Below are 55,142 nucleotides of genomic sequence, written 5' to 3'. Positions count from 1 at the left end.
AGTCGAGCACCCGTTCCGGGTGATCAAGCGCCAATTCGGCTACGTGAAGACACGCTTCCGTGGCCTGGCGAAGAACACCGCGCAGTTGGTGACACTGTTCGCGCTGTCGAACCTGTGGATGGCGCGCCGACATTTGCTGACGAATGCAGGAGAGGTGCGTCTGTAATGCGGGAAATGGCCGGCGCGAGGTGCTCGCGCCGGCTATAAATCCGGAAAGAGGGGATGATTTGATCGTTTTTTAGCCGAATCACCGTTTTGAAATCGGCAAGGGCTGGAGTCAGCCAGAAATACCTGACTACTTCAGACCATCCCTAGCTGGTCGAAACCTGCAGCAAGCCTGGAATGTATATCCCGAGAATTACTGTGTAGCTGGGTAAACTAGCGCGAGCAAGCTTAACCCAGCTATTTCCGTTTTTCTCCCCCCTCGTTCGATGCTTTTTTCTTCAAAGCAATAACCGTGCACAGAACGAAAAAGACGGTTTTTAATGCAGTCTCAACCTGCTTTCAGGAATGAAGGGCTCTAAAAGGGGGCTGGTTCGGAGTGTGCGAGCGCTGATTCGGTGCGTTCTGGGCTGCTGCTGTGCCGGCGCGTTGGAGTATCCTCATGCGGGACGACCAGGCGCGGTTTTGTGCTGCGCTGATCATTCGGAATATGAGGAGCACGGCTATGTTCGTTCTTGATTCGCGTCTGGAGCACGACACGTTGAGTCTGGGTGATTTCTCGCTGTGTCGGTTGCTGCTGATGAACGATGCCAACTATCCCTGGTTCATCCTTGTGCCTCGTCGCGAAGAGATCAGTGAGTTGTTTCAGCTGGACCCTGCGGATCAGCAAGCGCTATGGCGGGAGGCAACGGCACTGGCTGAGACGCTCAAAGACACCTTTGGCGCAGACAAGATGAACGTGGCGACTCTGGGAAATGTGGTGAGTCAGTTGCACATGCATGTAATCGCCCGACGCCGGGACGATGCAGCCTGGCCAGCGCCGGTATGGGGGCATCAGCCGGCTAGCCGCTATAGTGAAGCGCAGGTTCAGGCGATCAAGCAGAAGCTGAAGCTGGTGCTCACTGATAATTTTCATTTTGCGGAGTGACGTAATGGAATTGGAACAGCGCATCATCGATCTGGAGGCACGCCTGGCTTTTCAGGACGATACGATTCAGACGTTGAATGATGTACTGGTTGCACAGCAGCGTACGGTCGAGCGGTTGCAGGCGCAGCTGGGATTGCTCGCCCGACGGCAGGAAGACATCCAGAGCAGGATGGGTGGAGAGGAAGACGAAGCGCCTCCGCCGCACTATTAACTGGCTGCGGCGCAAGCAAGAGCGCCAGTGCCGGCTTGGCTCTGGCGCTTGACGTTAACGATGCTTATTGGGTTGCAACTACGTCTTCGGCCTGAAGACCTTTGTCGCGCATCATGATGGTGAAGTCGACGCGTTGACCTTCTACCAGCACCCGGTGGCCTTCGCCGCGAATCGCCCGAAAGTGGACGAAGACATCATCGCCACTGTCGCGGGAAATAAAGCCGAAACCTTTCGAGGTGTTGAACCATTTGACCGTGCCCGTCTCGCGTCCGGCTGCTGGTGCTGTAGCGCGTTTAGGCTGGCTTTTACGGGCGTTCGAAAGCTGGTTGCGATCGGTTGTGCGTACTTCTTTGGGTTGGGTCGTGGCCAGCTGCAGTAATACGGAGATAAAAACGAGTACAAGGCTGGCAAGAGTGGCTGGTTGATTTGCAATGGCAGCGATCGGCGTCAGCAATACAGCGGCCTGGATCACGACCGCCATAATCAACAGTGCGGATGCGCCCAGCAGAATTGGCCGGTTATGGCCGCTCGCTGCAAGGTTCACAGATGAGGCAAATTGTACGTTCAGCAGGCCGAGAAGGAGCAGGCATAGCGCCTCGGGCTGTGCCAGAAGCGGCATTGCGCCGGTGAGGCTGGGTACGAATGACAATACCAAGGCAGCTACGCCCGTTAATACATGGATAATCTTAAGCATTCATATGACTCGCAGTTAATAGCACGATAGAAAGCGGCAGGCGTTGGGCAGAATTGGAAACTGAGCGTGGGTGGAGCGATCGCTCGTATTTGATGGTGCCAGCCTGCGGCGCGCGCGTATTTAACAGTAAAGGAAGGCGCTGCTCAAATGGCACGCCATGAGCGGGTGAGGGATGAGGTGGGGCGCAAGCCTATTTAGGCTGCTGACTTTAGGTTGGTTGGCAGCTGAGATGTGTTTGGTTCATGGTCCCAAGGACGAGACAGTCGCGTGGGCGGCTGTCTCGTTGTGGGTCGATGCGACGGCTCGTATCAGGCGGCAAGCAAGCTGCGCAGCATCCATGCGGTTTTTTCATGGATCTGCATACGCTGGGTCAGAAGGTCAGCGGTTGGCTCGTCACTGACTTTCTCCAGCAGCGGGAAGATACCGCGCGCGGTGCGGACAACCGCTTCCTGGCCTTCAACCAGTAGCTTGATCATCTCATCGGCGGAAGGAATGCCTTCCTGCTCCTTGATCGACGACAGCTTCGCATAGGCGGCGTAAGTGCCTGGAGCGGGGAAGCCCAACGCACGGATACGCTCGGCAATATCGTCCACGGCCACGGCAAGTTCCGTGTATTGAGTTTCGAACATGGTATGCAGGGTGTTGAACATCGGCCCGGTCACATTCCAGTGGAAGTTGTGGGTCTTCAAGTAAAGCGTGTAAGTGTCGGCCAACAGGCGGGATAAACCGTCCGCAATAGCGGCGCGATCCTGCTCGGCAATGCCAATATTGATTTCCATGGTTGTCTCCGTTTTGATGAATTCACTGACAGTTATGCCAGAAGTGGATGCATTTGGTGAGTGGGCGCGATGTCACTCGTAACAGTCATCGGTTTGAAGCTTCAGAACGCTCTTCGGTTCAACCGGGTTGTCTATCAGCCCGATCGTATCAAGGCTATCGGTGCCGGCTGCGTTGAAGTCATTATGCAGATATAATCCCGCGCTTGTGTCGGGCGGCTCGTTTGCCGTACGGGTAGCGCCGCGCTTTGATGCCGAGCGCCTCCTTCAGTGCCGACAGGTGATATCTCAGGCGGGGCGCCGCGAAGCAGTCGCCTGTTCAGTCGCGGGTCGAGCGACCCCAACGAATTTCCAAGATACGAGAAGCGAACTCCACCATGATGCGCAGCCACTATTGCGGCCAGTTGAACGAAAGCCTGGACGGCCAGGAAATCACTCTTTGCGGTTGGGTCCATCGCCGCCGTGACCACGGCGGGGTCATCTTCCTCGACGTGCGTGACCGCGAAGGCATGGCCCAAGTGGTGTTCGATCCCGACCGCGCCGAGACGTTTTCAGCCGCCGACCGGGTGCGCAGCGAGTACGTCGTGAAGATCACCGGCAAGGTCCGCCTGCGCCCTGAAGGCGCACGCAACCCGAACATGGCTTCTGGTGCCATCGAAGTGCTGGGTTATGAACTGGAGGTGCTGAACGAGGCAGAAACCCCGCCGTTCCCGCTCAACGAATACAGCGATGTAGGTGAAGAAACCCGCCTGCGCTATCGCTTCATCGACCTGCGCCGCCCTGAGATGGCCGAGAAGCTCAAGCTGCGCTCGAGCATCACCACCAGCATCCGTCGTTACCTCGACGAGAACGGCTTCCTCGATGTGGAAACGCCGATCCTGACCCGTGCCACGCCGGAAGGCGCCCGTGACTACCTGGTGCCCAGCCGCACCCATCCCGGCAGTTTCTTCGCGCTGCCGCAGTCGCCTCAGCTGTTCAAGCAACTGCTGATGGTGGCCGGATTCGATCGCTACTACCAGATTGCCAAGTGCTTCCGCGACGAAGACCTGCGGGCCGACCGTCAGCCGGAATTCACCCAGATCGATATCGAGACCAGCTTCCTCGACGAATCCGACATCATCGGTATCACCGAAGGCATGGTGCGCAAGTTGTTCAAGGAAGTGCTGGGCGTCGAGTTCGGCGAGTTCCCGCACATGCCGTTCGAAGAAGCCATGCGCCGCTATGGTTCGGACAAGCCGGACCTGCGTATTCCCCTGGAGCTGGTCGACGTCGCGGATCAGCTGCAGCAGGTCGAGTTCAAGGTCTTCAGTGGTCCGGCAAACGACCCCAAGTGCCGAGTCGCTGCGCTACGTGTGCCGGGCGGTGCCAGCATGCCGCGCAAGCAGATCGACGACTACACCAAGTTCGTGGGCATCTACGGTGCGAAGGGGCTGGCCTATATCAAGGTCAACGAGCGCGCCAAGGGCGTTGAAGGTCTGCAGTCGCCGATCGTCAAGAACATCCCGGAAGACAAGCTCAACGTCATCCTCGACCGCGTCGGTGCGGTTGACGGCGACATCGTCTTCTTTGGTGCCGACAAGGCCAAGATCGTTTCCGAGGCCCTGGGTGCGCTGCGTATCAAGCTCGGTCACGACCTGAACCTGCTCACCTGCGAGTGGGCGCCAATGTGGGTCGTCGATTTCCCGATGTTCGAGGAAAATGACGATGGTTCGCTCTCCGCGCTGCACCATCCGTTTACCGCGCCCAAGTGCAGCCCTGAAGAGCTGGAAGCCAATCCAGGCGCTGCGCTCTCGCGTGCCTACGACATGGTGCTCAACGGCACCGAGCTGGGCGGCGGCTCGATTCGTATCCATCGCAAGGAAATGCAGCAAACCGTGTTCCGCATCCTTGGTATCGATGAGGCGGAGCAAAACGAGAAGTTCGGGTTCCTGCTCGATGCGCTCAAATACGGTGCGCCGCCGCACGGCGGTCTGGCGTTTGGTCTCGATCGTCTGGTCATGCTGATGACCGGTGCGCAATCGATTCGTGAGGTGATCGCCTTCCCGAAAACCCAAAGCGCGGCGGACGTCATGACCCAGGCGCCGGGTGCGGTAGATGCCAAGGCTTTGCGAGAGTTGCACATTCGCCTGCGTGAGCAGCCGAAAGCCGAGTGACGGCGATGCAAGAGCCCAGGGAAACCTGGGCTCTTGGTTTAGACAGATGAAAAGTTGATCAGAAAGGGAGGCAGTTATGGCTGGTCATTCCAAATGGGCCAACATCAAGCATCGCAAGGGGCGTCAGGACGCCAAGCGCGGCAAGATCTTCACCAAGATCATTCGAGAGCTGACTGTTGCCGCGAAGAGCGGGCCGGTTCCTGCCGACAATCCTCGGCTACGCCTGGCAGTGGACAAGGCGCTGGTCGCCAACATGTCGCGTGATGTGATCGATCGCGCCATTGCCCGCGGCGCCGGCAACAATGACGCAGACAACGTCGTCGAGCTGAGTTACGAAGGTTATGCGCCCAGTGGTGTGGCCATCATCGTCGAGGCCATGACCGACAACCGCAACCGCACCGCTGCGGAAGTGCGTCATGCGTTCAGCAAGCACGGCGGCAACTTGGGGACCGATGGCTCGGTCGCCTACATGTTCGATCGCAAGGGCCAGATCAGCTTCGCCGTCGGCGTGGATGAGGATGCGCTGATGGAAGCAGCGCTGGAAGCCGGTGCCGATGATGTGGAAATGGGTGAGGATGGCTCGGCTTTGGTATCGACCAGCTTTGCCGATTTTCATGCCGTGAACGAGGCGCTGAGCGCTGCCGGGTTCAAAGGCGAGGAGGCGGATATAGCCATGATCCCGTCCATTGCTGCACCGCTCGCCGATCTGGAAACCGCCCAGAAAGTGCTGCGTCTGATCGATGCGCTGGAAGACCTGGACGACGTGCAGAACGTCTATCACAACGCTGAAATTTCAGATGAGATCATGGAGCAGCTGGACTAATCCGTTGCGCAACATCACAGCCGGAAGCGACCCTAGGTGCTTCCGGCTTTTTGTTGGTCTTCTTTGCCGGCTTGGTCATGGCGTCTCGTTATGTCGCTGGTCGCCGCGCAGGTAGCTCCTTATACTGCCGGCTGGATAAATAGACAGTATGGCGATGGCATGACGCTTATTCTGGGGATCGACCCCGGCTCACGAATTACCGGCTACGGCGTAATCCGTGATACTGGCCGCAACTGCGAGTATGTCGCGTCCGGCTGCATTCGCACCGGCAGCGGTGAGCTCTCCGCGCGCCTGCAGGCGGTGTTCACCGGCGTTAGCGAAGTGATTCGCCTGCATGGTCCGGTAACCATGGGCATCGAACAGGTCTTCATGGCGCGCAACGCGGATTCCGCGCTCAAGCTCGGGCAGGCCCGCGGAGCTGCCATTGTGGCTGCCGCGGAGCAGGGGTTGGAAATCGCCGAGTACACCGCCACCCAGGTCAAGCAGGCCATCGCCGGAACTGGTGGAGCTGACAAGCAGCAGGTACAGATGATGGTGATGCATCTGCTGAAGCTGGTGCAGAAGCCGCAGATCGACGCGTCCGACGCTCTGGCGATCGCCTTGTGTCACGCCCATCATCGGCAAAGCCTGATTCCGCACGGGCTGGCCGGTGCCAAGCGGCGGGGTGGGCGTTTGCGCCTGTAAGGTTGCTAGTTCGGCCGAAACGTTGGTCCGAGTTATGACGCTGATTGAGTATTTCGGCTGCGGCACGGCATGGCGGCCAAAGGAGGATAAGTTGTGATTGGACGTTTGCGCGGCACCCTGGCTGAAAAGCAACCGCCGCATCTGATACTGGATGTGAACGGCATCGGTTACGAGGTCGAGGTGCCGATGACGACGCTGTACCGCCTGCCTGCGGTAGGCGAGCCGGTGACGCTGCATACCCATCTGGTGGTGCGCGAGGACGCGCATCTGCTGTATGGCTTCTCCGAAAAGCGTGATCGCGAGCTGTTTCGCGAGCTGATCCGCCTCAACGGCGTCGGCCCCAAGCTTGCGCTGGCATTGATGTCGGGGCTTGAAGTGGACGAGCTGGTGCGCTGTGTCCAGGCCCAGGATACCTCTGTGCTGGTGAAGATTCCGGGGGTGGGCAAGAAGACCGCCGAGCGTCTGCTGGTGGAGCTCAAGGATCGCTTCAAGGCTTGGGAAACCATGCCGTCAATCGCAACTCTGGTAGTGGAACCCCGCGGAGCTGTGGCAGTCTCAAGCGCCGAGAACGATGCTGTCAGTGCGTTGATCTCGCTGGGCTTCAAACCACAAGAAGCCAGCCGTGCCGTATCCGCCGTACAGGAAGACGATTTGAGCAGTGAAGACCTGATCCGCCGTGCACTCAAGGGAATGGTCTAGTGATCGAAGCTGATCGTCTGATTACCGCCACCGGTCGAGACCGCGAGGAGCAGTTCGACCGTGCCATCCGCCCACTCAGCCTGGCCGATTACATCGGGCAACCTGTCGTGCGCGAGCAGATGGATCTGTTCATTCGTGCCGCACGGGCGCGCAAGGAATCGCTCGATCACACGCTCATTTTTGGTCCTCCGGGTCTCGGCAAGACCACGTTGGCCAATATCATCGCTCAGGAAATGGGCGTATCGATAAAAAGCACGTCTGGGCCGGTGCTTGAGCGGCCGGGAGACCTCGCTGCGTTGCTGACCAACCTGGAGGAGGGTGATGTCCTCTTCGTCGACGAAATCCATCGCCTGTCGCCCATTGTCGAAGAGGTGCTGTATCCGGCGATGGAAGACTTCCAGCTGGACATCATGATCGGCGAGGGGCCAGCCGCGCGTTCGATCAAGCTCGACTTGCCGCCGTTCACGCTGGTGGGGGCTACCACGCGGGCCGGTATGCTGACCAACCCGCTGCGGGACCGCTTCGGTATCGTGCAGCGCCTCGAGTTCTACTCCACCGCCGACCTGGCAACGATCGTGACGCGGTCTGCCGGTATTCTCGGTTTGCCCATTGAGCCCGAGGGCGCATTGGAAATCGCCCGCCGCGCTCGCGGTACGCCCCGTATTGGAAACCGGCTGCTAAGACGCGTCCGGGATTTTGCCGAAGTTCGTGGCAACGGCGAAATCTCTCGAGTGACCGCAGATCTTGCCTTGAATATGCTCGACGTCGACGAGCGTGGCCTGGATCACCAGGATCGCCGGCTTCTGCTGACCCTGATCGAGAAGTTCGATGGTGGCCCTGTGGGTATCGACAGCCTTGCTGCCGCCATCAGCGAAGAGCGTCACACCATCGAGGATGTTCTCGAGCCGTACCTGATTCAGCAGGGCTACATCATGCGTACGCCGAGAGGGCGGGTGGTGACCCGTCACGCCTATCTGCATTTTGGTCTGAACCTGCCGAAGCGCATGGGCGATTCGCCAGTAGGCGACCTATTCGACGGTGACACGGCGTGACAAAAATATTGTTCTCCCACCCGATTGGCATTTGCAGGGCCTAGCACTAGTATGCGCGCGGAATCACATGCTCAACCGTTCTCTCTTCGGTGTCGTGTCTATTACGAAGACACCGATGCGGGCGGCATCGTTTATTACGTCAATTACCTCAAATTCATGGAACGGGCCCGTACCGAGCGGTTGCGCAGCCTGGGTTTCGCCCAGTCGCAACTGGTAGGCCAAGACCTACTATTTGTCGTGCATTCCAGCGAAGCGCGTTATCACTCGCCGGCGAGGCTGGATGACGAGCTGCTGGTCTCGGCCGAGGTGGTGGAAATCAAGCGTGCAAGCCTGCGTTTCAAGCAGCAGGTGCGACGTGCGAAAGATGATTTGCTGCTCTGCGAAGGGCAGTTCCTGGTGGCGTGTGTGCGCACCGAGAGTTTGAAACCCCGCCCCATTCCCGAAGCGCTGCGTGTCGCTTTCGCCGGGTCGGGTCTATCCCCAGTAGGAGAGTAAGCGTGGAAGCCAACGTCGATCATATGTCCATGTGGAGCCTGATCAGCAACGCCAGCTTTGTGGTTCAGCTGGTCATGTTGATCCTGGTAGCCGCCTCGGTGACCTCCTGGATCATCATATTCCAGCGCGGCAATATGCTGCGGGCGGCGAAGCGTTCGCTGGACAGCTTCGAGGAGCGCTTCTGGTCGGGCATCGACCTTTCCAAGCTGTATCGCCAGGCCGGCAGCAACCCGGACCCTGACTCTGGCGTCGAGCAGATCTTTCGTGCCGGCTTCAAGGAATTCTCACGCCTCCGCCAGCAGCTAGGCGTGGATCCGGACGCCGTGATGGATGGTGTCAACCGTGCCATGCGCGTTGCGATCTCCCGCGAGGAAGAGAAGCTCGATCAGAGCTTGCCGTTCCTCGCTACGGTTGGTTCGACCAGCCCATATATCGGCCTGTTCGGGACCGTATGGGGCATCATGAATTCCTTCCGTGGCCTGGCCCAGGTACAGCAAGCGACCCTGGCGACCGTGGCGCCGGGTATCGCCGAGGCCTTGATCGCCACCGCCATCGGCTTGTTCGCGGCGATCCCGGCAGTCATTGCCTATAACCGGTTCTCGGCGCGTGGCGAGATGCTCATCGGCCGCTACTACACCTTTGCTGACGAGTTCCAGGCGATCCTCCATCGCAAAGTTCACACCACAGAAGATTGAGGCCCGCAGGCCATGGCAAGAATTCGCAACAGACGCAAACCTGTCGCCGAAATGAACGTGGTGCCTTACATCGACGTGATGCTGGTGCTGCTAGTAATTTTTATGGTGACCGCGCCGATGCTCAACCAAGGCGTGAAGGTCGATCTGCCCAAGGTCAGCAGCGAAGTCCTGCCTCAGGATAACGATGCGCGTGTGCTGACCATCTCGATCAAGGCGGACAAGACCTATTTCTGGAACATCGGCAGTGAAGTCGATACCGAGACCGTGCAGGATCAGGCGCTGACGCTGGAGGAGATGACCAAGGCGGTCACCGCAATCATGAATCAGAACCGCAGTCAGGGTAAGCAGGTCCAGGTGTTCGTGCGCGGCGACAAGGCGGTGGACTACGGTTCGGTGATGTCCGCAATGGGTGGGCTGCAGGAAGCGGGCGTGGGTAATGTCGGCCTGATTACTGAGGCGCCTTGATGCAGCAGCCGGAACGTTCGCGCTCGGAGAGTTACTACTGGCCCACCATATTGGCGGTGGGGCTGCACGTCGTCATCTTCGGCATGCTCTTTGTCAGCTTCGCCATGACGCCGGAGCTGCCGCCGTCCAAGCCAATCGTTCAGGCGACTCTTTATCAGCTTAAATCGCAGAGTCAGGCGAAGACCCAGACCAATCAAAAGATTGCTGGCGAGGCGCAGAAAACGGCCGCCAAACAGTACGAAGCCGAACAGATGGAGCAGCGCAAGGTCGAGCAACAAAAGCAGGCCGCTGCCAAAGCTGCGGAACAAAAAAAGGCTGAGGAAGCTCGAAAGGCCGAGGTAGCGAAGGCCGATGCTGCCCAAAAGGCAGCCGAAGCCAAGAAAGCCGAAGAGGCGAAAAAAGCCGAGCAAAAGAAATTGGCCGATATCGCCAAGAAGAAGGCGGCAGACGAGGCCGCAAAGAAGAAGGCTGCCGAAGAATCGAAGAAGAAGACTGCAGCTGAGGCGGCGAAAAAGAAAGCCGCCGAAGACGCGAAGAAAAAGGCAGCAGCCGAGGCCGCAAAGAAGAAGGCTGCGGAAGATGCGAAGAAAAAGGCCGCCGAAGCTGCTCGCAAAGCTGCTGAGGACAAAAAGGCTCAAGCGCTTGCTGAGTTGTTGGCGGAGGACACGGAACGTCAGCAAGCCATGGCCGATACTCTAGGCGATCAGGTCTCCGGCAACTTCGATGATCTGATCCGGATGCGCGCAGCAGAGGGTTGGACCCGGCCGCCATCGGCGCGGAATAACATGTCGGTATCGCTGCGGGTCAACATGCTGCCGGATGGCACCATCACCGCTGTGACGGTTTCGCGCTCCAGCGGTGATGCGCCGTTCGATAATTCCGCAGTTGCAGCGGTTAAGAATATTGGTCGGCTGACCGAGATGCAGGGGCTCTCTGCTCAGGATTTTCAGCCGTATCGCTCGTTCACGATGACATTTACGCCTGAGGATTTAGCGTTGTGATCAATTACCTTCGAGGTTTCATCGTCCTTCTCCTATTCGTGCTGGGCAATGCCGTGGCGCAAGAGAAGAACATCGTCGTTACGAGTGGTGCCGATCGTGCGATTCCGATCGCTGTGGTTCCGTTCGGTTGGCAGGGGGGTACCGTGCTGCCGGAAGACATGGCCGAGATCATCGGTAACGACATGCGCAATACGGGTATCTTCGAGCCTATCCCGAAGCAGAACATGATCAGCCTGCCGACTCGCGGTAGTGAAATCATCTTTCGTGACTGGAAGGCGCTGGGCGCCCAGTACGTCATGGTTGGCAATATCGCGCCCTCCGCCGGGAAGCTGCAGATCCGCTATGAGGTGTTCAACGTCACCACGGAACAGCAGGTCATGACGGGCACAGTGGGTGGCGGCCAGGATCAACTGCGCGACATGGCGCACTACGCAGCCGACCAGGCCTTCGAGAAACTCACGGGTATCAAGGGCGCCTTCTCTACGCGCCTGCTCTACGTCACCGTCGAACGGCTCGGCGGGGCAAATACACGATATACCTTGCAGCGTTCCGACTACGATGGTGCGCGTGCCGTAACGTTGCTGCAGTCACGCGAGCCGATTCTGTCGCCACGCTATTCACCGGACGGACGTCGTATCGCCTACGTATCCTTCGAGCAGAAACGCCCCCGCATTTTCATGCAGCATATCGATACCGGTCGCCGCGAGCAGATCACCAATTTCGAAGGGCTCAACGGGGCGCCGGCATTTTCACCGGACGGCAATCGCCTGGCGTTCGTACTGTCGAAGGATGGCAACCCGGAGATCTACGTCATGGATCTCGGGTCTCGCCAATTGCAGCGGCTCACCAACCATTATGCGATCGACACGGAGCCTTTCTGGGGTTCCGATGGTCAGACCATATACTTCACGTCGGATCGCGCCGGCAAGCCGCAGATCTACAAGCAGCGTCTCGGTGTCAACAACGCCGAACGGGTGACCTTCGTTGGTAACTACAATGCCAACCCGAAGCTTTCTGCCGACGAGAAGACGCTGGTGATGATTCATCGTCAGGAGGGCTATACCAATTTCAAGGTGGCGGCACAGGACCTGCAGCGCGGCAATTTACGGATACTTTCCGAGACGAGTTTAGATGAGTCGCCCACTGTTGCGCCTAATGGCACCATGCTAATCTACGCGACCCGCCAGCAGGGCCGGGGAGTCTTGATGCTCGTATCAATCAATGGTCGAGTTAGGCTCCCGCTTCCTACTGCTCAAGGCGAAGTCCGTGAGCCATCGTGGTCCCCTTACCTGAACTGATGCGGTATCAACGCTTTACCTAACCAAAAACACAACTGGGGTTGTTACACATGGAAATGCTGAAATTCGGTAAGTTCGCTGCGCTGGCTCTGGCTATGGCTGTAGCTGTTGGTTGTTCCTCCAAGGGCGGCGACGACTCTGGCGAAGGTTCCACCGCCGTTGATCCTAACGCTGGCTATGGCGCTGACAGCGGTGCTGTCGACGGCAGCATGAGCGGCGAAGAAGCTGCCCTGCGGGCCATCACCACTTTCTACTTCGAATACGACAGCTCGGATCTGAAGCCAGAAGCCATGCGCGCTCTGGATGTTCACGCCAAGGACCTGCAGTCCGCTGGCAACCGTGTCGTGCTGGAAGGCCACACTGACGAGCGTGGTACTCGCGAGTACAACATGGCTCTGGGTGAGCGTCGTTCCAAGGCGGTCCAGCGCTACCTGGTTCTGCAGGGCGTGTCTCCTGCTCAGCTGGAACTGGTCTCCTATGGCGAAGAGCGTCCGGTTGCCATGGGTAACGACGAGCAGTCCTGGGCTCAGAACCGTCGCGTTGAGCTGCGTAAGTAATAAGCCATGCTCAAGCACCGTTACGCTCTGACGCTTATTGCGCTTGGTTTACCGTTTTTCGCGGTGGCCCAGGTCCCGGTGGTGGAATACGACTCGCAAACCCAAGGTGGTGCGCCTGAGTCGGGTTACTCCTCTGGGGCGGATACGGGCGGTGCCTATGTCGGAGGCGGAGCGTCAGCTCCGTCTTCGGCGCAGGGCATGCTCTTCGTTCAACTGCAGCAGATGCAGGAAGAGATCGCGCAACTGCGCGGAATGCTGGAAGTGCAACAGAACGAAATTCAGCGCCTGAAGCAGGAAGGGCTGGAGCGTTATCAGGATTTGGATCGTCGCTTGTCGGGCGCCTCATCAGGCGGATCGGCTAGTCAGAATTCTTCAACCGCTGGCACGGACGGTGCCGGCGGTTCTATACAGGCGCGTGAAGGCGCTTCAGATCAAGGAGTGGCGAGTGGTCAGTCAGCCGACCCTGAAAAGGAAAAGTTGTATTACGACGCCGCGTTTGATCTGATCAAGGCAAAAGATTTCGAAAAGGCCAGTCAGGCCTTCTCCGCTTTCTTGCGTAAGTATCCCAACAGCCCGTACGCAGGCAACGCACAGTATTGGTTGGGCGAAGTGAACCTCGCAAAAGGGGATCTGCAAGGCGCAGGCCAGGCATTCGCCAAGGTCAGCCAGGCGTATCCGCAGCACAACAAAGTCCCGGATTCGCTGTACAAACTGGCTGACGTCGAGGTGCGCCTGGGTAACCGTGACAAGGCCAACGGAATTCTCCGCCAGGTCATTGCCGATTACCCGAACAGCTCTGCAGCGCAATTGGCTCAGCGTCAACTGAATCGATAGCCGCTGTCGCTCGGTTAGCTAAACAAAACCCGCCTTCTCGGCGGGTTTTTCGTTAGAATCCCCGTCCCTTTCCCGCAACGGAGGCGGATGGCCTGTTTAGCCGTCACGCCCGTGGCTGATATGCAAGATACCCTGCGAATTACAGAGATTTTTTTCTCGTTGCAGGGGGAGACGCGTACCAGTGGTTTGCCCACTGTGTTCGTTCGCCTGACCGGCTGTCCCCTGCGCTGTCAATATTGCGATACTGCCTACGCGTTCAGCGGCGGCGAGCTCATGCCGCTAGATGCGATTCTCGAACAGGTCGCCTCCTATAATCCTCGCTACGTTTGCGTTACAGGCGGTGAGCCACTGGCTCAACCGAATTGCCTGTCCTTGTTGCGCCGTCTTTGTGATGCGGGGTACGAAGTGTCTCTGGAAACCAGCGGTGCGCTGGATATCTCCGATACAGACAAGCGAGTGAGTCGGATCGTCGACTTGAAGACGCCGGGCTCGGCCGAGATAGGTCGTAATCGGTACGAGAATATCGGCGAGCTTACAGCCAATGACCAGGTAAAGTTCGTGATTTGCTCACGGGAGGATTACGACTGGGCCGTATCCAAGCTCATCGAGTACCGGCTGGATGCGCGTGCCGGCGAGGTGCTGTTTTCGCCCAGTCATGGGCAGGTCAGCGCCCGAGAGCTGGCCGACTGGATAGTCAGCGATAATCTCCCGGTGCGATTGCAGCTTCAGTTGCACAAGATCCTCTGGAACGACGCACCCGGCCACTGATACTCCCGGAGCATCCTTCGCGTCTTAGAACTCCGTGCTTGCAGCAGGTAACCGCAATGATTGATAAAAAAGCTGTGATTCTTCTCTCTGGCGGACTCGATTCTGCAACTGTGGTCGCGATGGCCGGGGCGCAAGGGTATGCCTGTTACACCATGAGCTTCGACTATGGTCAGCGCCATCGTGCGGAGCTGCAGGCGGCAGAGCGGGTCGCTCAGCAGTTGAGCGTGGTCGAGCATAAGGTTATCGGTATGAATCTGAATTGTATCGGGGGCTCGGCGCTGACCGATAGCAGCATTCCGGTGCCTGAAGTGTTGGACGAAGGAATACCGGTGACCTACGTGCCCGCGCGCAACACGCTGTTTCTTTCTCTGGCACTGGGATGGGCGGAAGTGCTTGGGGCGCGAGACATTTTCATTGGCGTGAACGCGATCGACTACTCCGGTTACCCTGATTGCCGACCGGAGTTCGTGGAGGCGTTTGAGCGCATGGCGAATCTTGCGACCAAAGCTGGTGTCGAGGGGCGAGGCTTTGCTATTCGGGCACCTTTGCAGGATCTGAGCAAGGCGGAGATCATCCAGGCGGGCATTCGACTGGGAGTGGATTACGCCATGACAGTGTCCTGTTATCAGGCTGATGACGATGGGCGTGCCTGTGGCAAGTGCGATAGCTGCCGCCTGCGCGCAGCGGGCTTCGAAGAGGCCGGTGTCTCGGATCCGACTCGCTATCGCTGAAGATTTTTTCTTGAAAAGCGTTGATTTACTCAATCAAATCAGTATCATGCGCCCCGCATTGGGTCGTTAGCTCAGTTGGTAGAGCAGTTGGCTTTTAACCAATTGGTCGTAGGTTCGAATCCTACACGACCCACCATGTTCTCCCTTGGGAGCAGAAAAGCCGGAGGCCAATAGGCCATCCGGCTTTTTTTATGTTCATAGTCTGCAAAAAAAGCGAAATGGCTAGTTCGCTTGGTTATAACCGCCGTTTTTCACTACGACCTTGGTCTGTGACCGGGGCGAGATTAAACGTAATAGACTGCGACCTCCCGATTGTCCGTTGGTTTGAGGCTCAAATGTATTCTGATCGCATCCGCTTGTCCTCCCTGCAGAGCAAGGTCATGAGCGCCCAAGAGGCCGCTACTCTTATTAACGACGGTATGACCGTCGGCATGAGCGGCTTTACCCGCGCGGGTGAGGCGAAAGCAGTGCCGCTGGCGCTGATCGATCGTGCGAAGGACGAGAAGCTGAAGATCAGCCTTATTACCGGTGCCAGCTTGGGCAATGACCTGGACGGAAAGATGGCCGCAGCTGGCCTGCTGGCTCGTCGTGGTCCGTTCCAGGCGGATGCCACCCTGCGCAAGGCAATCAACCAGGGTGAGGTCATGTTCATCGATCAGCATCTCTCGCACACCGTCGAGCAGATGCGCAACAATCAGATCAAGCGTCCGGACGTAACCATTGTCGAGGCCGTGAGCATCACTGAGCAAGGCCACATCGTCCCGACCACTTCCGTAGGCAACTCCGCCAACCTGGCCGTGTTTGCCGACAAGATCATCGTCGAGCTGAATCTGGCTCACAGCCTGAATCTGGAAGGTCTGCACGACATTTACTTCCCGGGCGAGCGTCCGAATCGTGGTCCGATTCCGCTGACCAAGGTGGATGACCGTCTCGGCACCACAGCCATTCCAGTTGACCCGGCAAAGATCGCCGCGATTGTCATCACCGAGCAGCCGGACTCTTATTCCACCGTTACGCCGCCGGATGAAGATACCCAGTCGATCGCTAACCACCTGGTCGAGTTCTTCAAGAAGGAAGTGGCGGCTGGCCGTCTACCAAAGAACCTCGGTCCGATGCAGGTCGGCATCGGAAATATTGCCAACGCCGTAGTGTGCGGTCTGATCGACTCGCCGTTCGAAGATCTGGTGATGTACTCCGAAGTATTGCAGGACTGCACCTTCGAGCTGATCGACGCCGGCAAGATGAAGTTTGCCTCCGGCTGCTCCATCACGTTGTCCGAGCGTTGCAATGATCGGGTCTTCGGCAATCTGGAGAAGTACAAGGACAAGCTGGTGCTGCGTCCTCAGGAGATCTCCAATCATCCGGAACTGGTGCGTCGTCTCGGTATCGTCGGTATCAACACCGCGCTGGAGTTCGACATCTATGGCAACGTCAACTCGACGCATGTCGGCGGCACCAAGATGATGAACGGTATCGGTGGTTCGGGCGATTTCGCACGTAACGCCAACATGGCTATCTTCGTGACTAAGTCGATCGCCAAGGGCGGCAACATTTCCAGCGTCGTACCGATGGTTGCGCATGTCGATCACACTGAGCATGACGTGGAAATCCTCGTCACTGAGCAAGGCCTGGCCGACCTGCGCGGACTGGCGCCGCGCGAGCGGGCGCGCGTGATCATCGATAACTGTGTGCATCCGTCCTACCGCGAGGCGCTGAATCAGTACTTCGCAGGCGCGTGCGACAGAGGCGGTCAGACCCCGCACATGCTGCGCGAAGCCATGGAATGGCACATCAATCTGGAAGAACGCGGTCACATGCTAAAGCACGCGTGATCGACATGAAAACCGCCGGCCAATGCCGGCGGTTTTCATTTGGGCGGCGCAAAAATGCGTAGCCTGGTGGCCCCTCGCTTTCCCTTTTGCCGAGGCTTCGGCTAGTATTCTTGCCCCTTGAGCGGGCAGGAAGGCGGAATCTGCATATCGCGTGTCTCTCCCTTTCGCCTTGTCCGAGCCGACCCGGTTGACCGGCGCGTGCTCGGCGCTTCATGCAATAACGTGCTTTGCAGGACCGCGAACATGACGCAGATACCCGAACGTATTCTTGTGCAGGCTCACCTGGCGGCCAAGCAGCCCAGGCCGCTAACGCCCGAGCAGGAAGCGCAATTGCGCAGCGATATCGCCGTCGAGTTGAAACGGCAGAACGCGGTGCTCGTCGCCCACTACTACACCGATCCGGTGATCCAGTCGCTTGCCGAGGAAACTGGAGGTTGTGTCTCCGACTCGCTGGAAATGGCTCGGTTTGGCAATGAACATTCGGCGCAGACCGTGGTGGTTGCCGGTGTCAAATTCATGGGTGAGACGGCGAAGATCCTCAACCCCGAAAAGCGCGTGCTAATGCCGACGCTGGATGCCACCTGCTCGCTGGATCTCGGCTGCCCGGTGGATGAGTTCTCAGCGTTTTGCGATCAGCATCCCGAGCGCACGGTGGTTGTCTATGCCAATACCTCTGCCGCAGTGAAGGCGCGGGCTGATTGGGTGGTGACCTCGAGCTGTGCGCTGGAGATCGTCGAGAGCTTGATGGATAACGGCGAAAAGATCATCTGGGCACCCGACAAGCACCTTGGCAGCTATGTGCAGCGTGAGACCGGCGCCGACATGCTGTTATGGGATGGTGCCTGTATCGTTCATGAGGAGTTCAAAGCGAAGCAGCTGGAAGATATGAAGGCACTGTATCCGGACGCTGCCGTCCTGGTTCATCCCGAGTCGCCTGAATCGGTGATCGCCCTGGCCGATGCCGTAGGCTCTACCAGTCAGCTGATCAAGGCGGCACAGACGCTGGCAAACCCAACCTTTATCGTCGCCACCGACCGCGGCATCTTCTACAAAATGCAGCAGCTCTGCCCAGATAAAGAATTCATCGAGGCACCGACAGCAGGCAGCGGCGCCACGTGCCGCAGTTGCGCGCATTGCCCGTGGATGGCGATGAATACACTTGAGCGTACCCTGGACTGTTTGCGTACCGGCAGTAACGAAATCTTTGTAGATCCGGCACTGGTCCCGCGTGCCGTCAAACCGCTGAAGCGCATGCTGGACTTCACCCAGGCGGCGCGTATCAAGCAAGCTGGCAACGCTTGACGTAACGCTCTTAAGCCTGGGAGCGGAAGCGGCGCCATTCGGCGCTGCATGACTCAGCGCAGCATCTCCTCGACCATTCGCTTCTCTTCGATCAGCTGCTGCTGTCGGGAGTCGATGCGCGAGGCAAGCTGGAAGTTGTTCGAACGACGTTTGGCAAAATCCAGCTGCTCGATGGCCTGATCGTAATCGCCGACCAGTGCGAAGAATTCGCGCGCGGCCTGATGCAGGCCGATGATGTTCCCGGTGAGGCCGCGGATCTCCGAAACCTGATACCAGATGTCCGGATCCTTGGCGCGGTCTTTGACCAGAGCGTCCAGCTCTTGCTCGGCTTCTTGCAGTTTGTTTTCCTTGATCAGCAGATCGATGTGCGTCTGGCGTACCGGGTAACTCCCGGGGTACAGGCTGAGCAGGGTCTGGGTGCGTTCGCGTGCGGCGCCGAGTCGGTTGGCGGTGATATCGAGTTCGATCTGCGCCAGGTTATAGGTGGCATCGTCCGGCTCCTTTGCCAGCAATCGCTTCAAGTTGATCGAGGCTTCCTCGAGCTGGCCGCTCTTGATCTGCGCTAGAGCCAGACCGTAGCGAGCCGCGTCGAGGTTTTCATCTTCGTTGAGCATGGCCCGAAAGCGCTTGGCGCTTACGCCTGGCGTGTTCTCGAATCTCAGGTCCACTCTTGCCCGCATGAGCTGGTAGCGCAGGCTGTCTTCGACGCCCACGTCCGGGTATTGCTCTGCGCGGTTTCTGGTATCGGCGATGCGTGATTCGGTGACCGGGTGAGTAAGGAGGAATTCCGGCGGCTTCTGGTCGTAGCGATACTGGCGCATCAGGCGACCGAACATCTCCGGCATCGCGCGCGGGTCATAGCCCGCTCGTTCAAGATTGACGATACCGATGCGGTCGGCTTCTTGTTCGTTCTGTCTAGAGAAGCGCCGTTGCGCCTGGATCGCGGCTGCTTGGGTCGAGACGATCGCGGCGATGCCGGCATCGCCCGCGCCAGCCGCAGCCGCTACGACGCCGGCGAGCATTGCCGCCATCAGCGGCAGCTGCATGCGTTTCTGTGCTTCCAGCCCACGAGCGAAGTGCCGTTGGGATAGGTGCGCCAACTCGTGCGCCAGGACGGAGGCGTATTCGGCTTCGGTTTGTGCATGAAGGAACAAGCCGCCGTTGACTCCGATGATGCCACCCGGCGCAGCGAAGGCGTTCAGTTGCGGGCTGTCGAGCAGTACGAACTCGAGGCGACGGTCCTGCAGCTGGCTCGTCTCGGCCAGGCGATAAACGCTGCGCTCCAGATAATCCTTGAGCAATGGGTCCGACAGCTGCGGAACCTGGCCACGAAGCAGGCTGAGCCAGGCGCGGCCCAGTTGATGTTCCTGTTCGGGCGAGACGATGCCTGAGCTGGAATCGCCGAGGGAGGGCAGGTCATTGGCCATAACTGGCTGCCCGATCAGGCATGCCAGTGTCAGCAGGGTGGGGCGCAGCAATTTCATCCAGACTGGCTCATAAAAGCAGGAGCGTTACTGTAGCCTTGCGCCAGGGTAACTGGCCAGGGGCGGGCGCAGGTCGGTATCCTGCGTTCCTTTCCAGGAGATGAATATGACTCAACCGAGTGTGCCGGACAGTGTCTGCGATGCCGAATTGGACGCCGTTGGGCTGGAGTGCCCGATGCCGCTGCTGAAGGCAAAGCTTGAACTGAATCGGCTGGCCAGCGGCCAGGTATTGAAAGTCACCGCGACCGATCCGGGTTCGCAACGAGATTTCCGCAGCTTTGCCAAGCTGGCCGGCCACACGCTGCTGCGTGAAGAGGCGGATGAAGGTCTCTATCGTTACTGGCTGCGCAAGGCCTGAAGTCGCTAAGGAAAGATATGCTCAACGTACTGCGCGGTTGGATCCATCGTTACTTCTCCGACGAGGAAGCGGTGGTTCTGGCTGTACTGCTTGTGGTCGCCTTCGCTGTAGTGTTGACGCTGGGCGATATGCTCGCGCCGGTCCTCGCCGGGCTGGTGCTGGCGTTTCTGATGCAGGGCCTGGTCAGCACACTGGAGCGCGTCAGGATTCCGCACCTGGTATCGGTCTGGCTGGTGTTTCTAATGTTCGTCGGGGTGCTCACGGTTTGCTTGCTGTTCCTTGTGCCTTTGGTTTGGCAGCAAGTACTGACACTTTTCAACGAGTTGCCCAGGATGCTGGTGGAGTGGCAGTCGCTATTGCTGCTGCTGCCCGAGCGCTATCCGCAGCTGCTGACCGAAGAGCAGGTGCTGCGTGGCATCGATTTCATGCGGGGTGAGGTTGGTCGTTATGGCCAGGTGGTGCTGACTTCGTCCTTGTCCAGTCTGCCGCTGCTGTTGAGTCTGATGATCTACCTGATCCTGGTGCCGATTCTGGTGTTCTTCTTCCTCAAGGATCGCGAGCAGATCAGTGACTGGCTGAGTGGATATCTGCCACGGGAGCGTACGCTGATCACCCAGGTTTCCCAGGAAATGAACGTGCAGATTGCCAACTACATTCGTGGCAAGGCGATCGAGATATTGATCTGTGGCGTGGTGTCCTATGCCGTATTCGTGGCGCTGGAGCTGAACTACGCAGCGCTGCTGGCCCTGCTGGTAGGTATCTCGGTGGTGGTGCCCTATATCGGCGCCACGGTGGTGACCATTCCAATCGCCTTGATTGGGTTATTCCAGTGGGGTTTGGGTGATCAGTTCATTTATTTGATGGTGGCCTACGCGATCATCCAGGCACTGGATGGCAACGTCCTGGTGCCTTTGCTGTTTTCCGAGGCGGTGAATCTTCATCCGGTGGCCATCATCTGTTCGGTCCTCCTGTTTGGCGGGCTCTGGGGTTTCTGGGGGGTGTTCTTTGCGATTCCCTTGGCCACTTTGTTCAAGGCGGTGCTGTACGCCTGGCCGCGCAGGGCCGCTACGGTGCCAGTGGTGGAAAGCGTCAGCTAGAACGAAAAGGCCGGCATTTGCCGGCCTTTCGCTTATTGGTGATGCAGTGCCTGAGCGGCCTGCAAAACGGCCTCGACATGCCCCGGAACCTTCACGCCTCGCCATTGCTGGCGAAGCACGCCGTCGCGGTCGATCAGGAAGGTGCTGCGATCCACGCCCATGTATTCCTTGCCGTAGAGCTTCTTCAGCTTGATCACATCGAATAGCTGGCAAAGCTGCTCATCCTTGTCGCAGATGAGTTCGAAGGGAAACGCCTGCTTGGCCTTGAAGTTTTCATGGGTCTTCAGGCTGTCCCGCGAAACACCGAAGACCAGTGTATTAGCTTCGCTGAACGCGCCGTGCAAATCTCGGAAACCCTGACCTTCGGTGGTGCAGCCAGGCGTGTTGTCCTTCGGGTAGAAATAGAGCACTACCTGCTTGCCCTTCAATGATTCGAGGCTGACCAGAGTGTCGCTGGTGGCCTGAGCCTGGAAGGGCGGGACGGGTTGATCGATTTCCACGGGCATTACTGGTTTTCCTTGTTCAAGGGTTCTGTGGACGCCAGGGCTCTATCAGGGCGTCCAGATTCAGTGCGTCAGCGAAATCCAGAAACTGGTCACGCAGCCAGCTGATCTGCGTGCCCGCCGGCAGCGTGACGGTCAGCGTCGCGTTGAGCATGGTGCCGCCGGTCTGGGGCGCCTGATAGGTGTCACAGGTGAGGCTCTCGAGCTCGACGCGGTGATCGAGAAAGAACTGGCACAGCTCGTTGAGAATGTCCGGGCGGTAGACCGAGCTGACATAGGCCACATAGGGCAGTGCTTGCGGGCGGGTTTCCAGGGCTTCACTGCGCACCACGTTGGTGGTGAACTCGTGCTTCTTGGCCAGACCCGGCAATGCGGTCTCCATGCGAGCGAGGGCATCCCAGGTTCCGGTTATCTCCAGGACCAGCGCACAGCACTCGCCATGGCGGGTCAGGCGCGTGCTGACGATGGCGCAGCGATTCTCGTTGCTGGCTCTGCAAAGCACGTTGGTGAGCGCCATTGGGCTGCGGCCCATGGCGCTGATGACGAGAAATTGCTCTCGGGGTACTGGGGGGGTGGACATGCAGTTTCCTGGCGGTGATGAATCGGTCGGCCAGCCAAGCCGAAAAGGGCTAAGGGTAGCGAAAAGCATCGTCAGAGGGAATGCGTGGGCAGGGTACACATTAGAAAGTGCATCACCGTGACCTTATCGTTCCGACCGCAGGATGCAACCAGCGTACTCGCAAAGCGCTCAGGAGCCTTGTACCATAACGCCTCTCTTTTTCCGGCAGGAGTGGGTTGCATGATTGCGGGCAGTATGGTGGCGTTGGTCACTCCCATGGACGCGCAAGGTGGTCTTGATTGGGATAGCCTGAGCAAACTCGTGGACTTCCATTTACAGGAAGGCACCAATGCAATCGTTGCGGTTGGTACCACTGGCGAGTCGGCAACACTCGAAGTGCCCGAGCACATCGAAGTGATTCGACGTGTGGTGGATCAAGTCAATGGCCGTATTCCGGTCATCGCCGGCACCGGTGCCAACTCCACTCGCGAAGCTGTTGAACTGACGGAAAACGCCAAGGCGGCCGGTGCCGATGCGTGTCTGCTTGTCACGCCGTACTACAACAAGCCGACCCAGGAAGGCATGTACCTCCACTTCCGCCATATCGCCGAAGCCGTTGCCATCCCTCAGATTCTCTACAACGTGCCCGGCCGCACGGCCTGCGACATGCTGCCGGAAACTGTCGAGCGCTTGTCCAAGGTGGCTAACATCATCGGTATCAAGGAAGCGACTGGAGATCTCAAGCGCGGCCAGGAAGTACTCGATCGTGTCGGCAAGGATTTCCTCGTTTATTCCGGTGACGATGCCACTGCTGTCGAACTGATGCTGATGGGCGGCAAGGGCAATATCTCCGTTACCGCGAATGTCGCCCCTCGGGCGATGAGTGAGCTATGCGCGGCTGCGATTGCGGGTGATGCCGAAAAGGCACGTGCAATCAATGCGCTGCTGATGCCCCTGCATCAGACCTTGTTCCTCGAGGCCAATCCGATCCCGGTTAAGTGGGCACTGCATGAAATGGGCCTGATGCCGGACGGTATTCGCCTGCCTCTGACCTGGCTCAGCCAACGTTGCCAAGAGCCGCTTCGCGACGCTATGCGTCAGTCCGGTGTGCTGGCCTGAACAGTATCCGGTGTACTGGTTTAATAATGAAGGAACATGCATGAAGCGACTGGCCGGCCTCTCGACCCTAGCCCTGATCATCTCTGGAACCAGCGGTTGTGGCTGGTTATGGGGCGAAGACGGATATTTCCGCGACCGTGGTAGTGATTACCTGCAGGCGCAGCAGGTACCGCCAATGCAGGTTCCGGCTGGTGTCGAACTGCGCCCGATCGAACCGCTTCTGCCGATCCCTCAACAGGTGGCCGATACCCGCGCGACGGGCGAATACGAAGTGCCGCGGCCCCAGCGGCTGCTCATTGCTGAAGACGCCAGCGAGTTCAGTCTGCAGACGTCGGAAGACGCTCGCTGGCTCGTTGCGATGCGTGCCCCTTCGCAGGTCTGGACCGCGGCCCGGCAGTTCTTCACCGACAATGGTTTCCAGATTGCTGAGGAGCGTCCACAGACAGGTGAATTCGTTACCGCCTGGCAAACCCGCGATCAGCTGGCCCCTGCGCTGGTGCGCAACCTCGGGCTGGATGACGGCGAGACCCGGGTTCGCGTTCGCATCGAGCCGGGTGTGCAGCGCGATACCAGTGAAGTATTTTTGCTCCGCGTTCAACGTCCCGCAGGCAGCAATGCCGATGTTGCCTGGCCCGACGCACCAACCAACGCCGAACTCGACCGCGTGCTGCTCGATGAATTGCAAGCAGGTCTGAACAGCAGCGCCGCGCAGGGCGGTTCGGCCTCGTTGCTTGCCGAGCGTGAGTTCGATGCGCCTAGCCGCGTGACACTCAGCGAAGCCGGTAGCGGCACGCCGGTGCTGCAGCTCGACACCGATTTCAATCGTGCCTGGTCGAGCATTGGCCGAGCGCTGGCCGCCAGCGATATCCTCGTCGAGGATCTGGACCGCAGCCTGGGCGTTTACTACATCAACCTGTCGGAAGGCGCAGCGACTCCAGAAGAAAAGCCCGGCTTTTTCTCCCGCCTGTTCGGTGGAGCGCCAGATGCCGAGGAGATCGAGGCTCGCGCCGAGCGCTATCAGGTTCGCGTTACCGACGTAGGCGGCAACGTACAGGTGACACTCGACGAAAACCTCGACACCGTCGCGCCGGCCGATGTAGCGCAACGTGTGTTGAGTATGCTGAAAAACAGCCTGGACTGATCTGGCGTATCAGCCGCTCCAACCAATCCAGGCGAAACCCTTCGGTTTCGCCTGTTTCGTTTGATGAAGACCGGTCGCTACGCTGCCAACTTGCGCATCGTATCGATGGCTCGGTAACCGCGAGAAGCACCATGACCACTCCGAATGCCCTCAGCCTGAAGAAAATTTACTCCGGTAAGGTCCGTGACCTATACGAAATCGACGACAGGCGCATGCTCATGGTCGCCACCGATCGGCTCTCGGCCTTCGATGTGATTCTCGCCGAGCCGATCCCTGAGAAGGGCAAGATTCTCACCGCAATTTCCAACTTCTGGTTCGACAAGCTCGCCTATCTGGTCCCCAATCACTTCACGGGCGACAAGGTCGAAGATGTGGTCTCGGCTGCAGAGTTGCCGCTGGTAGCAGGTCGTGCGGTTGTGGCCAAGCGACTGAAACCTGTTGCGGTCGAAGCTATCGTGCGTGGCTACATCGTTGGCTCCGGCTGGAAGGAATACCAGAAGAACGGAACCGTCTGCGGCATTCGACTGCCGGCTGGCTTGAAGGAGGCGGCCAAGCTGCCGCAGCCGATCTTCACCCCGTCGACCAAAGCTGCCGTTGGCGACCATGACGAGAACATCTCCCTCGAGCAGTGCGAGGCCATTATCGGCAAGGAGTTGGCAGCTCAGGTGCGCGATACATCCATCGCGCTCTACACCGCCGCCGTCGACTATGCGGCGACTCGCGGCATCATCATTGCCGATACCAAGTTCGAGTTCGGTCTTGACGAGGATGGCCGTCTGACCCTCATGGACGAAGTGCTGACACCTGACTCCAGCCGCTTCTGGCCCGCCGACAGCTACCAGGAAGGCAGCAATCCGCCGAGCTTCGACAAGCAGTTCGTACGTGACTGGCTGGAATCCACCGGCTGGAACAAGGAGCCGCCAGCGCCGCCGGTCCCGGCCGAGGTAGCGCAGAAGACCGCTGACAAATATCGCGAAGCCCTGACCCGCCTAACTGCCTGAGCGTGACACTTGGTTGAAACCAGCTGATTGGCCTCAGCCGGAGTCAAACTGCGGCAGGCCAACGCAACACCATGAATAACGAGAAAAAAGCAGCATCGTGGGGTTCGACAATCGCTCACGAGCTGCTATGATGCGCGCCGCTGGAGAGATGCCGGAGTGGCCGAACGGGACGGATTCGAAATCCGTTGTACCCTCGCGGGTACCTAGGGTTCAAATCCCTATCTCTCCGCCACTACATGAGACGCTGAAAGCCCCGCCCGCCTAGTGCGCAGCGGGGCTTCTTCGTTTTCGGGGCCTGGGTCGGGACCAAAACAGCGCACCCCAACCAGCCGCCGCTTTGCTCGGTCCCGAATCCGGTCATTTAAGAGCGAGCGCGGCCATGCCGCTCGTGTCGATGGGCCTAGTGCTGCGGTATTGGCTTGCGTTGCCGAGATTGTGTTTGTCTTTTTACACCGCGGCGACAATGCCGTGGCGTTGTCGATCGTGTCTCCCTCAAGTCGGTTGCCAATATTCACCGGTATAAATTCTTGTGGGCACCGGGAAGTCATTGCGCTGTCCCAGCTACGTATTAGCTGACGGGGCCCCCAATGATCGAATGGTTAAAAAACAATCACCAGCTCATTTCGCTGGCCATCTCTGCCAGCACGCTGCTGGTATGGGTGTTCTACGCGCAGCTGCTACTGCTCAATTTCCGCCGCCAACGCAAGCCGAGCCTGATCATCAATCGCGGCGCTGGCAAGGGGCTGAGTTCGCTCTGCCTGATTTCCAACATGAGCGCCGAGCCCATGTTCATCAATCAGCTGGTGGTTTCGATAGGGACGTCCAAGGGACCGCTGGAACTCGATGTGACCGACATCCGACAGAGCATCGACGACGAGGATGGCGCATCACCTGATCTTCCTATCTATCAGACGACCCATCAGGGGCCTCTTCGCAGTGGTGATTTCATACACATCGGCACCTTCCAGGGGATGCTGCGCAGCGTTGCGGAGCATCACGGGATTGAGCTCGATGGCCATAGACCGGTCGGCGAATGGCAGTTTCACACGCTGGAAATCCGGGCGGTGGCCTTCTACGGTCCCGAGCGGCATCCTCTAGGTGTCCTTCGGCGATTCCGCCTGGATGATCGCGGCGAACCGGATTGCGTTCTGCTACCTGAGAGCCCCTTTACTCATCAGCTGCTGTCGCGCCGCGAGCGTCGAAAGGTGCGTCGGTGGCTAACCGAATCACTCCAGTGACCTCGTCATAAATTGTGATGAGGTGTCTGGATCGCCCATCTGCGCGAAAACCTGGAACTAAGCCTCCGACCGGCGGTCTCGTTAATTGGCTCTGCTACCAGAGGGGCAGAGCTTAATACGGTAAGACGCTTACGACGTGCAGCAACGCGGGTAGTTGTGCGAATTGTTGATCAGGCAGCTCGTCCGCGGACAAGGTTGCATATGGAAGGGTAGTTTTTTCGTGGAAATCAACCGTGTAAGCGCCAGGGATGTCGACAAGGCACATTATGAGTTGGTTGTAATCGGGTCTGGTTTTGGTTCTAGCTTCTTTCTGACTGAAGCATTGAAACACCTGACTGGGCGCGCATTGATCATTGAGTGGGGCGATTTTCATCCATGGGACTGGCAGATCCAGACCCAGAGCAGTTCCGCAATCAGGCCGGAGTCCACCTACGACAATCGTGGTGAGAAGCCCTGGAATACGACTATCGCCCTGGGCGGCGGCATGAATTGCTGGTATTCCCAGACCCCTCGATTGCATCCCAGCGATTTCGCGATTCGCACTCGCTATGGCGTAGGCAATGACTGGCCGCTGAGCTACGAAGATCTCGAGCCCTACTACTGCAGGGCCGAGCAGATCATGTCGATCGCCGGCGAGGAGGACATGGCCAAGGTGCTGCCACGCAGCCAGCCGTTCCCGCAGCCTCCGCACAAGGGTTCCTCGATCGACATGCTGATGAAGGAGGCCATGCCCGATCATCATTTCATCATGCCGACCGGGCGCGCCCGGGTCGCGACCGGTACCCGAGGCGTCTGCTGCGCCAATGCTACTTGCAATCTTTGCCCGGTCAACGCCAAGTTCACCGCGCAGAATGGCCTGGCCGAGCTGTATCGCCACCCAAAGGTGGATGTCTGCTTGAACACCGAGGTGCACACGCTCGAATACGAAGGCAGCACCATCAAAGGCGCGACGATCCACTCCGAGGATCGCGAATTCAAGGTGTTTGGCGATCTGTTCGTACTCGGTGCCAACGCCATCCAGAGTCCGGCGATTTTGCTGCGCTCGGATATCAATTTCGGTGAAACCGGCATGGGTTTGCATGAGCAGGTGGGTGCCAACGTCGAGGTGTATCTCGACGGTCTCGGTAACTTCGATGGCAGCACCATCACTACCGGTTTGAACTACTCACTCTACGATGGGGATTTCCGCAAGGAACACTCGGCATGCCTGGTCTACTTCGAGAATCGTTGGTCATATGGCCTGCGTCCGGAGCGTGGCCGCTGGAACGAGACCCTGCCGTTGATGCTGGTCAGCGAGGATCTGCCAAACATCGAAAACCGTGTCCTCATCGATCCGCGGAGCGGGCAGGCCGTCATCGACTATCGAGGCGAGTCCGATTACGGCATGAAGGGCGTCCAGTACGGTTTGGATAGCCTGGAAAAGCTGCTTGCACCGTTGCCGGTCGAATCGATCAACTTCCGCGAGTGGCGCCTGACAGAGTCGCACGTGCAAGGCACGTTGCGCATGGGGCGGGTTGATGACGGCTCGGTGGTTGACAGCCAGATGCTGCATCACCAGATGAGAAATCTGGTAGTGGTCGGGACGGCTACCTATCCGAGCTGTTCGCCAGCCAATCCAAGCCTGACCGCCGCTGCGTTGTCCATTCGCGCCGCCGATCTGCTGTTCAGTTAAGGAATGCCCATGAAGCGTCGTACGTTGTTGCTGTCCTCTGCCGCTACGCTTGGTCTCGTGGCCGTCGGGTCGGCAGCCTGGGTGTACGAAGACCGTCAGGTCTTCATTCCCGAGCTGTTGCGCCAGATGGTTGGTGACTTTCAGATGACCGACGATGATCAGAGAAAGTTTGTCGATGCGCTGGCCGGACACTATGGTTCGGAGAAGCTCTTGGCGCTGATGGGGCTGTACAAGATCCGTCAGCAAACCGGTGTCGGCAGCGCCTATACCGATCTCCGGGTGGATAACTTCGAGCGCCGGTTGCTGACCGACTTCATGGTTTCGACCGACTATCTGCGTCGTCAGCACGAGACCAATCCGACGGTGTCTTTCCTTGGCTATCGACTGCCATGCAGCAACCCCTATGCGCGGTTCGACGGGGTGAGCTGACTTAACGTTGCCTCTGCTAGCCTTGGCTCCTCAGGTCGCTAAAGGGAAGCTGCGCGGTAGGGCAATCCGCTCAGTCATCGTCCCAGGAGGCGAGCCCATGCGCATCGCAGTATTTAGCACCAAACCCTATGACCGCCGTTTTCTTGACCAAGCCAACCAGGCGCGACATGAGCTGGTCTATCTCGATCCGAGGCTGACTGTCGAAACAGCGCCGCTGGCCGCTGGCTTCAGAGGTATCTGCGCCTTCGTCAATGACAAGCTGGATCGCGAGGTACTGCAGCTGCTGCGGGCCAACGGTACCGAGCTGATCGCGTTGCGCTCGGCAGGCTTCAATAATGTCGACGTGCCCGAGGCGGAGCGGCTCGGCATGACGGTGGTGCGCGTACCGGCGTATTCACCGCATGCCGTGGCGGAGCACGCGGTGGCCTTGCTGTTGAGCCTCAACCGCATGACGTTTCGTGCCTACAACCGGGTACGTGAGGGCAACTTCTCGCTGGATGGGCTGCTGGGATTCGATCTGTACGGCAAGACCGTTGGCGTGGTTGGTACCGGCAAGATAGGGTTGATCTTCGCCGATATCATGCACGGTTTCGGTTGCACTGTGCTGGCCAGCGATCCGTGTCCACCTTCAGATGCCAGGCCATTCGTGCAATACGTGTCACTGGATGCGCTGCTGGCTGAAGCCGATATCATTTCGCTGCATTGCCCGCTCACCCCGGAAACTCATCACCTGATCGATGCCCAGGCAATTGCGCGGATGAAGGATGGCGTCGTGCTGATCAATACCGGTCGCGGGCGGGTGGTGGACACCCAGGCCGTCATCGACGCGCTCAAGAGCGGAAAAATCGGCCGGCTGGGACTGGATGTATACGAAGAGGAAGAGCAGTTGTTCTTTCAGGACCTGTCCCAGCGAGTGATCAGCGATGACCTGTTCATGCGTCTGACGACCTTTCCCAACGTGTTGATCACCGGCCACCAGGCGTTCTTCACCACTGAGGCGCTGACGAATATTGCCGAGACCACCTTGGCCAATATCAGCGTGTTCGAACAGGGTAGCGGAACCCTGCATCGGGTAGCTGTCGACGAGCGGCTGTGAGGGGAACGACCGATCTTGCGGTGCCTCATCGTTGCTGATGGGTCGTTTCCGCCAGTCTACTGAGGACGTTCACTCGACGGTGGCACAGCCAGTTCCCCATCGCCGGCTGTAAAATTCTCTGCATCGTGCGGCCGTTGCGTGCCCGAGGCGGCTTCCCGAATGGTCTTTTCGCTGGTCAGTTTGGGGTGTGCTCGCTGATCAGCATTCCGCATGAGACTCGAAAAAACTCATCCCCACGTCTGATGGTGAGTGGCGTTCTCTCAGCGATTACGGCGCCACGATTGAGCATGCGCTCGATGTGGGTGCGCAACTGATGGTATTGCCTGACGTAGTCCCGGTGCATGTGGCTTCCCCATTGCTGTCTGGAGTCGTTCGATGGTTTGGACTAGGACCAGCAACAAGCCGATTCGATCAAATCTCCAGCCAACCACCCGTCCGAGCATTGTGCAGTGCTGATGGCGCGCCGTTGGCACCCGCATGGATGATCGGTAGTATCAATTAGCCATCGCGACCGCGAGGCTTTCCAACGATTGAGGCACGCGCAATGAACGAACAGGCCATACCGGTGCTAATCGCATTCCTGACGGTGGCTGGCATAGCGGGCTGGTTGCTGCGCCGCGCATTCGCAACGTTGGAACGTCGCCAGACCAAGAGCGAAACTGATCCAGCACAGGTTCCTCCTGTCGGAGGGCCGGACCTCAGTGGCGCCGAAACTCGTGCTGAACCGTAGCGCCATTAGCGCGGCCATGCGATAGAGCAACTCAGCGCGTAAATAACTGACGCAACCTGCTGGGAGCCAGCCCGGTCCAGCGTTTGAACGACCGGCGAAAGTTGGTGGTGTCGTTGAAGCACAGATAGCTGGCAACCTCTTCATTGCTATAGCCCTTCATCTGATACAGATACAACGCCACATGCTTTCGCACCTGATCCAGCTGGTCCTGAAAGCCGGTGCCGTGCTTGTGTAGTTTTCGCTTGAGCGAGGCAGGGCTCGTGCCGAACGCCTGGGCGATCCGCTCCAGGTTCAGCGGTTCGCGGATGTTGGCATAGAGGTAGTCGTACAGTTGATCGATGAAACTGCCACTCCAGCCCAGGCCATGCAGCTGCGTGAGGCTCGCCTGATGTGCGACCTGTCCAGCCGTGGCGGAGGCGTTCGGCCAGGGTTTGTGCAGGTATTCGCGGGGCAGGCTCATCATGGTCATCTGGCTGCCGAAAACCAGCTGCTCACCCAGGTGCACCCAGTATTGCTCGACGTGCCGCGGTTGTGGATAAGCCACGTGGAACCGCCACGGCAGGCGCTCGCCGGATAGCCGTCTGCTCATTGCCACTACGGCGGTCAGGCTGGCTTCAGTAAGGAATTGCTGCTGCTCGTGAGCACCGCAGCTGTCGGTCCAGTACAGATGCGCCTGCTTGTCGTCGAGTAACAGGCGGGGCGTCAGCAGCGGGCTCAGCAGCGCCCGGAAGTGCTGCAGCTGCTCCAGTGCATGCAGCAACGTACCGGCGTGGGCCAGCGCGTGGCTGACCTCGCCATAGTGGCCTGGCAGCAGGCGCTGCCCGAATAGGAAGCTGCTGTCCTCTGCATCCAGCAGCCGCTGCGCCGTTCCGATCAGGGTCAGTAGTTGTCGGGGGCTGATGCGTGCCTGGCCGCTGGTGACGTCCTCATAGAACAGGCCGCTGCCGCGCAATAACTGATGGCTGTCACTGCCCCGGGAAAGCGCCAGGTCTATCAGCACGGCTGGCTGATGATGAGCAGCGATGAAGCGCGTATCGCATTCGTATCCAGGGGCCATGGCTCGTCCTCAGGCGCAACGTGGCAGCTGTTGCTTGGTTTTTGCCAGGCTCAGATTTAGGCGTTTAAGTAGCTGTTCGGCGTTATCGTCGATGGCCATGACCGTCGCGCTGCTGGCGCGCAGATGGACGCGCTCGCCGTGCTGCTCGGTCTTATGCGCCAGACTGGCGACGGCCTGCTGCAGTTCGCTGGCGATCAATCGGGCCTGGGCTTCGCCGGTGTTGGGCAATACCGCCACGAAGCGGTCGCCGGCCAGGCGACAGAGCAAGTCCTGGCGGCGCAGGTTGAGTAGCAGCAGCTGCGCCATGGCCTGCAACACCTGATCGCCCTCGGCCTGCCCATAGCGCTGGTTGATTGCGTTGAAGTCGTCCAGATCCACGACCACTAGCGACAGGGGTTGCTGTTCCGCCTGGGCGTGAGCGAGTGCCAGCTGTACCTGCTGGCGCAGGTATTCTGCGGCACCCAACGGGGTCAGCTTGTCGAACAGACGGTGCTCGCGGAAGCCTTTTTCGCGCTTGTTCATCTGCTGGCTGATGGCGCGCTGTTCCTGGTTCAGGTGGTAGATGCCCAGTGTCAGCAGTAGCAGACCGATGGGCATCGGTGCGGTTTCCAGCCAGTTGTCCCAAATCGCCAGTTCCGGCAAATGGATGAATTCGTCCAAGGTATCCATCCACCAGGAAAAGAACACGCAGGCCAAGCCCAGCGCCAGCAGTCGTGTCACCCGACCGGCCGGGCGGCTGTGCAGCAGCATCATCAGCCAGGCGAGGGCCAGCACGGCCGAGCCGCCTTCGCCGGCGACGTCCATCCAGTTGATCTCGGCCCAGGTTTTGATTTCACCTGTGGCGAGGTAGATCTGCAGACCGGCGTTGGCCGCAAAGGCGAGGCCGATCAAGGTGAAGGTGTGGAGTTTCAGCAGGGATTTCATCGGGTCTCCGTGGCGAGGTCGCGCCAGTGCGTGAGGGCACGGAAACAGATGAATGTGACGGTTGGATGAATGGGGTGGGGGTTGAATTGGCTCACTGCTTTTTTGGGGTAGGTTTAAAAGCAGAGTTAGATCGTTTTAGGTATGAGGCCTGTTTTTGGGTTGTTTGAGGGCTTGGTTTCGCCCAGCAGGGCGAAACCAGCGTTCCAGATCGTACTGAAACGGGCAGCGGCACGAACCGCGCTCCCACCAATGCTTCACCCCGCGGTCACCAGAACAGGTCATATCAGCAGCGTAGGGTGGGCTTCAGCCCACCGTGACGGAGCGGCGATGTGCTTGTGGTGGGCTAAAGCCCACCCTACGGGTTGAGCGCTGCGTCCCGAGCCGGAGGCGGGTCATATCGGCTCACCCAATTCCCAAAACCACCCCAACAAGCCCAGTCTGCCGCCCCACCACCAACCCCTGTCACAGAACCGCCATATCCCGACCCTACCGTCCGCTGCAGTTCCGGGATGGACCCGGTAATCAGCGTTCGGGGGATTGTTCATGAGCACATACCGCAGCGGCATCCGCCATGCAGGATTCCGCATCAGCCTGCTGGCCCTGGCCGTGAGTGCCGGTTCGGCCTGGGCCGAGGAGCCGCTTGTCATGGAGCACGTCGAGGTGATCGGCCAGGCCGTCAGCATCGACGAGGCATTGAGGGAACAGCGCAGCTCCGACAGCGTGAAAAGCGTGGTCCATTCCGATGGCATCGGCCAGCTGCCGGACGACAACGCCGCTGAAGCCTTGCAGCGCATCCCAGGCCTGTCTGTGGAGCGCGATCAGGGTGAAGGCCGCTTCGTCAGCGTGCGCGGCATCGCGCCGGACCTCAACAGCGTCACCATCAACGGCACCCTGGTGCCCTCACCGGAAAGTGGCCGGCGCGCGGTGGCGCTGGATGTGCTGCCGTCCGAACTGGTGCAGTCGCTTTCGGTGGTCAAGACCCTCACACCAGACATGGACGCCAACTCCCTGGGCGGCACCATAGAGGTGGAGAGCCTGTCTGCCTTCGACCACGACGGCCTGTTTTACAGCCTCAGCACCGAAGCCAGCTACGACGAGAACGTCGGCAAGACCAGCCCGAAATTCTCCGGTGCCATCAGCAACCGCTTCAGCCTGGGCGATGGCGTCGACAACTTCGGCGTGGCCGCGGCACTGAGCTGGCAGGACCGCGACTTCGGTTCGGACAACGTGGAAACCGGTGGCGCCTGGGATTTCGAAGACGGCGCCCGGCTGGAAGAATTCGAGCAGCGTGACTACGAGATCACCCGCGAGCGCACCGGATTTGGCCTGAACTTCGATTACCAGCCGGACGACCTCAGCAGCTACTACCTGCGCACGTTGTACAGCCGCTTCAAGGACACCGAGACTCGCAACGCAGCCGGCGTCGAATTCGAAGATGCGCAACTGGCCGGTGAACTGGGCGATGCCGAGGGCTGGCGTGAGCTGAAGTCACGCGAGGAAACCCAGACCATTCAGTCCTACGTGTTCGGCGGCGAACGCATGATGGGCCTCTGGACCCTCAGCGGTCAGGTCGGCTACAGCGAGGCCCGCGAGCGCAACCCGGGCGGCATTTCCAGCGCGACCTTCGAAGGTGACTTCACCGACGTCGGTTTCTCGAGCACGGGCAAGCCACGGCTGACCGTCGATCCGTCCTTCTATGATCCAGCCAGCTTCGAACTCGACGAGGTGGAATGGGAGAAGAGCGACGCCCGCGACAAGGAAAAGAACGTCCGCCTGGATCTGGCCCGCGATTACGACATCCAGGGCTACGCCTCCCAGCTCAAGTTCGGTGGCAAGCTCAGCCGACGCGACAAGACCAATGACGCCGAGATCTGGGCCTACGACGATTTCGACGACCTGACCCTGGCCGACTTTCAGAGCGGTAAGGTCGACTATGCCCTAGGCCGCTTCGGCTCGGGAATCAGTGCCGGCGGGCTGGAAGGCTTGATCGGCGGGCTGGACGCGAGCGAGTTCTACGATGACGAGGAGTCGCGCATCGGCGACTTCGACATGAGCGAAGACATCAACGCTGCGTATTTCATGAACACCGTGGACCTGGACAAATGGCGCATCATCGCCGGGCTGCGCTATGAGGGCACCGAGTTCAGCGCCAAGGGCACCGGCCTGCGCGACGGTGAGTTCGAAGCCGTATCCAGCGACAACCGTTACGACCACTGGCTGCCGGGTTTGCATGCGCGCTATGAGCTGACGCCCGATACCTTTGTCCGGGCGGCCTGGACCAATACCGTGGTGCGTCCGACGTTCGAGCAGCTGGCGCCTGGCTTCGTCATCGATGGCGAAGATGCGGAGTTCGGCAACCCGGACCTCAAGCCGCTGGAATCGATGAACTACGACCTGGGCATCGAGCACTACATGGGCCGCGCGGGCGCCGTGTCGGCTTACCTCTTCTACAAGGACATCGACAACTTCATCTACAACACCGATCTGGCCGGCACGGGCCAATGGACCGGATTCGACGAAGCGCTGAGCTTCGAGAACGGCAGCAGCGCCAAGCTCTACGGTGTCGAGTTGGCTTATTCGCAGAAGCTCGATTGGCTACCGGCACCCTGGAATGGCGTGCTGCTGGGCGCCAACGCCACCTTCAGCAAATCCGATGCAGAGATCGAAGGGCAGGGCAGCAGTCGCAGCATCGACCTGCCGAACCACTCCGATACCGTCGGGAATCTGATGGTCGGCTGGGAAAACGACGTGTTCAACATGCGTCTGGCCGCCAACTACAAATCCGAGTACCTGGCCGAAGTGGCCGGCATCGACGATGAAGCCCACGACCTCTACGCCGACGATCAGCTGTTCCTGGACTTAAAGGCCGGCTATTTCATCACGCCGAACCTGCAGGTGACGCTCGAGGCGTTGAACCTCACGGACGAGTCCTACTTCGTCTACACCGGGCGCAGCAACTTCAACGCCCAGTACGAGGAATACGGTCCGACCTACAAGCTCGGCCTGACCCTGACGCACTTCTGACCCTTTTCGACTTATTCGCCGCCCCGTCTCCGCGCTGTTCCCCTTTCAGAGCGGTGGCGGCCAGCGGCTGCTGATTGGAAAAACCATGTACATGACTTTGCATAAACCCATGTTGCTGAGCCTCTGCATTGCGCTCGCGGCCTGTCAGTCCGGAGCGGGCGTCGAGTCTGGCAAGCAGACGGCGCCGAGCCTGAGCATCGCGGCTTCAACTCCGCTGGAAGCGCAGAGCGCGCAGCTGATTTCAGAAACAGGCTTCTGGCAGGACGCTTCTCGACTGGTGGTTCGGCCGGACTCGCGCGGCCTGCAGATACTCGACGCCAAGGGCGCGGTAATCAGCGATTTCAAAGGCCGCTTCGAAGGCCTGGATCATCGTGTCGGTGCGCAGGGCATGTTGATCGCAACCCTCGACCGCAAGCAGCAACAGGCCGTGCTGCTGGGGCTCGACCGGCTGCATCGCTGGAGCCAGCCGTTGTATATCCCGCGGACGGATTTCGCCATCGAGGGGCTGTGCCTGTTCCGCGACGCGGCGCGCAACAGCTTCCTTTTTCTGGTCGGTGAAGAAGGCATCGGCGAGCAATGGCTGGTCGCCGCCGACATGCGCCCAGTTGCGACGCCGCAGCGCGTGCGCGGCCTGAGCCTGCCGCCGGAAAGCGGTTACTGCCAGGTGGATGATCAAACCGGCGAGCTGATCGTCAACGAAGAAGGCGTGGGACTCTGGCGTTACGCGGCGGATGCTGAGGCACCGCTCGTACGCCAACCCGTGGATATGGTTCAGCCGTTCGGTGGGATCGCTGAGGCCGCTGCCGGCATGGCACTGGTGCCGGGCGGATTGCTTGCGCTGGATCCCGAAGCCAGCGCGCTGCACCTCTATGGGCGAGACGCCGACAGCTGGCGTAGCCATTCGGTAATACCGCTAGAAGGCTTCGACGAGCCCGAGCAGATCAGCGCCCGATCGACCGAGCGTGGCATCGAGCTGCTGCTGACCGATGAGCGTGGCGCCCACCCGGCTCGTCTGGATTGGCAGCCTCCAGTGCCCACCGCGACGCCTGTCATTCCGGTGCTGCCGGCTCAGGTCCAGACCGACCCGGTGCCGCACCTGGGGGATGCAGCCGATGACCCGGCGATCTGGGTCAATGCCAAGGACCGGACCAGAAGCCGTGTGCTGGGTACCGACAAGAAGGGAGGGCTCGGTGTGTACGACCTGGCCGGCAAGCAGCTCCAATACTTGCCCGTCGGGCGATTGAACAACGTGGATGTGCGCACCGGCTTTGTCCTTGGCGGCAAGCAGATCGATCTCGCAGTAGGCAGCAACCGCGATCAAAACAGCCTGCACCTGTTCGCCATCGATCCCATGAGCGGGCAAGTGAGCGACATCGGCCAGATCGCCACGCCGATCACCGATATCTACGGCCTGTGCATGTTCAAGGACCGCCACGGCGCCATCCATGCCATCGCCAACGACAAGGACGGCACCTTTCTGCAGTACCGCCTGGATGGTTCCAGCGGCGCGCCGCGCGGGGAGCTGATGCGGGAGTTCAAGGTCGCCAGCCAACCCGAGGGTTGCGTGGCCGATGATCGCACTCAACGTCTTTTCGTGGGCGAGGAAGACGAGGCGGTCTGGACGCTGGATGCCCGTGGCGATGCGTCGGCGAAGCTGGAAAAGGTCATCGGTGTCGGCGGCCCATTGCATGACGATGTCGAGGGGCTGGCGATCTACAGGGGTGAAAAGGCCAGCTATTTGGTGATCTCGAGCCAGGGCAATGACAGCTACCTGGTGCTCGATGCCGCCGCGCCTTACGCCGTTCGTGGCGCGTTCCGCGTCGGTTTGAATGCCGAGCGCGGTATCGATGGCGCGTCGGAAACCGATGGGCTGGAAGTCACCTCCGCCAACCTTGGCGGTATCTGGAGCCGCGGCATGCTGGTGGTGCAGGACGGCCGCAAGCGTATGCCCGAAGGTGCACAGAACTACAAATACCTGCCATGGGCAGCGGTTGCCGACGCGCTGGGGCTGGAGTGACTTCGGCCGCATGGGCGCAGCAGGCGACGCTCGCAGCGTTGCCCGAAACTAAACGACGAGTGCCGTTCCGCGGAACGGCCGGAGGAAATACAGATGCAAAGTGAACACATGTCGGTCTGGGGACTGGTCAGCGAGGCCAGCCTGGTGGTGCAACTGGTGATGGTGATTCTGGTGCTGGCCTCGATCGCTAGCTGGTACTTCATCATTCAGCGTGGCGCGTCCTTACGCCGTAATGAACGCCTGTTGAAAACGTTTCTGCAGCGTTTTCGCAGCGCTGCGGAACTGACGCAGTTGTATCGCGAAGGCAGCGATCAGGCGCTGCCCCGCGAGGCGGCATTGCAGCACATCTTTCTCGCTGGCTATCAGGAATTCAGCCAGCTGCAACGCCAGCCGGGCATTGCGCCGGATGCGGTGATCGAGGGGGTCGAGCGCAGCCTGTATGTCGCGATTTCCGAGCAAGAAGAGCGTTTGGAAGGTGGCTTGCAGTTCCTCGCCACGGTCGGCTCGGTCAGCCCTTATATCGGCCTGTTCGGCACTGTGTGGGGGATCATGAACTCCTTCCTGGGCCTGTCCATGGTGCAGCAGGCGACGCTCTCCACGGTTGCTCCGGGCATTGCCGAAGCGCTGATCGCCACGGCCATCGGCCTGTTCGCGGCAATTCCGGCGGTGATGGCCTACAACCGTTTCTCTGCCCGCGGCCAGACCTTGAGTGCCCGCTATTACAGCTTTGCCAATGAGCTACAGGCACGCCTGCATCGTCGATTGCATGCCGGTTCGCCCAGCGTCGCCGCTGCCGCCTGAAGGAGCTTCGCCATGCTGGTCAAACCGCAGCGTAAACACGGCCCCAAAGCCGAAATGAATGTGGTGCCTTACATCGACGTGATGCTGGTGCTGCTGGTGATCTTCATGGTGACCGCGCCGATGTTGGTGCAGGGCGTGAAGATCGAGCTGCCCAAGGTGGCGGCCGAGGCGATGCCCACCGAGAACGAGCGGCAGATCCTGACCCTCTCGGTTAAGGCCGACGGAGGCTTCTACTGGCACCTTGGCACCGAACTGAATGCTGAAGATCAGACCGACAGCGCTATCGACCTTGAGGAAATGCGCGAGAAAGTCGTAGCAATCATCGCCGAGCGCGGCGACACCCAGGTCTACGTGCGTGCCGATGATGCTGCTGACTATGGCCGCGTAGTGGCCGGGATCGCCGAGCTGCAGCGCGGCGGGGTGATGAATCTCGGTCTGATTACCGAGGCGCCGTCCGGGCAGCTGGCACCATGAGCAGTTTGAGCATGCCCCTGCCCAGCTTTCCGCTAGCCCGGCCGCAATGGCGCCGCCATGTCGGCGCCGCCGTGGCGACCGTCGCGCTACACGCAGCGGTGTTCGGTCTGTTGCTGCACGGCTGGACGCCGGAGCTGAACGCGCCGAGTCAGACGCAGGTGCTGAAGACCCAGCTGATCAGCCTGCCGACCCCTACGCCGATTACCGAAACCGTGGTCGAGCCCGAACCGACACCAGCCCCGGAACCGCTGGTGGAAAAATCCATCGAAGAACCGCAGGTCGAACAGCAGCGCCTGGAACAGGCCGAGCTGGCGTACAAGCGCGCCGAGCAAGAACGGCTGGCGAAAGAGGCGCGTATCAGAGAGCAGCAACGCGTTAAAGAGCAGCAGCGCAAAGAGCAGCTGGAGCGCGAACGGCAGGAACGGATCGAGGTCGAGCGGCAGCAGCGCGAAGCCGAACGTCGCGAGCAACTGGCTCGAGAGGAACAACAGCGCCAACAGGCGGCACGTGCCGAAGCGTCGGCCGCAGCCGAGCGGGCGCGACAGGAGGCCGCTGCAGCGGCGAGCCGCCAGTATTTGCCCATTGCCAAAGACGCACCTGACTACCCATCGCGAGCGTTGGACAAAGGCATCGAAGGCACCTGCACCGTCAGTTACTCGGTCAACCCGCAGGGACGGATCGAGAACCCAAAAGCGCTGGACGACTGCCACCCACTGTTTATCCGGGCGTCGATTACGGCTGCCAAAAGCTTTCGCTACCAACCTCGGATCGTCGACGGTCGCGCCGTGACCGTTCCCGAGGTGAAGAACACCTTTCACTACCGCATCCAGTGATGCGGCTGGACCCACTTTGCAGAACGAGCCATCAATGAACCAGAATTTCCAGAGTTTCCACGCCAATCTTTCTGCCCTGGACGACCAGACGATCAACCCGAGCGCTAACGCCTCGCTGGAGCAGTTGGTCGATCGCAGCCGGCGCAACCTTCTGAAGGGCGGAATGGGCCTTGCCGCGTTGGGCTTTCTCGGCGGCAGCCTGGGCGCCTGTCGCAGCGCCGTGCAATCCGAGTCGCTGATCGGTTTCAAGGGCATCCCGACGCAGCTCGACCCGGCCTTCGACAGCGTGCAGGTAGCGCCGGGCTACAGTGCTCGGACGTTCTTTTCCTGGGGGGATGCCGTCATGGCCGACGCCCCGGAGTGGAACCCGGACGCCAGCGACGACTGGCAGGCTCAGCTCAAGCAGGCCGGCGACAACCATGACGGCATGCACTTCTTTCCGTTTCCCGAGAACCCCGACAGCCACGGCCTGTTGGTGATGAACCACGAATACGTCAACCCGCCCCTGCACCCCAACGGCATAACCTTCGTCGACGGCAAGCGCCCGCTGGATGAGGTGCGCAAGGAGCAGGCGGCCCACGGCGTCAGCGTTATCGAAGTGAAAAAAGACACGCAGGGTCAATGGCAGCGGGTCATGCCATCGCGCTACAACCGCCGCATCTCGGCAATGACGCCCATGGCCGTAAGCGGCCCCCTGGCCGGCAACGACGCGCTGAAAACAGCTTCCGACCCCAGCGGGCGCGAAATCATCGGCACACTGAATAACTGTTCCAGCGGCTTCACGCCTTGGGGCACCTATCTGGTGTGCGAGGAGAACTGGCACAACTACTTCGTCAACCATGACGCCGAGGACATGGCCAGGCGCGTATCACACAAGCGCTATGGCATCGAGGGCAAGGGCCTGAGCAAACTCTACGGCTGGGAAACCGCCGACCTGCGTTTCAATGCCACGCCGGACCCGTCGCAACCCCACGGTGGCCATGTGAATGAGCCGAACCGCTTTGGTTGGGTGGTCGAGGTCGATCCGTTCGATCCGCAGAGCAAGCCGGTCAAGCGCACCGCGTTCGGCCGTTATTGTCGCGAGTGCTCGGTGCTTTCGCTGGGCGAGGACGGGCGCATGGCCTTCTATTCAGGCGACGACACCAAGGGCGAGTACGTCTACAAGTTCGTCCCCAGCGGCCGTTACGTGCCGGGTGACGATCAAGCCAATCGGCAGCTGCTGGACAGCGGCACCTTGTATGTAGCGCGCTTCAATGCAGACGGCAGCGGCGAGTGGCTGGCACTTGTTCACGGGCAGAATGGCCTAGTTGCCGAGAACGGCTTCGCCGATCAGGCTGAAGTGCTGCTCAACGCCCGTGCTGCTGGCGACCATGTGGGCGCAACGCCCATGGATCGGCCGGAGTGGGTGGCAGTGCACCCGCGCAGCCGCGAGGTCTATGTGACGCTGACCAACAACGATAACCGCGGCGTGGAATGGCCCACCGACAAGGCCAATCCACGGCCAGTCAACCTGCACGGGCAGATCCTGCGCTGGAGCGAGCAGGGCGCTGATCCGACCGCCACCACGTTTACCTGGGAGATCTTCCTGCTGGCGGGTGAGCAGCCTGGCGCCAGGACCGCAGAGGGCCAGCCGGTGCCGGCCAACCTGACCGGCACCATTAACGGGGATATCTTTTCGTCGCCCGATGGGCTGGCGTTCGACAATGCCGGCCGGCTGTGGATCCAGACCGACTACGGTGATGAGGAAGCGGCGATGCAGGCCATGGGGACCAACCAGCTGCTCTGTGCTGATCCCCGAACCCGCGAGGTTAGGCGCTTCCTGGTCGGCCCGCGCGGGTGCGAGATCACCGGTATCACCTGGAGCCCGGACTACCGCGCCATGTGGATCAACGTGCAGCACCCCGAGCTGAGTTTCCCGGCCAGTGATGGCAAGACGCGCCCGCGCGCTTCCACGATCCTGATCACCAAGGACGATGGTGGCGTAATAGGCAGTTGACCGGCAGCGCTCGATTCGGTGGGCTAGGCTCTGTGCAAGGGCCAGCCTACTGATACTTGGTCTATGGCGCATCTGTGAACGTTTGGCGGCACGCTGTGCTCTAAAACATGCATACATTCCCTATTGCATGTAACCAAGGAGCTGGGCCATGGCAATCCCGCGCTTGCACGCTCGCGTTTCCCTCGCCGTACTCGTCGCTTGTGTTCCGGTAGTCAGTCAGGCTGACCTGTATTCCCTGAAAATCGAAAACGATGTGATTGCTACCGGCAGTGATGGGCACTACACCAACGGCTTCGAACTGATGCGCTCGTTCGAACCCGATGCCGATCACTGGTCGCGCCAGTTTGCCGATGTGCTGCCGGGCTGGCGTGCCGCCGAGGTGGACAACGTCGCTTACCGGCTGGGGCATCAGATCTACACACCAAACGATATCGAGCGGGCTGAACTGATCGAGGACGACCGTCCCTATGCCGGGCTGCTGTTCGCCGGGATGTCGATCTTTTCTGGTCATCAGTATGAAGACTGGCGCAGTGCAAGCGGTTTGCATCTGGACGTGGGAATCGTCGGGCCTGCCGCCGGCGGCAAGAAGATCCAGCGCCGGGTCCATGAAGTCACCGACAGCGATGAGCCCAAGGGCTGGGACAACCAGCTGCGTAACGAGCCCTTCGTCAATCTGGCCTACCAGCACCGTTGGTGGTTGCAGCAACGCTTTGCCGGACTGGAATTCGAGTACGGGCCGAGCGCGGGCTTCTCGTTGGGCAATTTGTATACCTACGGCTCTGCCGGGCTGGGGCTGCGCATCGGCCAGGGCCTGGCGCGTAGTTTCAGCATCCCGGCAGTGGCGCCAGCGCAGAGCGGCAGCATGTTCTTCACGCGCGGTGGCGGGTTCGCCTGGAACATCTTCGCTAACGTCGAAGGCCGATACATGGCGCAGAACATGTTGCTCGAAGGCAACACCTTCAAGAGCAGCCATTCGGTAGACAGTCGAGAGTGGGTGGGTGACGCCAAGGCCGGTATCGCATTGACCTGGAACAGCTGGCAGCTGGCGTTCGCCAGCGTCTGGCGAACTCGGGAATTTCATGGTCAGGACGAGCATGATCAGTTCGGTTCACTGACGGTTTCGGCCTGGTTCTGACGACAGCCATGCGGGGTGCTGATCAGCACCCCGCGAGTTCTTCGCTTACTTCTTTACCCAGGTACCGTTGAGCTGGATGATCTGGCCGGGTGGTGTTTTCTCGATGGCTTTCTTCCCGGCGATCGCTTCGACATCGCTGACGTTGATGCCATTTTTCTGCGCCAGACGATGGTATTCGGCGCGCCGGGCCTGATTGATCTGGCTGGCGATCTCCTCGGCCTGGCCATCGCTTTGCACCACACCGAGATAGCCGTCGGGTCTTTCGCCGAGCTGGCCGCTGGCCTTGGCCTGACCGAGCGCGGCCATGGCTTCGTTGAGCGACATGGCAGCGGCAGGCAGGGCCAGGCACAGCGCCATGAGCAGGGTTCCGAGCTTCAGGTAGGTTTTCATAAGGCTCCTCAGAACAATCCGCTGTCTTCGTTGATGATCGAGTCGAGCTGCTTGTCCACCTTGATGTAGATCTCGTGTTCGATCTTCACGTTGAGGTTGATGTTGATCGGCTCGTTGGGCACGGCCAGTTCCACTCGGGGAGTGCAGGCGCTGGCCAGCAGAGCCAGCGTCAGAACGCTGATGGGGTGGCACAACCGCATGACGGTCTTCTCCTGGTCGGGGGTGTCGCTACAGTGCCTCATCTGAGGCGTTCCTGCACGCGTCGTTGAATGGTTTCGCTGACCCGATCGGACAACTGCAGACTGGTTAGCAGAGCCGGAATGTCCTCTTCGAGATTAATCGAGAAGTTGATCGGGCGGCCACCTTCCAAGGCCGGGTTTCGCCCGTGCAGCTTGAGGCCCAGGTTGAGTGTGCCATCGGTGGCATAGCGCACATCGCTGGCGAGCAGATCGTAATGGAAGTCATCCAGTGCCTCGGTCACTAGCCGCATAGCCGGGTTGGACTGACCCAGCGCCTGAATCTTCGCCGAACGAAACTGCAAGGCGCCCCCCGGCTCGCGCGCCTTTAGCGAGCCCTGTTCGATGCTTATGCCTGCCGGGCTGCGCCGCAGCTGCAATTCGCCGTCGATTATACCCGTGCCGGACAGTCCCTCGGTGGGATAGGCCTCGAGTAACAGCGGTAGCTGCAGGCCACGCAGATGGACGCTCAGCTGTTGCGTGTCATCAGCTAGGTCAAGTTTGCCCGGGTCCAGCCAGAGGCGCCCGCCGAGCAGTTGCAGCTCGGCTGTTGTCCAGGCGAGCCGGCCCCGGTCGAGGTGATCCATATTGCCGGCATATTCACCCTTGAACCGCAGCGGACCGAAGGTGAAGCCGGGATTGGCTTCCTGCAGCGTCAGTTCGGTTATGTCCAGGTGCAACTGATCTCGCCGCAGCGCGACCGATAGTGTCGTGTCCAGCCCCCGCAGCTCGGTGCGGTCATAGATGCCGCCGAGTCCTTTGGCACTGAGCGTCGCCTTTGCCTCGAGAGGGCCATCGCCCGGTAGGTCGAACTGTCCCTGGCCCTGCAGTCTTCCGGTGTTCAGCTCCAGCACCTGTGGCCAATCGGCAAGTGTGGCGGCCAAGGGATTGCCTGCGCGCAGGAAGAGTTCGGGAAGGCTCAGGTTCAATCGGGTCGTCTTGCGGGACCAGTTACGGTCGAGCGTCAGCGGCAGGATGAGTCCGGCGTCGTTACTCAGCGGCCCCTCAAGCAAGAGCCGTTCGCGTCCGGCATCGACTCGGCCGCTCCAGCGCCAGCCTTGTGGTCGCAGCGACGGCTGCCTGAGTTCGGCAATGGTCATCGCGACTTGGCCTTCGGTCGATAGGGTCTGTAACTCGCGATTTGAGAACTTCGTTTCAATATCGAGGCCGGATAAGTTCAGTTGTACTCTGTTCGCCACCAGATCCGTGCCGCTGGTGAAGCGCATCAGGGCAATTTGCGAACCCTTGTCGAACCGAACGGAAGCGGTTTCTGCGGAGGCGTGGCCATGCAGTCGCAGGTCGGCCTCGAGACCTTTCAAGCTCATCTCAGGCAAAGAGAGTTCGGCGCTTTGCACGCGAACTCGGGTCTGTTCGAACGATAGCCCGTAGGGCGCGGCGATCCCGAGCACGAGTTGGCTGCGGAGCGTGAGCGACGTGGGGCCGCTGACGGCTAGCTGCGCCTGCAAAGGCAGCGCCGCAGCCGGTTGGTTGGCCGCGGCGGGCGTGATTTGCAGGCTGACCGCATCGGGTCTCAGCTCTGCCGGGAGTTCGGCGACCAGCGCTGCCGCCGGTCGCAGCAGCAGATCGGTGGTCAGTTCGGTGGGGATCCAGGTGCCACGGTCGGCTTTGGCGGTGACGTCGAGCTGTCCTTGCACCTGACCGATGCCCACGACCGGCCAGGGCGCGGGCAAATTGGCGGACAGGCGAAACTCGCCGTCCAGAGCTTGCCAGCTACCGGTCAGGTCCTCTGTATCGACCTGCAGCGCCCAGCCGGCGCCGATACGCATCTGCTCAGGCAACTCGGGCAGAGCCGGCGGCTCATAGGCCAACCAGTCGCCGAGCCAGTCCATCAGCCATGGTGCTTCCGGCAGCTCGCTCATGGCCAGTGTGCCGCGCCACAGTGTCGTGTCGGCAGATGCCGCCAGCTGGTTCTGCATGGTCAGGCGCTGCTGGCCGTCCAGCACCAGCTGCAGATTCACATGAGTTTCCTGGGCTTGTTCGTAGGCGTTCAGTAGCAATGCCAGCCGGTGCGCCTCGCGCCGAAGTTGAAGGTTCAGCGTGACCGGCAACACCGCGTCCTCCGCTTGCCGCCAGCTCATTTCACCTTGTCCTCGGCAGGTGCCGCTTTCGCAAGGAAGGGTCAGGTTGAACGAGCTGATATGTCCAAAGCGCGGCACCCAGGTCGCCCAGCGTTCAAGTTGCTGCCGATCAGGGACGGCCAGCGGGGCATCGGCGGTTTGAGCGCCGGGTGTCGGCTGCCATTGGGCTTCGAGGTGCTTGATGCTCAGCGAGCGAAACGGAAGCGGTCGCCACCAGCTTTCCACGCCGAGCCGGAGGGAATCGACCTGCACCGAGAGCCGTTCGTCGCCTGCAGGCTGTCGAATCAAGACAATTTGTCGCACCTCAAGCTGATCATTCGATAAGTGAACACCGCTGATGTTCAGCGTGACGATGCCCAACTCGCGCTTGAGTTGCTGCCAGCGCAAGCCGCCATAGACACCGATGCCCAGGATGATCAGAAGCAACCCTACCACCGCTAGAAGCAGGACTTTCCGCCGTTTCGACATGACCTTTCCCGTTGTGATCGATGCATCAGCATAAGCCGGCGGCTGCACCTAGGCGATGTGCCCTGTATTGGTGCGGCCGACGACCGGTCATGCCGCCGAAAGTTCCTTGCTCATAGCCACCTGGCTGCTCAAAACCGCTTGGAACGGGCACTTCATGCTTGGCGTGCCAAACTTGTGCACATTCGTCGGGGGGCCTTGTCAAGCGCTTATGACGAACTGTCGCAAACCACGCCAGGGCATAGATCGATAATAACTTGCTGATAAATAAGGATATTTTTCATTGGTGAAAAAAGCGCCAGTTTAACCGCAGGCCGCTAACCATAGGCCCTAGCGAAATTTGTAACCTGTTTGTCCACCGAGTTATCCACAGCTTCTGTGGATTAATTTTTTGTGTGATCCGGTTCTCTGTTTAAGTTTTTTTTCAAGTCTTTAACTCTCTGAAAAAAAAGAGTAGAGTGCGCGCCCTTGTCCCCCCGAAGCTTTCGGTGACCATGAGAACGCGTCCTCTCGCATCGACTACGGTCGATAGCACTTCAACTTCTCCGCGCCTGCCGTTGCGCATGGCGCTGTGGCTGCTCGACAGCCACCGTCTAGGACAGACCAAAAGTGTCAAACGAATCGCAGGCCGGATGCTCAAGCAGCCGGCGCTCGAAGGTGTGGTCGAAGCGCAGAGTCGCCTCGGACGGCTGCTTTGCACGGACTGCGACAGCCAGCGTGATCGGCGCATTGGTTTCGAGCTGCTACGGCAGGCCGCTCGCGCGGGCGATTGCCAGGCACAACTGGAGCTAGGGCAGCTGTACTGCCAGCCTCAATATCGCGAGCCGGGTAAGGCCAGGCATTGGCTGGAGCAAGCCGCTGCGCAAGGATCTGCCGAAGCCTCGCGGGTTCTTAAGCGGTTCCTCGCCAAGCGTTAGAACTTCCTTCCAGCGGGTTGCATGGCCTGCGGGCTATTCGGCAAGGAAGCCCGCGCGGCCTGGACAAAGCGTTCGGCCTGACCGGCACATCTCGGCTGGCTATACTGCCGGGCAATTCAGCCGGAGCCCTTCATGCCTCTCGATCCCACCTATCTGCTCGCCGGCCTTGGTTCCCTTTGTATGCTGCTGGCCGCTCTCGCCATGTTTCTGCAGCATCGTCTCTCCCAGCGCCAGGCCGAGCTTGCCTTGCTCGACGAGCGCCTCACTCAGGCCACCATGGCGCAGGAGGGCTTGAGTGCGCAGCTCGAGGCCGGTCGCCTTGCCCATGCCGACCTCAGTGAGTCTCGCGCGGCGCTGCAGGCCGAGCTGGCAGCCTTGCGCCGCGAAGCCGAGTGGCTCCAGGCGCAGCGTCTGGAAACGCGCGATGCGCTCAACGACCTGGAAGCCGAGCGTGATGCGCAGCAGTCCGAGCTACGCGCGCTGAGCGCCGCGCATGCAGCGGTTACCGCTGAGCTCAATGAACAGCAGAAGACCCACGAGCAGCGCCTGGAAGACCTGCAGGGCGCCCGGGACGAGCTGCGCGCGCAGTTCGCCGAGTTGGCTGGAAAGATCTTCGAAGAGCGCGAACTACGCTTTGCCGAGGCCAGCCATGAACGCCTCGGACAGCTGCTCGATCCGCTGAAGGAGCGCATCCAGTCGTTCGAAAAGCGCGTCGAGGAAAGCTACCAGAATGAGGCGCGTGAGCGCTTTTCGCTGGCCAAAGAGCTGGAGCGGCTGCAGCAGCTCAACCAGCGGCTGGGCGACGAGGCGACCAACCTGACCCGCGCCCTGCAAGGGCAGAAGACCCAGGGCAACTGGGGCGAGCTTATCCTCGAGCGGGTACTTGAACATGCCGGGTTGGAGAAAGGGCGCGAATACCACACGCAGGTCAGCCTGAGGAGTGCCGACGGCGAACGGTTCCAACCTGATGTGCTGATCCAGCTACCGGGCAACAAGCAGGTGGTGGTGGACGCCAAGGTCAGTCTCACGGCCTATCAGGCGTTGACTTGCGCCGAAGACGAAGGCAGCCGCGCACTGGCACTGAAACAGCATGTGCTGTCCCTGCGCAATCATCTGAAGGGCTTGTCGCTGAAGGACTATCAGCGTCTCGAGGGGCTGCAGAGTCTGGACTTCGTGCTGCTCTTCGTGCCGATCGAGGCGGCGTTCGCCGCAGCGTTGCAGGGCGATCCCGACTTGTTCCAAGAGGCGTATAGCAAACACATCGTGATCGTCAGCCCAACCACCTTGCTCGCCACGCTGCGGGTGATTGACAGCCTCTGGCGGCAGGAGCGACAGAGCCAGAATGCCCGAGAGATCGCCGAGCGCGCCGGTGCGCTCTACGACAAATTCGCCGCGTTCATCCAGGATCTGGACGAGATCGGCAATCGTCTGCAGCAGTTGGATAAGGCCTATATTGGCGCACGTAACAAGCTCACCGACGGACGCGGCAATCTGGTGGGGCGCGCCGAGCAGCTGAAACTGCTGGGCGCCCGTGCCAGCAAGCGATTGCCGGCCGATTGGCTGGAGCGCGCCGGGGCCGAAACGCCGCTGGAAGAAGCCGAGGATTGAGCGTCGCGCTACCTCATGCCAGCCACAGTACCGCGAGCCCGGCGACTAGGCCGCCAAGCATGAACGGCAGCGTCAGCACCGCCATCGCACGACCACCGATGAACAGAATCAGCCCGGCCTTGACCAAGCTATTGCTCAGCGCGGCAAGAAAAATGCCGCGGACCGCGACCATTTCGCTCAGGTCGGTCCGGGCGCTGTTCGAGAGCGACAGCGTGATGGCGTCTACGTCAGTCAGTCCTGAGAGCAGTGCGACCAGATAGATGCCGGTATCACCCAGCAATCGCCGTGCGCCTTCGACTAGAAACAGAATGATCACCAGCAGGCCGGCAAAGCGCAGGGCTGGGCCCAGCTCGAAGGGGTTCTTCAAGGGTGGTTCGGCACCGCTCGGAGGTTGTTGCCCGGCGCGCAGGTAATAGAACAGCGCTCCGGCCGTGTAGATCAACCCGGCGGTCAACATCGGGGCCAGCAGCGACGGCAGCAGCGCTCGGTTGATCAAGCCGACTTCCAGCAGCACCCGCGGAAACATCAATGCCGAAGTCGCAAGCAGGCCCGCGGCCAACGCCGGCCGCAGCTTTTCGGTGTTCAAGCGGGCAAGGGTAATGGTCATGGCGGTGGAGGAGACAATACCGCCGAGCAGCGCGGTGACCATCAATCCGTGACGGGTGCCCAGCACACGTATGGCGACATAGGCGGCGAAGCCGATGCCGGCGATCAGTACCACCATCCACCAGGTGGTATAGGGGTTGAACGCCTGCCAGGGACCGTAACCCTGACTCGGCAGCACCGGCAACAACACCACCGAAATGAACAGCAGCTTCAGTGCGCCGCTCAGTTCGGCCTCGCTTAGCTTGCGCAACGCGCCGTGCAGTCGCGCTTTCAGGCTCAGCAACAGTGCCACCACAACGGCAACGGAAGCGGCCAGCAATCGCATTTCAGCGACGGCGAGACTGCCGAGCAGGAAGGTGAGCAACAGCGCCACTTCGGTGGTCATGCCATGGTCGGCATAAGTGCGGGACTCGATCACATAGCCAGCGATGGTCAGCAGGGCGAGCGCGACGAACGTCGCGATCCATGCGGCTGCGCCGAAATGGATGGCGCTTAGCGTCGCCAGGCCGCCGAACAGTCCGGCGAGGCCGAAGGTGCGAATGCCGGCCAGCTCCTGCCCGGCATTATCGCGCCCGCTCCAGCTGCGCTCCGTACCGATCAGCAGGCCAACGCTCAGTGCGGTGGCCAGGTTCAGCAACAGTTCAAGGGTCATGTGCGGGATATGCCGGCAGCTTCGGACGGTTTCAGTCTAGCCGTCGCGCTTGGCGCAGACTTGCCCTGGCGCAAGTCTGCTTCAGTGCAGCGGCACGTGACGGCTCATCAGCGCGCGCAAAGCCGCTGGTTTGACCGGCTTGGCAAGGAAATCCAATCCCGTTGCGTGGATGGCGGCGATCAGTTCGGGGCGCCCGTCGGCACTGATGACGACACCCGGTACCGGCTCGCCGAGACGGGTGCGCAGCCAGGCCATCAGGTCGGAACCGGTTTCGCCATGATCCAGGTGATAGTCGACCAGCACCAGTTGCGGTCGTACATTCCTCCCGCAACAACGCCTCGCATTCGGCCCGGTTGCTGGCAGTCCAGACCTGGCAACCCCAACGCGACAGCAGGCTGTGCATGCCGACCAGAATGCTGTCTTCGTTATCGATGCACAGCACCTGAATGCCGGTTAGTGCGGTTTGTTGCGCTTCGCCGTTGCCATTGGTCTTGACCTGCCGAACGACATTGCTGGCGATTGGGACCGTCACGCTGAACACGCTGCCCTTGCCAGGCCATGAGCGTACCGACAACGGGTGATCGAGGACCTGGCAGAAGCCGTCGGCAATCGCCAGACCCAGGCCCAGGCCTTTTTCGGCACGGGTCTGGTGGCTGTCCAGACGTTTGAATTCCTCGAAGATCACCTGAAGCTTGTCTTTGGCGATACCCGGGCCGCGGTCCCATACCTCGAGCCGCAAGGAAGAGCCCTGACGGCGTACGCCCAACACCACGCGGCCTTTGGCGTAGCGGAAGGCATTGGTCAGGAAGTTCTGCAGCACTCGGCGCAACAGGCGGATGTCGCTATCGACCCGCAGCCGGCTGCCATGCACCTTGAAAACGACGCCTTGCTCGGCGGCCAGCACGGTGAACTCAGCGCTCAGCGTGTCGAACAGGGTGGCCAGCGGGAAAGGATTGCGATCGGGCGTGATGCGACCGTTCTCCAGGCGGGAAATGTCCAGCAAGTCGGATATCAGATCCTCAGCCGAGCGTAGCGAGCCGTCCAGGTGGTGCACGAGATCCCGGGCCTCAGCTGGCAACGCCTCATGCTGATGGGAGAGGGCGGCAGAGAACAGCCGCGCGGCATTCAGCGGTTGCATCAGGTCGTGGCTGACTGCTGCGAGAAAGCGCGTCTTCGACTGGTTGGCGGCCTCGGCGGTGCTCTTGGCTTGGGTCAGTGCCTTGTTCAATTCCGACAGTTCCTGGGTGCGCTCGGCGACGCGCTGCTCCAGGCTTTCGTTAGCGTCTTTGAGCGCCCGTTCCGCCTCGCGATAGGCAGTGATATCGCTGAAGCTCATGACAAAGCCGCCGCCCGGCATCGGGTTGCCGATCAGTTCGACCACTCTGCCGTTGGGGAACATGCGTTCGGAGGTGTGCGCACGGCCCTGGCGCATCCAGTACAGCCGCTTGGCCACGTGGGTATCCGCGTCGCCGGGACCACAAAGGCCTCGCTCGGCGTTGTAGCGGATGATGTCGGCGATGGGCCGACCGATGTACACGAGCCCGTCCGGGTAGTCGAAGATCTCCAGATAGCGGTGATTCCAGGCGACCAGCCGCAGCGACTGGTCGACCACGCTGATGCCCTGGGTGATGTTCTCGATAGCCCCCTGCAGCAACGCCCGGTTGAATTGCAGCACCTCGGAGGCCTCGCCGACGATGCGCACCACGTCATCGACCTGCATGTCCCGGCCTTCCAGCGCGGCCTTGACCACGGCCCGGGTCGAGGACGCGCCCAGGACACCGGCCAGCAGCCGTTCGGTGTGCGCAATCCATTGACCGTCGGCCTGCTGCTTGGGCGAATAATCATGACCATGACGCCGGGCGAAGCGCTGGAAGCTGAGCTCCGCCCGCTCTGCGCCAACGAAGCGTGAGGCGAGAGAAAGCAGGTCCTCGACCTGCACCGCGAGCAGCCGGCGGGCGTTCGGCGTGGCGTGGATTTCCTGGCCGATGAAACGACTGGCTTGCCAATGCTCGGCCACGCGAGTCTGCGACAGGATCGACACCCAGAAGAACAGTGTCGCGTTGCTCACCAGCGACAGCATCACGCCGAGCGTCAACGCGCTGGTATCGAACGGCAGCTCGGTGGTGTACATCCACTGCAGGCCGGGGAACATCTCCAGTGGCCAGCCCAGCAGCGGCAAAATCAGCGTGTACACCCAGACCAGCGCGCCGGCGGCGAGGCCAGCGAACACGCCGCGCCGGTTGGCCTGCTTCCAGTACAGCGCACCGACCATGGCCGGTGCCAGCTGAGTCAGCGCGGCGAAGGCGATCTGGCCGATGGTTGCCAGGCTGGCGCTGGACCCGAGCAATCGGTAGCTCACATAGGCCAGCAAGAGAATGGCGACAATGCTGATGCGGCGCACCGACAGCATCCAGTGGCGGAATACCTCGAAGGGTTGTTCGGCCTCCTTGCGACGCAGCAACCAGGGCAGCAGCATGTCGTTGGACACCATGGTCGACAGCGCCACGCTGGCGACGATGACCATGCCGGTTGCCGCCGAGGCGCCGCCGATGAACGCCAGCATTGCCAGCGCCGGATGCGCTTCGGCCAGCGGCAGGCTGATCACGAACGAGTCGGAACTGACGCCCGCCGGTAGCTGCATCTGCCCGGCCAGGGCGATCGGAATGACGAAGATGGCGGCGAGAACCAGGTACAACGGAAATACCCAGCGCGCCAGACGGAAATCGCGTGGCTCGATGTTCTCCACCACAGTCACGTGGAACTGGCGCGGGAGGCAGACGATCGCCATCAGCGCGACGGTCGTCTGCACCAGCATCGACGGCCAGTTCACGGTTTCTTCCCAGTACCCAACCAGCTCAGACGAGTCGTAAGCCTGATTGAACAGGTCGCCGAAGCCGTTATACAGACCGAAGGTGACGAAGGCGCCGACCGCGATGAAGGCAAACAGCTTGACCAGCGATTCGAAGGCGATCGCCAGCACCATGCCGCGGTGATGCTCGGTGACGTCCAGATTGCGCGTACCGAACAGCACGGTGAACAGCGCCAGCACCACCGAGACGATCAGCGCGGTGTCCTGCGCACCGGAACCGGCTGCCGCCTCTCCGTGGTTACCGATTAGCAGGTTCACGCCAAGCACGATGCCCTTGAGCTGCAGTGCGATATAGGGCAGTACGCCAACCAGGCAGATCAGCGTGATCACTACCGCCAGCAGCTGCGACTTGCCATAGCGCGCGGCGATGAAGTCGGCGATGGAGGTAATGTTCTCCTGCTTGCTGATCATGATCATCTTCTGAATCACATGAGGCGCCAGCAGCATCAGCAGGATCGGGCCGAGATAGATAGGCAAGAAGGACCAGAGCTGCTCGGCGGCCTGGCCGACGGCGCCAAAGAAGGTCCAGCTTGTGCAGTAGACCGCCAGCGATAGGCTATAGACCCAGGCGCGCATACGCGGGGACATCGGTGCGCTGTTGCGATCGCCGTAGAAAGCGATGGCAAACAGCACGGCCATATAAGCGAAGGCGACCAGCGCGATCAGCCCACCGGACAACGACATGCGAACTCCAGACAACAAATGAAGAGCGGACCCCAGCCCGAGCCGATATGGCGGTCGATTGCGCGCTATGCCGACCAGGGCCAGCGATGCAATGCGACTGTTCAGACCGAGATGCCGCTCGGTCGGCCGTTCAAGCTCGGCAGGTTCTGGGATAGCCGGAAGACTGCCGCTTATTGATAAATGAATTTGCAAAGTTTCGCAGTAAAAGAGGCCAGCGTGTTGCGGCTGCGACCATGGTCGCATGAGATGAATGGCCACAGGCGGATCGGCGAGAGCGCCCGGGCTAGACGATCCGCTGGCTGGTCTGGCCACTCGCGAAATCGCTGCCGTATTCTGCCGCCAGTCGGGCGTCACGTTACCAGGCTTGCCTCGGGTCGGCGGTGTCGTACAGATGGCCTTGGTTTCCGGGCACTTCCTACCTGTGTTGCGATCACAACAGCGCCCCTTCCGCCCATGTAATCAGGAGATCTTTTGATGTTCACGCCGCGCCCGGTCACATTGCAGCGGGGAGCCCTGCGTCTGGACCCGCTAGCAGAAACCGATATCACGGCCCTGGTGGAGCTTGCCGAGCATAACCGCGACGAGCTGGTCTACCTCAACGGCCCGCTGCGCCCGGACTGGTATCGTTTCGCGCTCAGCGAACAGCGCGAGGGTCGGGCGGTGGTGTTCACCTTGCGCATGGGAGATCGCATCGTCGGTACCACCCGCTTCGCCGATTTCAATCCATCGCTGCCGGCCAGTGAACTCGGCTGGACCTGGCTGGACAGGACCGAGCACGGCAGCGGTCTGAATACTGCGATCAAGTACCTGTTGCTCAGACACGCCTTCGAGGAGTGGCAGCTGGTGCGCCTGCAGTTGAAAACGGCTGCCAGCAACCTGCGCTCCCAGCGTGCCATCGAAAAACTCGGCGCCCAGCGAGAAGGGCTGCTGCGCAACCATCGTCGCCTCGCTGATGGAAGGCTGGACGACACTGTCCTGTTCAGCATTACCGACCGTGAATGGCCCGCCGTCAAAGCACTGCTAGAATCGCGCGCCAACGGCTGATCCGTTGCGACCGGCCAGGGCACAAGCGAGGCGGGATCTGCTCGCGAGAGCACCGCTGCTGCACCCGTCGCCCTCGACACCAACATAGGATAATGTCTGTCGTCCCATGGACGGTTCGACCGCGGTCATCAGTCCGTATTCGCCCCTATGTTCCGACCGTACTGGCGGCGCGTAGCCCATCATCGTTTGCGGTGCACACCTAAGGAGCCATGATGTCCCGCTTGCAAGAGTTCTTGCATGGTTGTCGCGATATTCTCCCGCTGATCGTCGGCGCGATTCCGTTTGGCATCATCTTCGGCACGCTCTCCATTGGGGCCGGCCTTTCGACCTGGCAGACCATTGGCATGTCGGCGCTGGTCTTCGCCGGTTCTGCACAGTTCATCGCCATTACTCTGATTACCGGTGGGGTCGGCGCCGCCGTCGTGTTGCTCACGACCTTCGTCGTCAACCTGCGCCATGCGCTCTACAGCGCGGCGCTGCAGCCGTTCGTGCGTCATCTGTCGAGCCGCTGGCGAGTGCCCTTGGCCTTTTGGCTGACCGATGAGGCATTCGCTGTCATCCAGCATCGCTACGCCCGCGACGATGCCTCGCCGTACAAGCATTGGTTCTTCTTCGGGGCGGCGCTGACGATGTACCTGAGCTGGCAACTGGCAACCCTGGCGGGTATTGCGTTTGGCCAGGCGGTACCGAACATCGCCAGCTGGGGCCTGGATTTCGCCATGAT

50 protein-coding genes, 2 tRNA genes and 1 pseudogene are annotated in these 55,142 nt (G+C 60.3%); 41 read left to right on the top strand and 12 right to left on the bottom strand.

Annotated elements, in window-relative coordinates; genetic code table 11:
• From DQ405_RS19665 to DQ405_RS19655, 3 genes are all read left to right on the top strand, one after another.
• The coding region (locus DQ405_RS19665) for a transposase (protein ID WP_168425753.1) at positions 1–166 on the top strand (166 nt) is incomplete at its 5' end.
• 501 nt (positions 167–667) lie between these two features.
• Complete coding sequence (locus tag DQ405_RS19660; RefSeq protein ID WP_168425752.1) at positions 668–1,090, top strand: HIT family protein; 423 nt, start codon at positions 668–670, stop codon at positions 1,088–1,090.
• Between the two features lie 4 nt (positions 1,091–1,094).
• Complete coding sequence (locus DQ405_RS19655) at positions 1,095–1,301, top strand: SlyX family protein (protein ID WP_168425751.1); 207 nt, start codon at positions 1,095–1,097, stop codon at positions 1,299–1,301.
• Between the two features lie 64 nt (positions 1,302–1,365).
• Here the strand turns inward: DQ405_RS19655 and DQ405_RS28120 are convergent, their stop codons facing one another.
• Both DQ405_RS28120 and DQ405_RS19645 read right to left on the bottom strand, forming a co-directional pair.
• Positions 1,366–1,995, bottom strand: coding sequence for a cold-shock protein (locus DQ405_RS28120; RefSeq protein ID WP_168425750.1), 630 nt, complete (start codon positions 1,993–1,995; stop codon positions 1,366–1,368).
• Positions 1,996–2,303: 308 nt separating this feature from the next.
• A complete protein-coding gene (locus DQ405_RS19645; protein WP_168425749.1) occupies positions 2,304–2,774 on the bottom strand; it encodes a Dps family protein in 471 nt (156 codons plus the stop codon).
• 374 nt (positions 2,775–3,148) lie between these two features.
• Between DQ405_RS19645 and aspS the strand changes: the two genes are divergently transcribed.
• The 17 genes from aspS to nadA all read left to right on the top strand — a co-directional run bounded on the left by aspS (position 3,149) and on the right by nadA (position 18,160).
• The gene (gene aspS, locus DQ405_RS19640; protein WP_168425748.1) at positions 3,149–4,924 is read left to right on the top strand and encodes an aspartate--tRNA ligase; all 1,776 of its coding nucleotides are present in this window, start codon (positions 3,149–3,151) and stop codon (positions 4,922–4,924) included.
• Positions 4,925–5,000: 76 nt separating this feature from the next.
• Positions 5,001–5,747: a YebC/PmpR family DNA-binding transcriptional regulator gene (locus DQ405_RS19635; RefSeq protein ID WP_168425747.1), complete on the top strand. Its 747-nt coding sequence runs from the start codon at positions 5,001–5,003 to the stop codon at positions 5,745–5,747.
• 159 nt (positions 5,748–5,906) lie between these two features.
• Positions 5,907–6,431 carry a crossover junction endodeoxyribonuclease RuvC gene (ruvC, locus tag DQ405_RS19630; RefSeq protein WP_168425746.1) on the top strand — a complete coding sequence of 175 codons (525 nt, stop codon included), beginning with the start codon at positions 5,907–5,909 and terminating at the stop codon, positions 6,429–6,431.
• 93 nt (positions 6,432–6,524) lie between these two features.
• A complete protein-coding gene (ruvA, locus tag DQ405_RS19625; protein ID WP_168425745.1) occupies positions 6,525–7,130 on the top strand; it encodes a Holliday junction branch migration protein RuvA in 606 nt (201 codons plus the stop codon).
• Complete coding sequence (gene ruvB, locus DQ405_RS19620; protein WP_168425744.1) at positions 7,130–8,182, top strand: Holliday junction branch migration DNA helicase RuvB; 1,053 nt, start codon at positions 7,130–7,132, stop codon at positions 8,180–8,182. The genes ruvA and ruvB overlap by 1 nt, the downstream gene beginning before the upstream one ends.
• Positions 8,183–8,233: 51 nt before the next feature.
• A complete protein-coding gene (gene ybgC, locus DQ405_RS19615; protein WP_168425743.1) occupies positions 8,234–8,677 on the top strand; it encodes a tol-pal system-associated acyl-CoA thioesterase in 444 nt (147 codons plus the stop codon).
• Positions 8,678–8,679: 2 nt separating this feature from the next.
• The gene (gene tolQ, locus DQ405_RS19610; protein WP_168425742.1) at positions 8,680–9,372 is read left to right on the top strand and encodes a protein TolQ; all 693 of its coding nucleotides are present in this window, start codon (positions 8,680–8,682) and stop codon (positions 9,370–9,372) included.
• A 12-nt stretch (positions 9,373–9,384) separates the two neighbouring features.
• Positions 9,385–9,837 (top strand): protein TolR, encoded by a 453-nt coding sequence (gene tolR / locus DQ405_RS19605; protein ID WP_168425741.1) that lies wholly within the window; start codon positions 9,385–9,387, stop codon positions 9,835–9,837.
• Positions 9,837–10,838: a cell envelope integrity protein TolA gene (tolA, locus tag DQ405_RS19600; RefSeq protein WP_168425740.1), complete on the top strand. Its 1,002-nt coding sequence runs from the start codon at positions 9,837–9,839 to the stop codon at positions 10,836–10,838. The genes tolR (DQ405_RS19605) and tolA overlap by 1 nt, the downstream gene beginning before the upstream one ends.
• 20 nt (positions 10,839–10,858) lie before the next feature.
• On the top strand, positions 10,859–12,136 hold the full coding sequence (tolB, locus tag DQ405_RS19595; protein ID WP_342030432.1) for a Tol-Pal system beta propeller repeat protein TolB: 1,278 nt from the start codon (positions 10,859–10,861) through the stop codon (positions 12,134–12,136).
• Positions 12,137–12,186: 50 nt separating this feature from the next.
• Positions 12,187–12,693, top strand: a complete 507-nt coding sequence (gene pal / locus DQ405_RS19590) for a peptidoglycan-associated lipoprotein Pal (protein ID WP_168425738.1) — start codon at positions 12,187–12,189, stop codon at positions 12,691–12,693.
• 6 nt (positions 12,694–12,699) lie between these two features.
• Complete coding sequence (gene ybgF, locus DQ405_RS19585; RefSeq protein WP_168425737.1) at positions 12,700–13,527, top strand: tol-pal system protein YbgF; 828 nt, start codon at positions 12,700–12,702, stop codon at positions 13,525–13,527.
• A gap of 120 nt (positions 13,528–13,647) precedes the next feature.
• Complete coding sequence (gene queE, locus DQ405_RS19580; RefSeq protein WP_174824697.1) at positions 13,648–14,295, top strand: 7-carboxy-7-deazaguanine synthase QueE; 648 nt, start codon at positions 13,648–13,650, stop codon at positions 14,293–14,295.
• A 56-nt stretch (positions 14,296–14,351) separates the two neighbouring features.
• On the top strand, positions 14,352–15,026 hold the full coding sequence (gene queC, locus DQ405_RS19575) for a 7-cyano-7-deazaguanine synthase QueC (protein ID WP_168425735.1): 675 nt from the start codon (positions 14,352–14,354) through the stop codon (positions 15,024–15,026).
• A 60-nt stretch (positions 15,027–15,086) separates the two neighbouring features.
• Positions 15,087–15,162, top strand: a tRNA-Lys gene (locus DQ405_RS19570).
• Between the two features lie 199 nt (positions 15,163–15,361).
• Positions 15,362–16,858: an acetyl-CoA hydrolase/transferase family protein gene (locus tag DQ405_RS19565; RefSeq protein ID WP_168425734.1), complete on the top strand. Its 1,497-nt coding sequence runs from the start codon at positions 15,362–15,364 to the stop codon at positions 16,856–16,858.
• Between the two features lie 243 nt (positions 16,859–17,101).
• Positions 17,102–18,160, top strand: a complete 1,059-nt coding sequence (nadA, locus tag DQ405_RS19560) for a quinolinate synthase NadA (protein WP_168425733.1) — start codon at positions 17,102–17,104, stop codon at positions 18,158–18,160.
• 53 nt (positions 18,161–18,213) lie between these two features.
• Here nadA and DQ405_RS19555 read toward each other — a convergent pair whose 3' ends face one another.
• A complete protein-coding gene (locus tag DQ405_RS19555; protein WP_168425732.1) occupies positions 18,214–19,644 on the bottom strand; it encodes a M48 family metalloprotease in 1,431 nt (476 codons plus the stop codon).
• 106 nt (positions 19,645–19,750) lie between these two features.
• Between DQ405_RS19555 and DQ405_RS19550 the strand changes: the two genes are divergently transcribed.
• Positions 19,751–20,002 (top strand): sulfurtransferase TusA family protein, encoded by a 252-nt coding sequence (locus tag DQ405_RS19550; RefSeq protein ID WP_168425731.1) that lies wholly within the window; start codon positions 19,751–19,753, stop codon positions 20,000–20,002.
• Between the two features lie 17 nt (positions 20,003–20,019).
• Positions 20,020–21,099: an AI-2E family transporter gene (locus tag DQ405_RS19545; protein WP_168425730.1), complete on the top strand. Its 1,080-nt coding sequence runs from the start codon at positions 20,020–20,022 to the stop codon at positions 21,097–21,099.
• A 32-nt stretch (positions 21,100–21,131) separates the two neighbouring features.
• Here the strand turns inward: DQ405_RS19545 and DQ405_RS19540 are convergent, their stop codons facing one another.
• Positions 21,132–21,605 (bottom strand): peroxiredoxin, encoded by a 474-nt coding sequence (locus tag DQ405_RS19540; RefSeq protein WP_168425729.1) that lies wholly within the window; start codon positions 21,603–21,605, stop codon positions 21,132–21,134.
• A 16-nt stretch (positions 21,606–21,621) separates the two neighbouring features.
• Complete coding sequence (locus DQ405_RS19535) at positions 21,622–22,182, bottom strand: glycine cleavage system protein R (RefSeq protein WP_168425728.1); 561 nt, start codon at positions 22,180–22,182, stop codon at positions 21,622–21,624.
• Between the two features lie 219 nt (positions 22,183–22,401).
• Here DQ405_RS19535 and dapA point away from each other — a divergent pair, with 219 nt between their 5' ends.
• The 8 genes from dapA to DQ405_RS19495 all read left to right on the top strand — a co-directional run bounded on the left by dapA (position 22,402) and on the right by DQ405_RS19495 (position 29,857).
• Complete coding sequence (dapA, locus tag DQ405_RS19530) at positions 22,402–23,280, top strand: 4-hydroxy-tetrahydrodipicolinate synthase (RefSeq protein WP_168425727.1); 879 nt, start codon at positions 22,402–22,404, stop codon at positions 23,278–23,280.
• Between the two features lie 40 nt (positions 23,281–23,320).
• Positions 23,321–24,421 carry an outer membrane protein assembly factor BamC gene (gene bamC / locus DQ405_RS19525; protein ID WP_168425726.1) on the top strand — a complete coding sequence of 367 codons (1,101 nt, stop codon included), beginning with the start codon at positions 23,321–23,323 and terminating at the stop codon, positions 24,419–24,421.
• 131 nt (positions 24,422–24,552) lie between these two features.
• Positions 24,553–25,422 carry a phosphoribosylaminoimidazolesuccinocarboxamide synthase gene (locus tag DQ405_RS19520; protein WP_168425725.1) on the top strand — a complete coding sequence of 290 codons (870 nt, stop codon included), beginning with the start codon at positions 24,553–24,555 and terminating at the stop codon, positions 25,420–25,422.
• A gap of 142 nt (positions 25,423–25,564) precedes the next feature.
• Positions 25,565–25,654, top strand: a tRNA-Ser gene (locus tag DQ405_RS19515).
• Positions 25,655–26,009: 355 nt separating this feature from the next.
• A complete protein-coding gene (locus DQ405_RS19510; RefSeq protein ID WP_168425724.1) occupies positions 26,010–26,660 on the top strand; it encodes a hypothetical protein in 651 nt (216 codons plus the stop codon).
• A gap of 322 nt (positions 26,661–26,982) precedes the next feature.
• Positions 26,983–28,332 (top strand): GMC oxidoreductase, encoded by a 1,350-nt coding sequence (locus DQ405_RS19505; protein ID WP_241730080.1) that lies wholly within the window; start codon positions 26,983–26,985, stop codon positions 28,330–28,332.
• A 9-nt stretch (positions 28,333–28,341) separates the two neighbouring features.
• A complete protein-coding gene (locus DQ405_RS19500; RefSeq protein ID WP_168425722.1) occupies positions 28,342–28,761 on the top strand; it encodes a hypothetical protein in 420 nt (139 codons plus the stop codon).
• 97 nt (positions 28,762–28,858) lie between these two features.
• Positions 28,859–29,857 (top strand): 2-hydroxyacid dehydrogenase, encoded by a 999-nt coding sequence (locus DQ405_RS19495; protein WP_168425721.1) that lies wholly within the window; start codon positions 28,859–28,861, stop codon positions 29,855–29,857.
• Positions 29,858–30,618: 761 nt separating this feature from the next.
• Here DQ405_RS19495 and DQ405_RS19490 read toward each other — a convergent pair.
• Both DQ405_RS19490 and DQ405_RS19485 read right to left on the bottom strand, forming a co-directional pair.
• The gene (locus DQ405_RS19490; protein WP_168425720.1) at positions 30,619–31,644 is read right to left on the bottom strand and encodes an AraC family transcriptional regulator; all 1,026 of its coding nucleotides are present in this window, start codon (positions 31,642–31,644) and stop codon (positions 30,619–30,621) included.
• A 9-nt stretch (positions 31,645–31,653) separates the two neighbouring features.
• The gene (locus DQ405_RS19485; RefSeq protein WP_168425719.1) at positions 31,654–32,568 is read right to left on the bottom strand and encodes a GGDEF domain-containing protein; all 915 of its coding nucleotides are present in this window, start codon (positions 32,566–32,568) and stop codon (positions 31,654–31,656) included.
• Positions 32,569–33,111: 543 nt separating this feature from the next.
• Here DQ405_RS19485 and DQ405_RS19480 point away from each other — a divergent pair.
• The 7 genes from DQ405_RS19480 (at position 33,112) to DQ405_RS19450 (ending at position 42,848) form a co-directional block, all read left to right on the top strand.
• A complete protein-coding gene (locus DQ405_RS19480; RefSeq protein ID WP_168425718.1) occupies positions 33,112–35,592 on the top strand; it encodes a TonB-dependent receptor in 2,481 nt (826 codons plus the stop codon).
• 85 nt (positions 35,593–35,677) lie between these two features.
• Positions 35,678–37,609, top strand: coding sequence for a phytase (locus DQ405_RS19475; RefSeq protein ID WP_168425717.1), 1,932 nt, complete (start codon positions 35,678–35,680; stop codon positions 37,607–37,609).
• A gap of 87 nt (positions 37,610–37,696) precedes the next feature.
• Positions 37,697–38,410, top strand: coding sequence for a protein TolQ (tolQ, locus tag DQ405_RS19470; protein ID WP_168425756.1), 714 nt, complete (start codon positions 37,697–37,699; stop codon positions 38,408–38,410).
• 12 nt (positions 38,411–38,422) lie between these two features.
• Positions 38,423–38,884 (top strand): protein TolR, encoded by a 462-nt coding sequence (gene tolR / locus DQ405_RS19465; RefSeq protein ID WP_168425716.1) that lies wholly within the window; start codon positions 38,423–38,425, stop codon positions 38,882–38,884.
• A gap of 11 nt (positions 38,885–38,895) precedes the next feature.
• Entirely contained in the window at positions 38,896–39,717 is an 822-nt protein-coding gene (locus DQ405_RS19460) for a TonB family protein (RefSeq protein WP_241730079.1), read from the top strand.
• A gap of 34 nt (positions 39,718–39,751) precedes the next feature.
• Positions 39,752–41,713, top strand: a complete 1,962-nt coding sequence (locus DQ405_RS19455; RefSeq protein ID WP_168425714.1) for a PhoX family protein — start codon at positions 39,752–39,754, stop codon at positions 41,711–41,713.
• Positions 41,714–41,861: 148 nt separating this feature from the next.
• On the top strand, positions 41,862–42,848 hold the full coding sequence (locus DQ405_RS19450; RefSeq protein ID WP_168425713.1) for a lipid A deacylase LpxR family protein: 987 nt from the start codon (positions 41,862–41,864) through the stop codon (positions 42,846–42,848).
• A 45-nt stretch (positions 42,849–42,893) separates the two neighbouring features.
• On the opposite strand, the gene DQ405_RS19445 is transcribed toward DQ405_RS19450, so the two are convergent.
• The 3 genes from DQ405_RS19445 to DQ405_RS19435 are packed head-to-tail and all read right to left on the bottom strand — an operon-like array spanning position 42,894 to position 46,041.
• Entirely contained in the window at positions 42,894–43,238 is a 345-nt protein-coding gene (locus DQ405_RS19445) for a YdbL family protein (protein ID WP_168425712.1), read from the bottom strand.
• 8 nt (positions 43,239–43,246) lie between these two features.
• Positions 43,247–43,438: a YnbE family lipoprotein gene (locus DQ405_RS19440; protein ID WP_168425755.1), complete on the bottom strand. Its 192-nt coding sequence runs from the start codon at positions 43,436–43,438 to the stop codon at positions 43,247–43,249.
• A 38-nt stretch (positions 43,439–43,476) separates the two neighbouring features.
• Positions 43,477–46,041, bottom strand: coding sequence for a YdbH domain-containing protein (locus DQ405_RS19435; RefSeq protein WP_168425711.1), 2,565 nt, complete (start codon positions 46,039–46,041; stop codon positions 43,477–43,479).
• A gap of 560 nt (positions 46,042–46,601) precedes the next feature.
• On the opposite strand from DQ405_RS19435, the gene DQ405_RS19430 reads away from it, so the two are divergent.
• Entirely contained in the window at positions 46,602–46,955 is a 354-nt protein-coding gene (locus DQ405_RS19430; protein WP_168425754.1) for a tetratricopeptide repeat protein, read from the top strand.
• Between the two features lie 132 nt (positions 46,956–47,087).
• The gene (gene rmuC, locus DQ405_RS19425) at positions 47,088–48,563 is read left to right on the top strand and encodes a DNA recombination protein RmuC (protein WP_168425710.1); all 1,476 of its coding nucleotides are present in this window, start codon (positions 47,088–47,090) and stop codon (positions 48,561–48,563) included.
• A 13-nt stretch (positions 48,564–48,576) separates the two neighbouring features.
• Here the strand turns inward: rmuC and DQ405_RS19420 are convergent, their stop codons facing one another.
• Positions 48,577–49,821 (bottom strand): MgtC/SapB family protein, encoded by a 1,245-nt coding sequence (locus DQ405_RS19420; protein ID WP_168425709.1) that lies wholly within the window; start codon positions 49,819–49,821, stop codon positions 48,577–48,579.
• A gap of 81 nt (positions 49,822–49,902) precedes the next feature.
• A pseudogene (locus DQ405_RS19415) lies at positions 49,903–53,374 on the bottom strand (hybrid sensor histidine kinase/response regulator).
• 474 nt (positions 53,375–53,848) lie between these two features.
• Between DQ405_RS19415 and DQ405_RS19410 the strand changes: the two are divergent.
• Together DQ405_RS19410 and DQ405_RS19405 are read left to right on the top strand one after the other, a co-directional pair.
• Positions 53,849–54,418, top strand: a complete 570-nt coding sequence (locus DQ405_RS19410; RefSeq protein ID WP_168425708.1) for a GNAT family N-acetyltransferase — start codon at positions 53,849–53,851, stop codon at positions 54,416–54,418.
• A 212-nt stretch (positions 54,419–54,630) separates the two neighbouring features.
• On the top strand, positions 54,631–55,142 hold a 512-nt coding region (locus DQ405_RS19405; RefSeq protein WP_168425707.1), incomplete at its 3' end, for an AzlC family ABC transporter permease.

The sequence above is a fragment of the Pseudomonas sp. SST3 genome (assembly GCF_003325755.1).
The sequence above is the reverse complement of the archived record's forward strand: the minus strand, read 5'-3'. Positions and strand labels throughout refer to the sequence as shown.

Excerpts from the sequence above, each read along its gene's own strand:
- DQ405_RS19550 (WP_168425731.1), top strand. The coding sequence starts at position 19,751 with ATGACTCAACCGAGTGTGCCGGACAGTGTCTGCGATGCCGAATTGGAC.
- DQ405_RS19455 (WP_168425714.1), top strand. The coding sequence starts at position 39,752 with ATGAACCAGAATTTCCAGAGTTTCCACGCCAATCTTTCTGCCCTGGAC.
- DQ405_RS19485 (WP_168425719.1), bottom strand. The coding sequence starts at position 32,568 with ATGAAATCCCTGCTGAAACTCCACACCTTCACCTTGATCGGCCTCGCC.
- DQ405_RS19430 (WP_168425754.1), top strand. The coding sequence starts at position 46,602 with ATGGCGCTGTGGCTGCTCGACAGCCACCGTCTAGGACAGACCAAAAGT.
- DQ405_RS19510 (WP_168425724.1), top strand. The coding sequence starts at position 26,010 with ATGATCGAATGGTTAAAAAACAATCACCAGCTCATTTCGCTGGCCATC.
- DQ405_RS19540 (WP_168425729.1), bottom strand. The coding sequence starts at position 21,605 with ATGCCCGTGGAAATCGATCAACCCGTCCCGCCCTTCCAGGCTCAGGCC.
- DQ405_RS19450 (WP_168425713.1), top strand. The coding sequence starts at position 41,862 with ATGGCAATCCCGCGCTTGCACGCTCGCGTTTCCCTCGCCGTACTCGTC.
- queE (WP_174824697.1), top strand. The coding sequence starts at position 13,648 with ATGCAAGATACCCTGCGAATTACAGAGATTTTTTTCTCGTTGCAGGGG.
- tolA (WP_168425740.1), top strand. The coding sequence starts at position 9,837 with ATGCAGCAGCCGGAACGTTCGCGCTCGGAGAGTTACTACTGGCCCACC.
- ybgC (WP_168425743.1), top strand. The coding sequence starts at position 8,234 with ATGCGCGCGGAATCACATGCTCAACCGTTCTCTCTTCGGTGTCGTGTC.
- DQ405_RS19500 (WP_168425722.1), top strand. The coding sequence starts at position 28,342 with ATGAAGCGTCGTACGTTGTTGCTGTCCTCTGCCGCTACGCTTGGTCTC.
- tolR (WP_168425716.1), top strand. The coding sequence starts at position 38,423 with ATGCTGGTCAAACCGCAGCGTAAACACGGCCCCAAAGCCGAAATGAAT.
- DQ405_RS19545 (WP_168425730.1), top strand. The coding sequence starts at position 20,020 with ATGCTCAACGTACTGCGCGGTTGGATCCATCGTTACTTCTCCGACGAG.
- DQ405_RS19565 (WP_168425734.1), top strand. The coding sequence starts at position 15,362 with ATGTATTCTGATCGCATCCGCTTGTCCTCCCTGCAGAGCAAGGTCATG.
- DQ405_RS19490 (WP_168425720.1), bottom strand. The coding sequence starts at position 31,644 with ATGGCCCCTGGATACGAATGCGATACGCGCTTCATCGCTGCTCATCAT.
- DQ405_RS19645 (WP_168425749.1), bottom strand. The coding sequence starts at position 2,774 with ATGGAAATCAATATTGGCATTGCCGAGCAGGATCGCGCCGCTATTGCG.
- tolR (WP_168425741.1), top strand. The coding sequence starts at position 9,385 with ATGGCAAGAATTCGCAACAGACGCAAACCTGTCGCCGAAATGAACGTG.
- ybgF (WP_168425737.1), top strand. The coding sequence starts at position 12,700 with ATGCTCAAGCACCGTTACGCTCTGACGCTTATTGCGCTTGGTTTACCG.
- DQ405_RS19495 (WP_168425721.1), top strand. The coding sequence starts at position 28,859 with ATGCGCATCGCAGTATTTAGCACCAAACCCTATGACCGCCGTTTTCTT.
- rmuC (WP_168425710.1), top strand. The coding sequence starts at position 47,088 with ATGCCTCTCGATCCCACCTATCTGCTCGCCGGCCTTGGTTCCCTTTGT.
- nadA (WP_168425733.1), top strand. The coding sequence starts at position 17,102 with ATGACGCAGATACCCGAACGTATTCTTGTGCAGGCTCACCTGGCGGCC.
- DQ405_RS19520 (WP_168425725.1), top strand. The coding sequence starts at position 24,553 with ATGACCACTCCGAATGCCCTCAGCCTGAAGAAAATTTACTCCGGTAAG.
- DQ405_RS28120 (WP_168425750.1), bottom strand. The coding sequence starts at position 1,995 with ATGCTTAAGATTATCCATGTATTAACGGGCGTAGCTGCCTTGGTATTG.
- DQ405_RS19410 (WP_168425708.1), top strand. The coding sequence starts at position 53,849 with ATGTTCACGCCGCGCCCGGTCACATTGCAGCGGGGAGCCCTGCGTCTG.
- DQ405_RS19480 (WP_168425718.1), top strand. The coding sequence starts at position 33,112 with ATGAGCACATACCGCAGCGGCATCCGCCATGCAGGATTCCGCATCAGC.
- bamC (WP_168425726.1), top strand. The coding sequence starts at position 23,321 with ATGAAGCGACTGGCCGGCCTCTCGACCCTAGCCCTGATCATCTCTGGA.
- DQ405_RS19635 (WP_168425747.1), top strand. The coding sequence starts at position 5,001 with ATGGCTGGTCATTCCAAATGGGCCAACATCAAGCATCGCAAGGGGCGT.
- DQ405_RS19555 (WP_168425732.1), bottom strand. The coding sequence starts at position 19,644 with ATGAAATTGCTGCGCCCCACCCTGCTGACACTGGCATGCCTGATCGGG.
- DQ405_RS19655 (WP_168425751.1), top strand. The coding sequence starts at position 1,095 with ATGGAATTGGAACAGCGCATCATCGATCTGGAGGCACGCCTGGCTTTT.
- queC (WP_168425735.1), top strand. The coding sequence starts at position 14,352 with ATGATTGATAAAAAAGCTGTGATTCTTCTCTCTGGCGGACTCGATTCT.
- aspS (WP_168425748.1), top strand. The coding sequence starts at position 3,149 with ATGATGCGCAGCCACTATTGCGGCCAGTTGAACGAAAGCCTGGACGGC.
- DQ405_RS19660 (WP_168425752.1), top strand. The coding sequence starts at position 668 with ATGTTCGTTCTTGATTCGCGTCTGGAGCACGACACGTTGAGTCTGGGT.
- DQ405_RS19535 (WP_168425728.1), bottom strand. The coding sequence starts at position 22,182 with ATGTCCACCCCCCCAGTACCCCGAGAGCAATTTCTCGTCATCAGCGCC.
- DQ405_RS19435 (WP_168425711.1), bottom strand. The coding sequence starts at position 46,041 with ATGTCGAAACGGCGGAAAGTCCTGCTTCTAGCGGTGGTAGGGTTGCTT.
- dapA (WP_168425727.1), top strand. The coding sequence starts at position 22,402 with ATGATTGCGGGCAGTATGGTGGCGTTGGTCACTCCCATGGACGCGCAA.
- ruvC (WP_168425746.1), top strand. The coding sequence starts at position 5,907 with ATGACGCTTATTCTGGGGATCGACCCCGGCTCACGAATTACCGGCTAC.
- pal (WP_168425738.1), top strand. The coding sequence starts at position 12,187 with ATGGAAATGCTGAAATTCGGTAAGTTCGCTGCGCTGGCTCTGGCTATG.
- DQ405_RS19460 (WP_241730079.1), top strand. The coding sequence starts at position 38,896 with ATGCCCCTGCCCAGCTTTCCGCTAGCCCGGCCGCAATGGCGCCGCCAT.
- DQ405_RS19440 (WP_168425755.1), bottom strand. The coding sequence starts at position 43,438 with ATGCGGTTGTGCCACCCCATCAGCGTTCTGACGCTGGCTCTGCTGGCC.
- DQ405_RS19445 (WP_168425712.1), bottom strand. The coding sequence starts at position 43,238 with ATGAAAACCTACCTGAAGCTCGGAACCCTGCTCATGGCGCTGTGCCTG.
- DQ405_RS19475 (WP_168425717.1), top strand. The coding sequence starts at position 35,678 with ATGTACATGACTTTGCATAAACCCATGTTGCTGAGCCTCTGCATTGCG.
- DQ405_RS19420 (WP_168425709.1), bottom strand. The coding sequence starts at position 49,821 with ATGACCCTTGAACTGTTGCTGAACCTGGCCACCGCACTGAGCGTTGGC.